Origin of the sequence: Massilia sp. MS-15, from assembly GCF_020176695.1 — a bacterium.
Taxonomy (GTDB): Bacteria; Pseudomonadota; Gammaproteobacteria; order Burkholderiales; family Burkholderiaceae_D; genus Telluria; species Telluria hydrophila.
Map to the genome: position 1 here is coordinate 113,652 of NZ_JAIWIA010000027.1, position 50,229 is coordinate 163,880.

Below are 50,229 nucleotides of genomic sequence, written 5' to 3' on the forward strand. Positions count from 1 at the left end.
TCGAATAGGAACGGCGCACGTCTTCGCCGTCGATCATGGCGCGCAGGGTCAGGTGCTGGCCCTGCTGGTAGGCGAACTGCGCCTTGAGCTCGGACGGGACGTCGAAGGTGACGGCGATGGCGTCGCGGGTTTCATGCTTCACCTTGGCCACGCTCAGTGGATAGAATTTGCTCATCGGTCTCGGGGTGCCTTCAATGGCACTTGAAATAATCGAAAGGCTCGCGGCAGTCGAGGCACTTGTACAGGGCCTTGCAGGGCGTCGAGCCGAACTCGCTGGTGGGCTGGGTATGGGTGGAACCGCAGTGCGGGCAGGCCACGACCGGCGCCGGGCGGCGCCGGATGCCGGCATGCAGGCCGCTGATGTCGATCACCTGCTGGGCGGGCGGCGCGATGCCGTAGCTGGTCAAGGCGGCCTTGCCGGCCTCGCTCATCCAGTCGGTGGTCCAGGCCGGCGACAGGCGGCTGGCGATGCGCACGTCCCGCAAGCCGTGCGACAGCAAGGCTTGCTTCACCGCGTCGGCGATCACCCCCATCGCCGGGCAGCCGGAATACGTCGGCGTGATCGTCACCACACAGGTGCCGCCTTCGAACGCGACCTCGCGCACGATGCCGAGGTCCACCACCGAGATCACCGGGATCTCCGGATCGGCGACTTCGCCCAGCCAGTCCCAGACCTGCCCGGTGGTGATGCCGGCCGCGTTCATTACCACTGCGCTCCCGGGTAGGCGCGCTGCAGGAACTGCATCTCGGCCAGGATGTAGCCGAGGCGCTCGCTGTGGCGTCCCTGCTTGCCGCCGCGCTGCATCCAGGCGTCCGGCGAAGGCATCGACAGCGTCGCTTCGGCGAAGACTTCCGCCATGTGCCCGAAGCAGGCCTGGCGCAGCGCATCGGCGGCCGGGGCCACGCCCTGCGCCACCATGGCCTCGTCGACGGCGTCGTAGAGGAACATCTCGCCGCTGTACATCCACAGCTCGTCCAGCGCCGCCTGCATCCTGGCGCGGCTGGCCTCGGTGCCGTCGCCCAGGCGCACCACCAGGTCGCCGGAACGGCGCAGGTGGTAGGTCACTTCCTTGATCGACTTCTGCGCGATCTCGGCGATGCGCGCGTCCTTGGCCCGGGCCAGGCCGTCCATCAGGAAGTAGTGCCAGGTATCGAACAGGAACTGGCGCACCATGACCTCGGCATAGCTGCCGTTGGGCTGCTCGACCAGCAGGCAGTTGCGGTACTCATGGGCATCGCGGTGGAAGGCCAGGCGGTCTTCGTCGCGGCCACGGCCTTCCAGCTCGCCGGCATAGGTGAGCCACATGCGGGTCTGGCCCAGCAGGTCGAGGGCGACGTTGGACAGGGCCATGTCTTCTTCCAGGGCCGGTCCCTTGCCGACCAGCTGGCACAGCTGCTGGGACAGGATCAGGGCGTTGTCGCCCTGGCGCAGCAGGTACTCGATCTTTGCGTCCACAGCGGTACTCACAGGTTCTTGACTTCTTCCGGCATCGGGAAGAAGGTCGGGTGGCGGTAGACCTTGCTGTTGGCCGGCTCGAACAGCGCTTCCTTGTCGTTCGGGCTGCTGGCCACGATGTCCTGGGCGCGCACGACCCAGATCGATACGCCTTCATTGCGGCGGGTGTAGACATCGCGCGCGTTGTTGACCGCCATTTCGGCGTCAGGGGCGTGCAGGCTGCCGACGTGCTTGTGGGCCAGTCCGTGCTGGCTGCGGATGAAGACTTCCCACAGGGGCCATTCTTTGCTCATTCTGTTCTCCGTGTATTTCTTATGGACGAGTGATGCTGAAGCAGGTTGAACGCGTGGGCGGGAGACCCGCCCACCCTACGATCAAGCAGCGGCCTTGCGGGCGGCCTGCTTGTCGGCGTGGGCGACCAGGGCGTCGCGGAACCATGCGCCGTCTTCGTAGGCCTTCACGCGGGTGCGCAGGCGCTCGCGGTTGCAGGGGCCGTTGCCCTTCAGGACGTTGTGGAACTCGCTCCAGTCGATCTCGCCGAAATCGTAGGAGCCGCGCGCTTCGTTCCATTTCAGGTCGGGATCGGGGATGGTCAGGCCCAGGTATTCGGCCTGCGGCACGGTCTGGTCGACCATGCGCTGGCGCAGCTCGTCGTTCGAGAACAGCTTGATGCGCCAGGCGGTGGACTGGGCGCTGTTGACCGATTCGGCATCCGACGGGCCGAACATCATCAGGGACGGCCACCACCAGCGGTTCAGCGCATCCTGGGCCATCGCCTTCTGCTCAGGCGTGCCCCTGGCCAGCGCCATCATGATGTCGTAGCCCTGGCGCGCGTGGAAGGACTCTTCCTTGCAGACGCGCACCATGGCGCGCGCGTACGGACCGTAGGAGCAGCGGCACAGCGGGATCTGGTTGATGATGGCCGAGCCGTCGACCAGCCAGCCGATGGCGCCCATGTCGGCCCAGCTCAGGGTCGGGTAATTGAAGATGCTCGAATACTTCGCCTTGCCGGCGTGCAGGGCCTGCAGCAGCTCGTCGCGCGACACGCCCAGCGTTTCGGCGGCGCTGTACAGGTAGAGGCCATGGCCGGCCTCGTCCTGGATCTTGGCCAGCAGCACCGACTTGCGCTGCAGGGTCGGGGCGCGCGTGACCCAGTTCCCTTCCGGGAGCTGGCCCACGATCTCGCTGTGCGCGTGCTGCGAGATCTGGCGGATCAGGGTCTTGCGATAGGCCTCGGGCATCCAGTCCTTGGGCTCGATCTTGATGCCGGCGTCGATGCGCGCCTGGAACGCCGCTTCCTCGGCGCTCATGTCTTCCTCGGTACGAACTTTCTTGAGTCCGGTCTCCACCATTTGTGCGTACATGTCTGGTCTCCGTTGCAAACCTACTGAATCCATAATACGATACAAAAAATCGGATGTACACCAAAATTTTGAATCATATTGAGAAGATGGCGCCATGACAATTCCTACCAGCGGTACGACGAGTGGCGAGTGGGTCGCCGGCTACCTGGCCACCGATCCGCCGCGCCATAAATCGCTGGTGATGACCCTGTGCGGGGACGCCATCGCCCCGCATGGCGGCGCCTTCTGGCTGGGCAGCATGATCGAGCTGCTGGGCCCGCTGGGGGTGTCCGACCGCCTGGTGCGCACCAGCGTGTTCCGCCTGGTGCAGGACGGCTGGCTGGTGGCCAGCCGCGAGGGCCGGCGCAGCCGCTACGCGCTGGAACCGGCGTCGCTGCCGCGCCTGGCGCGCGCCAACCGCCGCATCTATTCCCCCCCCAGGCTGGACTGGGACGGCCGCTGGACCTTCGTGCTGGCGCCCAGCGGCAGCATCGACGGCGAGCTGCGCGCGCAGCTGCGCAAGGAGCTCGAATGGGAGGGCTTCGCGATGCTGGCCACCGGCGTGATGGCGCATCCGGCGCCGGCGCCGGATACGCTGCGCGACATCGTGGCGCGCAGCGGCGCGGCCGGCAGGGTGTACGCGTGCACGGCGGCCGAGCTGCCCGGCGTCGGGGCGCGTCCGCTGCCCGATCTGGTGGGTGATGGCTGGGACCTGTCGGCCGTGGCCGCGGCCTACCGCCAGTTCATCGCCCGCTTCACGCCGTTGCTGGCGCTGCTGGAAGCGGACACCCTGCTCGCCCCCCAGGATGCCTTCGCGATCCGCAGCCTGCTGATCCATGCCTACCGCCGCGTGCAGCTGCATGATCCGATGCTGCCGGTGGCGCTGCTGCCCCAGCCCTGGCCCGGCACCGACGCCTATGCGCTGGCCAGGCGCATCTACCTGCTGACCTGGGCGCGCGCCGAGGAGCACGTGCTGGCCATGCTGCGCAGGGAAGACGACACGACGGCGCCGGCCGATGGCGATTTCTACCGGCGCTTCGGCGGACTGGCGTGAAATCCGGCGGCGCCGCGGAAAACTAGTATGATCACCATTTTCCGCATTTTCCAGACGACAGGATACCCATGTCTATCAAGATCAGCAGCCAGTTCGACGCTGGCGCCATCGAGGTCGTGAACGCTACCAGCGCGAACGCCATCGACCTGAACATCCGCAAGGACTCGCACGCCGATATCGTCCAGTGGTTCTACTTCCGCCTGCAGGGCGCGCAAGGCCAGGCCTGCAGCATCCGCTTCCTGAATGCGGGCCAGGCCGCCTATCCGGCCGGCTGGGAAGGCTACCAGGCGATGGCGAGCTACGACCGCGTGAACTGGTTCCGCGTGCCGACCTCCTACGACGGCCAGGTGATGACGATCGAGCACACCCCGGGCATGGACAGCGTCTACTACGCCTATTTCGAGCCGTATTCGTGGGAACGGCACCTGGAGCTGCTCGACCGCGCCCAGATGTCCGAGCACGTGCGCATGCTGGACCTCGGCTCCACCGTCGACGGCCGCGACCTGAACATGCTGGTGATCGGCGAACCCGCGCCTGAAAAGAAGAAGGTGTGGGTGATCGCACGCCAGCACCCGGGCGAGACCATGGCCGAGTGGTTCGTCGAAGGCATGCTCGACGCCCTGCTCGACCCGGCCCACCCGTTCGGGCGCCAGTTATTGAATGAGTCGGTGTTCTACGTGGTGCCGAACATGAACCCGGACGGCTCGGTGCGCGGCAACCTGCGCACCAACGCGGCCGGCGCCAACCTGAACCGCGAGTGGATGAACCCGTCGATGGAGCGCAGCCCGGAAGTGTTCCTGGTGCTCCAGAAGATGCATGAGACGGGCGTCGACCTGTGCCTGGACGTGCACGGTGACGAGGGCCTGCCCTACGTGTTCGTGGCCGGCAGCGAATCGCTCCCGACCTGGACCGAGGCCCAGGCGGCGCAGCAGAAGCGCTTCATCGAGGACTTCAAGATCGCCAGCCCGGACTTCCAGGACGTGCACGGCTACGGCGCCACGCCCTTCACCGACGAGACCCTGACCATGGGTTCGTCGCACGTCACGCACGCCTTCGGCTGTCTGTCGCTGACGCTGGAGCTGCCGTTCAAGGACAATGCCAACGACCCCGACCCGCAGGTGGGCTGGGACGGCGCCCGCAGCGCGCGCCTCGGCGCCGCGGTGCTGCAGCCGGTGCTGAACGCCGTGCGCGCACTGGGCGCGCAGCAGGAGTAAGCGATGAGCGTGTTCTCCGCGCCGGTGTTCGACGCCACCGTGGTGTTCGAAGGCCAGGAACTGTTCAAGGGCCGCGGAGCGGCCCAGACCTGGGCGGAAAAGGTGGCCAGGGAGCTGGAAACCCCGGTGGCGGTCGAGAAGATCGGCACCGGCTGGGCCCTGACGGCCACCCTCGACGGCGCGCCGGTGGCCTGGGGCATCTACGGCCAGCGCCTGAGCAGGATCGAGCAGGCCCGCTGAATCCCGTAGGGTGGGCGGCTCCATCCGGTACGCCGCATTGCCTGCAGTGGATGCGCCGCCCACGCGTTCGGCCAGCGTGGAAGCGGACGTCACGCCTGTTCATGCGCGAGTTGAACGCGTGGGCGGCGCCAGCATCCGTTGCCACGCACGTTCCACGGTGAAGCCGCCCACCCTACGGGTAGCGTGCCCGCGTCGCGGCGGCCGCCTCGGCCACCATCTGTTCCAGCACCCCCACATCCACGTCGTCCAGCTTGCGCACATACAGGCAGGCCTTGCCCATCTTGTGCCGCCCCAGGCGCGCGCGCAGCGCGTCGCTCGGCGGCAGCTCGCAGGACAGGTAGATGCTGATGTCGCCCTTGCGCGACGAGAAGCCGGCCAGCGGCGCATCGCCTTCGCGCCCGCTGGCGTAGGTGTAGTGGTAGCTGTCGAAGCCGACGATGCCCGCGCCCCACATCACGGGCGGGGCGCCGGTCACGCGGCACATCATGTCGACCAGTGCCTCGCAATCCGCGCGCCGCGCGGCGTCGGGAATCGCATCGAGGTAGGCGCGCACGCTCGCCTCGGTGGGGAGCGTCTTGTTCGCGGCCATGGCGGCCTCAGAGTTCGGCGCCCAGGTGCTTGCCGACCCAGGCATGGGCATCCTCGAGCGAATCGAAATGCAGGGTCGCGATGGTGGTCTTGTCGGGCGCCAGGAAGGTGGCGTAGGCCTTGCGCGCCTCGTTGCCCGAACTGAGCAGGTCCGAGGGCTGGGACAGCTCGACGGTGGCCACCAGGTCGAGGTTCAGCAGCACGCTTTTCTGGCTGTTTTCCTTGTCGATGCGAACGAACTTGCTCATGCCGTGTTCCCCTTTCAGCTGCCGGCGACGACCATCTTCTCGATCAGGATCGAGCCGGTCGACTTGTTGCCGCGGTTCAGGACGTCGTTGCCGATGCCCGCGATCTGCTGGAACATCTCGCGCATGTTGCCGGCGATGGTGATCTCTTCCACCGGATACTGGATCACGCCATTCTCGACCCAGTAGCCGGATGCGCCGCGCGAATAGTCGCCGGTGACGTAGTTGACGCCCTGCCCCATCAGTTCCGTGACCAGCAGGCCCGTGCCCATCTTGCGCAGCATGCCTTCGAAGTCGTCGGCGCGGCGGGTCTGCGAGGACACCAGCTCCAGGTTGTGCGAGCCGCCCGCGTTGCCGGTGGTCTGCATGCCCAGCTTGCGCGCCGAGTACGAAGACAGGAAGTACCCCTGCAGCACGCCGTTCTCGACCACCTTGCGGCGCACCGTGCGCACGCCCTCTTCGTCGAAAGGCGCGGAGCCGACCGCGCCCACCAGGTGCGGATCCTCGACCACGCTGATGTGCTCCGGGAACACCTGCTTGCCGAGCGTATCGAGCAGGAAGGTCGACTTGCGGTACAGCGCACCGCCCGACACGGCCTGCGCGAAGGCGCCCAGCAGGCCCGCCGCCAGCGGCGCCTCGAACAACACCGGGCAGGTGCGGGTATCGAGCTTGCGCGCGTTCAGGCGCGCCAGCGCGCGTTCGGCGGCGTAGCGGCCCACGGCTTCCGGCCTGGCCAGCTTCTTCGGATCGCGCGCCGAGGTGTACCAGTCGTCGCGCTGCATCTTGCTGCCCTTGCCGGCGATCGGGGCGACCGAGATCGTGTGGCGCGAGAACGGATAGCCGCCGATGAAGCCGCGCGAATTGGCGCCGACGAAATGCGACTGCTGCACGTAGACGCTGGCGCCTTCGCTGTTGGTGATGCGCGGGTCGACCTCGAACGCCGCGTTCTCGCAGCGCTGCGCCAGTTCGACCGCTTCCTCGGTCGAGATCTGCCACGGATAGAACAGGCGCAGGTCGCGCGGGTTCGTTTCCAGCAGCTCGGCGTCGGGCAGGCCGGCGCAATCGTCTTCGGCGGTGAAGCGGGCGATGTTCCAGGCCGCTTCCACGGTGTCCTTCAGCGACCTGGTCGAGAAGTCGGAGGTATTCGCATTGCCGCGCCGCTGGCCATAGTAGACGGTAACGCCGATGCCCTTGTCGCGGTTCTGCTCGATGGTCTCGATCTTGCCTTTACGCACAGAAACCGACAGGCCGCTGCCTTCGCTGATCTCGACCGACGCATCGGTGGCGCCCTGCTCCCTGGCAAAGGCCAGCACGTCGCGGGCGAGCTGTTTCAGCTGGTCCTGGGTATGGGTAAAAGCGGAGTCGTTCATGTCGTGTTTGTCGTGGCGGGCCCTAAAACAGTTATCATAGCAGCCGTTTACAGTTTTCACTGATCGGCCCAGCGCCAATCGGATCATCCTCATCATGCCTAATCCAAACCGCGGTTCCGTCGGCTTCCAGTCCAATGAATTCGACCAGGAATACGAACGCCCCTCCAAGTCCGAAGCCAAGCGCCAGTCGAACGAGCTGCAGAAGCTCGGCGAGCAGCTGGTCGATGCGCCGCGCGACCGCGTCAAGCGCGTCGAGATGCCGGAAGACGTCAAGGAAGCCATTCTTGCCTGCCAGACCATCACCAACCACGAAGGCCGCCGCCGCGCGCTGCAGTTCGTGGGCAAGAAGATGCGCACGCTGGACGAGGAAGAAGTCGCCGTCATCCAGCGCACCATCGACAGCTGGAAAGGCGCCTCGAAAGCCGAGACCGCCGCGCTGCACGCCCTCGAGCGCCGCCGCGAGAAGCTGCTGGCCGACGACAAGGCCCTGACCCAGCTGCTGGAAGAAAACCCGGAACTGGACGTGCAGCACCTGCGCACCCTGATCCGCAACGCGCGCAAGGAACAGGCGGAGAACAAGCCGCCCAAGGCCTACCGCGAGATCTTCCAGATCCTGAAGGACCTGGGCAAGAAGCCGAAGCAGAGCGACGACGATCAGGAAGAATCCGGCGATGACGAGTCCGACGACGAGTGACGTGGCACTGGCGCATCCAGCGCTGACGCAGCAAGAATTGATCATCGGCCTGGTGTCGGTCTCGGACCGCGCCAGCGGCGGCGTCTATGAAGACAAGGGCATTCCCGCCCTGACCGACTGGCTGGCGCAGGCGATCACCACCCCCTACCGGATCGAGACCCGCCTGATTCCCGACGAGCGCGCGGAGATCGAGCGCACCCTGGCCGAACTGGTCGACGTGGCGCGCTGCCACCTGGTCCTGACCACCGGCGGTACCGGCCCGGCGCGGCGCGACGTCACGCCCGAGGCTACGCTTGCCATCGGCACCCGCGAAATGCCGGGCTTCGGCGAACAGATGCGCCAGATCAGCCTGCGCTTCGTGCCGACCGCGATCCTGTCGCGCCAGACCGCGGTGATCCGCGAGGTACGCATCGACGGCGCCGATCACGCGGCCCTGGTCATGAACCTGCCGGGCCAGCCCAAGTCGATCAAGGAAACCCTGGAAGGCCTGAAGGACGATGCCGGCAACGTGCTTGTCGGCGGCATCTTCGCGGCCGTGCCCTACTGCATCGACCTGATCGGGGGCCCCTACATCGAAACCAATCCGGCAGTGAGCAAGACCTTCCGCCCGAAATCGGCGCTGCGTCCGCCTGCCGCCTGACGCCTGACGCACAAAGGAAGCCATGGAACTGCTGCAAAACATCGAGATCGAAACCGCGCCGAACCCGCAGGTGGCCGTGATCTGGCTGCACGGCCTGGGCGCCGACGGCAACGATTTCGTGCCGCTGGTGAACGAACTGGACCTGTCCGGCCTGCCCGGCATCCGTTTCGTGTTCCCGCATGCGAAGACGATGCCGATCACGATCAACGGCGGCTACGTGATGCGCGCCTGGTACGACATCAGCGGCGCCGAACTGACCCGGCGCGAGGACGAAGGCGGCCTGCGCGCCTCGCAGCGCGACGTGGAAGCCCTGATCGCGCGCGAAAAGGCGCGCGGCATCCCGGCCTCGCGCATCATCCTGGCCGGCTTCTCGCAGGGCTGCGCCATGACCCTGCAGACCGGCATGCGCCATCCGGAAAAACTGGCCGGCATGCTGTGCCTGTCGGGTTACCTGCCGCTGGCCGGCGCGGTCGCCAGCGAGCGCACCGAAGAAAGCCTGGCCACGCCGGTCTTCATGGCCCACGGCACCCACGACAATGTCGTGCCCTTCGCGCGTGCGCGCGAGTCGAAGGAGGCGCTGCTGGCGCTGGGCTACAAGGTGGAATGGCACGAGTACCCCATGCAGCACGCGCTGTGCCTGGAAGAGGTGCGGGATATCTCGGCCTGGATCAGGAAGGTGCTGGCCTAGGGCGGACGGCGTCGCCGTCCACCCGGCCCGGCCTTACTTCGGGAAGGCCACCACTTCCTGCTGCTGTTCGCCCAGGCCCGCGATTCCCAGCCTCAGCTTGTCGCCCTTCTTCAGGAAGCGCTGCGGCGAGCGCCCCATGCCCACGCCCGGCGGGGTGCCGGTGGTGATGATGTCGCCCGGCTCCAGGGTCATGAAGCGCGACACGTAGCTGACGATCCGGGCCACGCTGAAGATCATGCTCGACGTGTTCCCGCTCTGCATGCGCTTGCCGTTCACCTCCAGGTAGAGGTCGAGGTCCTGCACGTCGTGGATCTCGTCGCGCGTGACCAGGAAGGGGCCGACCGGACCGAAGGTATCGCAGCCCTTGCCCTTGTCCCACTGGCCGCCCATCTCGAACTGGTAGGCGCGCTCGGAGACGTCGTTGACCACGCAGTAGCCGGCCACGTGGTTCAGGGCCTCTTCTTCCGTCACGTACTGCGCGCGGGTACCGATCACCACGCCCAGCTCGACTTCCCAGTCGGTCTTCTTCGAGCCCTTCGGCAGCTGCACCGGATCGTCCGGACCGGACAGGCTGCTGGTCGCCTTCAGGAAGAAGATCGGTTCGCTGGGCGGCTCGGCCCCGGTTTCCGCCGCATGGTCGGCATAGTTCATGCCGATGCCGATGAACTTGCCGACGCCTTTCACCGGCACCCCGAAGCGCGGCGTGCCGCGCACCAGCGGCAGCGTCTTCGGATCGATCCTGGCCAGCTTGCGCAGGGCCTTGTCGCCCAGCGTGGCGGCGTCGATGTCGCCGATGATGGCGGACAGGTCGCGCACGCGGCCCTCCTCGTCGAACAGGCCCGGCTTTTCCTTGCCCGGGCGGCCATAGCGCACCAGTCTCATTGCTGTCTTCCCCTTGTGAACGTGCCCGGATGGGCCAGCCGCGGATGATACCAAGGATCGGCGCGGCCGGTGGCCTGGCAGCCTAGTGGCTGAGCAGGTAGGCCGAGATGTCGAGCGCATCGCGCTCGCTCACGCCCATGTTGGGCATCGCCGTTTGCGGGTCGACCGCCTGCGGATCGCGGATCCAGCGCACCAGGCCGGCCTGGTCGCCGCGCAGGCCGCCGGCCAGCGTCTCGCGCCGCGCCATGTCCTCCAGCGGCCGGCCGACATATACCTTCGAGCCCGGCACACCGGGAATCTGGTGGCAGGACTGGCAGGCGTACTGCGTGACGGCGATCTTGCCGCGCGCCGGATCGCCGCGCACGCCGGCCGGCGGCCGGTCCGGCGCGCAGCCGGCCAGCGCCAGCACCACGGTCAGTGCCAGCGCCCTCATGGCGCGGCTCCGGCGGGCGCCGACGCTGCACCGTCAAGAGCGCGGTCCGGAGCGACCCAGTCCCTGAACTCCGGCGCGCCCAGCGAAGGCAGCAGGGTCACGAAGGCCACCACCGCCCATAACTCCTCTTCGCGCAAATGGTATTCCCAGGCCGGCATGCCGCTCATCTTGATGCCGTTCCGGGTCACCCAGTACAGCTCGCGCGTTTTCCAGCGCTGGGTGGCGTCCACCAGCGGACCGGGAATCGGCTGCATGCTCATGCCGATCGTCGATTGCGCCACCCCGGGGCCGCCGTGGCACTGCAGGCACTTGTCGCGGTAGATCCGGGCGCCCAGGCGCAGCTGCTGCGGTTCGCCAAAGCCGGTGGCCGGCACCCGCACCGCGCGCGCATGGTGGCGCACCGACCGCGTCATGCCTTCCTCCAGCACCGTGTATACGAAGGGAACATGCTGGGCCGTGGCGCCGATGTTGTACCAGCCGCCGAACAGCAGCGCGAGGCCGGCCGCGCCGGCGCCGGCGCCCAGCACCAGCAGCGTGGCGAGCACGGTCTTCAGGATCAGCCTGTGGCGCGAAGAAGGCATTGTGCGGGGTGCGTCCGATTGGAGTCGTTAAAAAAAATGCATCATTCTTTGTGTATTATAAAAGCCACTTAACAATTGTGATTTCCAAGCGTGCGCACCAGTCTCCCTCACGACCACGTCCGCCAGGCATGCCGGCGCGACGGCATGGCACTGGCCCGTCTGGCCCCGCTGGCCTCCCTGGCCTCCCTGGCCTCCCTGGCCTGCCTTGTCCTGCTGGCCGGCTGCGCGGAAGAAGGCAGGCCGCCCCGCGTACCGGGCGGCGACGCCCGGCAGGGCCTGCGCCTGGTGACCCAGTACCAGTGCGGCGCCTGCCACGCGATCCCCGGCGTGCAGGGCGCGGCCGGCCGCGCCGGTCCGGCGCTCGACAACATCGGGCGCCTGAGCTACATCGCCGGCCGCATCCCCAACCAGCCCGCCAACATGCAGCGCTGGCTGCGCGCCCCGCACGCGCTCAAGCCCGGCACCGAGATGCCGCCCATGGGCCTCACGGAACAGGAAGCGCGCCACGTGGCGGCGTTCCTGTACACGCTGCGATGAACGGCCTGCATTCGGTGCTGGAGCCGGGCGGCTGGGATGCCGCCATCATCAGCGGCTTCGCCTGGGTGCTGTTCGGCGCCGGCACCGTGATCTTCCTGGCCGTGATGGCCCTGCTGCTGCTCAGCCTGCGGCGCCAGGGGCGCCCCGCGCGCGCGCTGCTGTGGATCGGCGGCGGCGGCATCGCCTTCCCGGTGCTGGTGCTGAGCGCGCTGCTCGGCTGGAGCACCTGGCGCAGCACCCAGCTGGCGCCGCAGTCCTCGCAGGGAGCACTGAGCATCTCGGTGACCGGCAAGATGTGGTGGTGGGAAGTGCGCTACCGCGACCCGGCCAGCGGCCGCGAGATCGTCAGCGCCAACGAGATCCGCATTCCCACCGGGCGCGCGGTCTACCTGGGCCTGACCTCGGCGGACGTGATCCACAGCCTGTGGCTGCCTTCGCTGGCCGGCAAGCGCGACATGGTGCCGGGCCGCGTCACCGGCCTGACCCTGCGCGCCGACAAGCCCGGCATCTACCGCGGGCAGTGCGCCGAGTACTGCGGCGCCCAGCACGCGAAAATGGCGCTGCACGTGGTGGCGCTGGCACCGCAGGAATTCGACGCCTGGCTGGCCGAACAGGGACAAGCCGCGCGGCCGGCCGACAGCCCGCTGCTGGAACGCGGGCGCGCCGCCTTCCTGCAGCAGCGCTGCCAGGTCTGCCACACGATCCGCGGGGTGGCCGAGGAAGCGCGCCTGGGCCCCGACCTGACCCACGTCGGCAGCCGCCTGCACATCGGCGCCGGCCTGCTGCGCACCCACCGCGACAGCCTGGCCGGCTGGATCGCCGACCCGCAGGCCGCCAAGCCGGGCGTGTTCATGCCCGGCTCGCAGGACCTCGACCAGGACACGCTGCATGCGCTGGCCACCTACCTGGAACACCTGAAATGACGCAGTCCACGCCTACGCCAACGACACTCCCGAATTCGCTGCCGCGGCCGGACGGCGAATTCGAACGCCTGAAGGAAGTCTGGCGCACGCCCACCGGCTGGCGCTTCTTCACCTCGGTGAACAACACCAGCATCGGCCTGCTCTACATCGGTACCGCGCTGCTGTTCTTCATCCTGGCCGGCATCCTGGCGCTGGTGATGCGGGTGCAGCTGGCGGTGCCCGACAACACCCTGCTCTCGCCCGGCACCTACAACCAGGTGTTCACCATGCACGGCACGGTGATGATGTTCCTGTTCGCGATTCCCATCGTCGAGGCGATCGCGGTCTACCTGCTGCCCAACATGCTGGGCGCGCGCGACCTGCCCTTCCCGCGCCTGTCGGCCTACGCCTACTGGGCCTATGCCTTCGGCGGCCTGGCCTTCTTCTGCACCATCTTCGTCGGCCTGGCGCCGGACGGGGGCTGGTTCATGTACCCGCCGTATACGGGCACCCAGTATTCGCCCGGCCTGAACGCCGACTTCTGGCTGCTGGGGATCGGCTTCATCGAGATCTCGGCGATCGCCGGCGCGGTCGAGCTGATCATCGGCATCCTGTTTACGCGTGCGCCCGGCATGACGCTGCGCCGCATGCCGGTGTACGCCTGGGCCATGCTGGTGGTGGCGGTGATGATCGTGTTCGCCTTCCCGGCCGTGATCGCCGGCACCGCCCTGCTGGAGCTGGAGCGCGCCTTCGACTGGCCCTTCTTCATCGCCGAGCGCGGCGGCGACCCGATCCTGTGGCAGCACCTGTTCTGGTTCTTCGGCCACCCCGAGGTCTACATCATCTTCCTGCCGGCGGCCGGCATGGTCTCGACCATGATCCCGACCATCGCCGGCACGCCCCTGGTCGGGCGGCGCGCCATCATCGTGGCGCTGGTGGGGGTAGGCTTCTTCAGCTTCGGCCTGTGGGCCCACCACATGTTCACGGCCGGCCTGGGCGTGCTCGAGATGAGCTTCATCTCGGCGGCCAGCATGGCGGTGGCGATCCCCACCGGCATCCAGGTGTTCGCCTGGATCGCCACCCTGTGGAACGGGCGGGTGCGCATGCACGCGCCGGCGCTGTTCCTGATGGGCTTCATGTTCATCTTCGTGCTGGGCGGGCTGACCGGGGTGATGGTGGCCGTGGTTCCCTTCGACTGGCAGGTGCACGACACCTATTTCATCGTGGCCCACCTGCACTACGTCCTGATCGGCGGCATGGTGTTCCCGGTGTTCGCCGCGCTGTACTACTGGCTGCCGCTGGTCAAGGGCCAGCGCCTGTCGGAAAAACTGGCGCGTCCCGTGTTCTGGATGATGTTCGGCGGCTTCAACCTGGCCTTCTTCCCGATGCACATCACCGGCCTGCAGGGCATGCCGCGCCGCGTCTATACCTATGACGCGCAGCTCGGCTGGAACCTGCTGAACATGCTCTCCACCGTGGGCGCCTTCGTGTTCGCCTTCGGCGTGCTGCTGTTCATCGTGGATGCGGTGCGCACCCTGCGCCGGCCCGAGAAAGAGGTGGGCAACCCGTGGAATGCGCCCACGCTGGAGTGGCTCACCTCCGAATCCTATGGCAACCGCAGCATCCCGCGCGTGCACTCGTCCGACCCGCTGTGGGAGCAGCCCACGCTCAGCGAGGAGGTGGACCGCGGCCAGCACTACCTGCCCGGCACCGCCACCGGCCTGCGCGAGACCATCGCCACCAGCCCGGTGGGCGCCGAGCCGCGCTACCTGATGGTGCTGCCGGGCGACAGCTGGCTGCCTGTCATCGCCGCCCTCGGCACGGCGGGCTTCTTCCTGCTGCTGACCGTGAAGGCGATGCTGCTGGCCTGGCTGTTCGGCCTGATGGCGGTGGCCGGCACCGTGGCCTGGCTGTGGCAATCGGACCGCAAGCCGCCGATACTGGAAGCGCGGGTGGCGGACGACCTGGTCTTGCCGGTGAACGCGAAGACCACGTCCTCGCAGTCCTGGTGGGGCACGATGGTGATGCTGGTGGTCGACGCCTGCATCTTCGCTTCCTTCGGCTACGCCTACGTGCACGTATCGATGCGCCTGATGGTCTGCCCGCCGCCCGGCGCCGCCCTGCCCGCGCTGTCCTGGCAGCTGGCCTCGGCCGGCCTGCTGGTGGTGGGCTCAGTGCTGATCGTGCTGGCCGGCCGCGCGCTTGGCAAGCGGCGCCTGCCCTGGCTGGTGCTGGCGGCGCTGGCCTCGACCTGCGCCGCCTTCCTGCTCGACCTGCGTGGCCATGCCTTTGCCGGCCTGGAACCGAGTGCCAGCGCCTGGGGCGCCGCGATCGGCGCGCTGCTCGGCTACCAGGGCCTGCACGTGGTGGTGCTGGCGATCGCCGGTCCCTACCTGTGCCTGCGCGCCTGGCGCGGCCTGCTGGGCGCGCACAGCCGGGCGACGCTCGACAACGTCAGCCTGCTGTGGCACTACACGACGCTGCAGGGACTGGCCGGTATGGCGCTGGTGCGCGGCCTGCCGCTGCTGATGGAGTAAAGCATGAACGACGGATTCTTCGGCAAGCTCCTGCGCGGCACCCTGCCGCTGCTGGTCTGGGCCGCGCACTTCGCCTTCTGCTACGGGCTGGCGGCCGCGCAGTGCACCCCGGCGATGCTGCGCGCCGGCGGCCCGGACCGGGTGCTGCCCGGGATCGCCACGGCCGTCGCGCTCGCCCTGTGCGCCTGGCTGCTGTGGCGCGAACGCGGCATCCTGCACCGCGCCCAGGACGCCGCGCTGCTCGACTGGGCGGCCGCGCTGGGCGCGCTGCTGGCCCTGGTCGGCATCGCCTGGACCGGGATGCCGCTGCTGCTGGTTTCCGGCTGCGCGTAGGGTGGGCGGGTTTCCCGCCCACGCGTTCAGCTCCGCTTGATTGGGTGGCAGCGCCGAGCATCCTACCCGCCACGCGGCGTCACGCGCCAGATCACGTTCCCGACATCGTCCGCCACCAGCAGCGCCCCCTGCCGGTCCACCGCCACCCCGACCGGCCGCCCATAGGCTTCGCCCTGCGCGCTGACGAAGCCGGACAGGATCTCGACCGGCTTCCCGGCCGGCATGCCGTCCCGGAACGGCACGAACACCACGTTGTAGCCCGACAGCGGCTTGCGGTTCCAGGAACCGTGCTGGCCGATGAAGGCCCCGTTCGCGTACTGCGCGGGCAGCAGCGTGCCGGTGTAGAAGGCCAGGCCGAGCGCGGCCACGTGGGCGCCCAGCGCGTAGTCCGGCACCAGGGCGCTCGCCACCAGGTCGGGCCGCTGCGGCTGGACGCGGGTGTCGACGTGGCGCCCATAGTAGCTGTATGGCCAGCCATAGAAGCCGCCCGCCTTCACCGAGGTCAGGTAGTCCGGCACCAGGTCGCTGCCCAGTTCATCGCGCTCGTTGACGACGGTCCACAGGGCCCCGCTGTGCGGGTTCCAGGCCAGGCCGTTCGGGTTGCGCAGGCCGGTGGCGAAGGGCCGCGTGCTGCCGCTCGCGAGGTCCACCTCGAGGATGGCGGCGCGGTCGGTTTCTTCCTGCATGCCATGTTCGGCCACGTTGCTGTTCGAACCCACGGTGGCGTACAGCCGGCGCCCGTCCGGGCTGGCGATGATGTTCTTGGTCCAGTGGTGGTTGCGCGGCCCGCCCGGCAGCGCCGCCACCGGCTGCGGCGGCGCCGTGACCTCGGTGGCGCCCGCCGTATAGGGGAAGCGCACGATGCCGTCGGTATTCGCCACGTACAAGGTATTGCCGACCAGCGCCATGCCGAAGGGCGAGTTCAGGCCGCGCAGGAAAGTGGTCCTGGTTTCCGCCACGCCGTCGCCGTCGGCGTCGCGCAGCAGGGTGATCCGGTTCGCGCTCGGCACCGCGGCGCCAGCCCTGGCCATCACCTTGCCCATCACGTAGCCGCGGATGCCCTTGCGCGCCTCGGGACGTGGCGGCGCATTGGTCTCGGCCACCAGCACGTCGCCATTGGGCAGCACGTACAGCCAGCGCGGATGGTCCAGGCCGGCCGCGAACGCGCCGACCGCCAGGCCTGCGGCTGGCCGCGGTGCGGCGCCCTGTGGCCAGCCGCGCGCGGGGGCAATGTCGACAGTGGGAACCAGGCGCCTGACCGGCGAGGCGATGGTGGGCTGGGTGCCGGTGTCGGCGCCCGGAGACAAGGTGGAGCGGTCGCCGCAGGCGGCCAGCAGCACGAGCATGGCGCCCGCCGTCAGGCGGGCCGGGAAGGCGGTGGGCATGGTCGTTCTCTCCGTGGATGGAAGACCGCGCCAGTATCGCATGCGCGCCCAGCCGGCCGCGCCGGCTGCGCGCGGCACTGCCGAACAGACGCGTCAGGCTGCCTTGCGGCGGCGCATGCCGGCCAGGCCAAGGGCGCCCAGGCCGAGCAGTGCCACCGAGGCCGGCTCCGGCACCTCGGCCGTGCCGTCCACACGCCACACGTAGTTCACGAAATTGTCACCCAGGCCGTCGGCGACGTAGGCCGAGCGTGCGGTATTGCCGCCGCCAGGTGCGTTGTAGCCGGGCGCGCCAACGTCGAGCTTGTAGTTCTCGTCGAATTCCATGCCGCTGTGCTCGCCCCAGCCGTCGTACCAGCCGGTGTGGGTGATCGTCGTGTAATCCATCGAATCCAGGATGGAAATGAAATAGTCCGACGCCGTGCCACCGAAGAGCAGGGCAGCGGCTTCGGTCGCGGAATACACGGCCGGATTGGTGCCCCAGTGCGGTCCCTGGTTGACTTTGTACGAGCCGACGAAGGTCGGTGCCGCCTGGGCAGCGAAGGAGAAGGTGGCCAGTGCCAGTGCTATAGCGAGCTTTTTCATGGAAATCCCTGTTATGTAAAAAATGTATTGACAGGGAAATAGCAAAAACAATGCCAGGATGAAAATATTGCGTTAAATCAAATAGTTAGAATTTCATGCGCGTTTACAACGTTAGTTACTGTAAAAATTTTCGACATGAAATTGTTTCAAAGAATGAAACAATCTCCTTGCCGCTTCCGGGCGCCTGGCCCTGGGTGCTGGCAAGGACCGGGTTCATGGCTGCCGGCTGCGCATCCATTCCGCAAAGCGCTGGCCAACCAGCAGATCGCCTTCATGGCTCAGGTGATTGTTATCGCGGTACATCAGGCGTCCATCGACCATGGCGTGGCACTGGTCCTTGTCGCACAGCACCTTACCCGCATCGAACCAGGCGATCTGCGGGAATTCGGCGGCCAGGCGCGCCGCGATTTCGCGGTGCTGCGCCATTTGCGCATCCCATTCGGCGCGCGGGATGGCGCACGGCACCCGGGTCGCCGACGAGGCGACGCCGGCGCGCTTGATGCAGGAACGCGGGTCGAAGCCGAGCAGCGGCACGTCGTGCATGAAGATCACCTGCTTGCCGGCCGCGAGCAGCCGGCGAAAGGTCTCGCGCGCCGCGTCCACGTAGACCTTCTGCTCGGGCACGGTGTAGAAGCGCAGGTGGGTCGAGAACACCACGGTCTTGACCGAGGGCGTGGCCAGCGCCAGCTCGAGCATCTGCTGGGTCGCCTGCTGGTAGGGATCGCCCTGCGGATCCAGGCCCCAGTACGGGTGGCGGGTGCCCAGCATCAAGAGGTTCTCGCCGATGCCGCCGTAGTACCTGGTCAGGCCGGCCACCACGTGGTAGGCATGGCTGTCGCCAACCAGGGCCACGGTCGGGTCCTTCGCCGGGTCGCCCAGCAGGCAGTATTCGTACATCGAGTCGAAGCCATAGCGCTTCTTGCAGGCCTCGGCGTTGGCGCGGTCCTCGACCAGGACCAGGGCCTTCTGGTTGGCGACGCTGTCCTCGATCGGCTTGCGGGTCGGCAGGCCGTCGTTCAGGTAGAGGTAGCCGCCGAAGGCGGCCATGCCCAGCATCAGCAGGGCAAGCACGGCCACCCGGGCACGCGCCTCGGCCCGGGTCGCGGCGGCGCGCAGCGGACGCTCGAGCACGCGCCAGGTCAGCCAGGCCAGCAGCAGCGCCGCCAGCAGCGCGCCGGCACGGATCGCGGGCGCCGGTTCGCGCGACTCGACGATCTGGGCAAACGACAGCAGCGGCCAGTGCCACAGGTACAGCGGGTAGCTGAGCAGGCCGATCCAGACCAGCAGCCGGTTCGCCAGGACATGGCGGTTGAGCCAGGCCTGGGGCCCGGCGGCGATCAGGAGCAGCGCGCCGCCGGCCGGCAGCAGCGCGCGCCAGCCCGGGAAGGGATCGTGGCGCGTGATCAGCGCCAGCCCGGCCGCGAGCAGCAGCGCCCCGCTCCAGGACAGCAGCGCCGGTGTCCATGCCGGCAGGCGCGGTCCGGCTGCGGGCCTGCCCGCACGCTTGGCCTGCAGGCAGGCCAGGCCGGCGCCCAGCAGCAGTTCCCAGGCGCGGCTGGCGGGCGAATAGAAGGTGGCGCTGGCGTCATGGCCGATGCCGCCCAGGTTGAGGGCGAACGAGGCCAGCCCCAGCCCCGCGGCCACCAGCAGCGGATCGATGCGCCGGCGCCAGGCCAGCAGCAGGAACACCGGCCACAGGATGTAGAACTGTTCCTCGATGCCCAGCGACCACAGGTGCAGCAGGGGCTTGGTCTCGGCCGCCGTGTCGAAATAGCCGACCTGGGCCCAGTAGAAAAAGTTGGCAGCGAAGCTGGCGCCGCCCACCACGTGCTTGCCGAGCTGCTGGTATTCGTCGGGGAACAGGGCCATCCAGCCGAAGGCCAGGCAGGCCGCCAGCACCAGCAACAGGGCCGGGAAGATGCGGCGGATGCGGCGCGCATAAAAGCCGGCAAAGCTGAAGCTGCCCTGCTCCAGCTCGCGCAGCAGGATGCCAGTGATCAGGAAACCGGAAATCACGAAGAACACGTCGACGCCGATGAAGCCGCCGCGCAGCCAGGCCGGGAAGGCGTGGAACAGCAGCACCGACAGCACGGCCACGGCGCGCAGGCCGTCGATGTCCGGGCGGTAGGCAGGGTGGGCGGCGGCGTGGGGGGAAGTGTGGGCCGCCGGCGCGGGCGGATCCGCGAGCGGGATCTGTTTTTCCAGTTTCATGGCTAAAGGACTCGGAGCGGCGCGACAAAGCGGACGATTTTACAGGACGAAATATGCATGGAACAATTTGACGCGTCCCAAAAGCAACAATTCACTTGCCCCGGGCAGGGCTCTTCGCACTTCCCGTTCCACGGCGTCGTGCGCTTGAGCTAGCGCAATCCTCCTCTCTAGGTCCCCGGTACATTTGCCAATGCACTTCAGCAATATTTACCCATGGAACATTCCACTTGAGGAGTCCGTATGAAAGCCTTTGCCGCCGTCCTGACCGCCGCCACCCTGAGCCTGGCGGTCCCTGCCCCCGCCGCCGCCAACAGCCTCACCGAGAAGGACGCCATCGCGATGGTCGAACGCGGGGCAGCCTTGATGAAGGCCAAGGGCAAGGATGAACTGATCAAGCGCGTGAACGCGAAGGACCCGGAGTTCGTCCAGGGCGAGCTTTACCTGAGCATGCGCGACGCCAGGACCGGCATCGCGGTGGCGCATCCGTACAATCCCTCGATCATCGGCAAGGACCTGACCGACGTGCCGGACGCCAACGGCAAGAAATACCGGCGCGAGTTCATCGACGTCGCCGCCGCCAAGGGCAAGGGCTGGGTCGACTACATGTACAAGAATCCGACCAGCGGCAAGATCGAACCGAAGACCACCTATGTGCAGCGGGTCGACGACCTGGTGCTCGAATCCGGCATCTACAAGAAATAAGCCGCCACGCCCGGAGTCAACGATGCTGAACAAACTGCGGATCGGCCCCAAACTCCTGCTGGCGCCCGGCCTCGTGCTGGCCCTGCTGACGCTGCTGTCGGCGGCCGCCTACTACGGCATGGTGCGCCAGAACGCCTCGCTGGAACACATGGTGCAGGTACGCGCCGCGCGCCTGCAGGCGGTGGCCGACGTGGCGGGCGAGGCGCGCTTCGCGCACGCCAACATCTACCAGTTGCTGGCCTGGGTCAACGGCAGCTTCGCCGCCAGCCGCCTGGCCACCCTCACCGCCGACATCAACCGCAAGCACGCCGGCATCCACACCCGGCTGGGCGAACTGGCCAGCCTGGCCGAACCTGCCGAGCGCGCCACGATCGAGGCCTCGCTGACGGCGCTGGCGGCCTACCGCAAGCTGGTCGGCGAAACCATCGAGCTGGCCCAGGTCGACCAGTCGATCGCCACCAATTCGATGCAGAAGGCCGAGAAGCAGTTCGTCGCGCTCGATAGCGAGCTGCAGCGCCTGGCCAGCCTGGAAAAGAAGCTGAGCGTGGAAGCCCATGCCGCCGCCAAGGCCGAGTTCCGCCTGCTCGGCATCAGCATGGCCGGGCTGGTGCTGCTGTCGATCGCATTGTCACTGGTGGTGACGATGCTGGTGCGGCGCGCGATGCTGGCCGACATCCGCGCCATCGCCCAGGTGGTGAACGAGCTGGCCGAAGGGCGCCTGCGCCGCGCCGGCACGCCGCCGGCCAGGCGCGACGAAATCGCCGACACCGCGCGCGCGCTCGACCACTCGATCGGCCGCCTGGATGGCGCCCTGCGCAGCATCATGGGCGCGGTGCACTCGATCGACACCGCCTCGCAGGAAATCGCCAGCGGCAACCTGGACCTGTCTACCCGCACCGAGATGCAGGCCGGCTCGCTCGAGCAGACCGCCAGCACGATGGAAGAGCTGACCACCGCCGTGAAGGGCAATGCCGACAACGCGAAGCTGGCCTCCAGCCTGGCGGCCGAGGCGGCGCAGCTGGCCGCGAACGGCGGCCAGGCGGTCGGGCGCGCGGTGGCCACCATGGATTCGATCAAGGCCAGCTCGCGCAAGATCGTCGAGATCACCGGCGTCATCGACGGCATCTCGTTCCAGACCAACCTGCTGGCCCTGAACGCCGCGGTGGAAGCGGCACGCGCCGGCGAGCAGGGTCGCGGCTTCGCGGTGGTGGCGGCCGAAGTGCGCACGCTGGCGCAGCGCTCGGCGGCGGCGGCGCGCGAGATCAAGGCCCTGATCGCCGACTCGGCCAAGATCATCGAGGACGGCAGCGCCTCGGTGAGCGAGGCCGGCGCCAGCATGGACGACATCGTCGCCTCGGTGCGCCAGGTAAACGACATCATCGGCCGCATCAGCATCGCCAGCACCGAGCAGGCCAACGGCATCGTGGAAGTGAACATGGCGATCGGGCAGATGGACGGCATGACCCAGCAGAACGCGGCGCTGGTGGAACAGGCCGCGGCGGCCGCCGAAAGCCTGCACGAGCAGACCGTCAACCTGGCCAAGGCGGTGTCGATCTTCAAGTTCGATGGCGACGCCGCAGCGTCCGCGCAGACGGACGAGGAAGAGGAAGATGAAGAAGCGGCGCAGGCGGAGGCGCACGAAGACGGCTTCCACGGCCTGCCGGAACGGCGCGCCGCGGCCAGCCCGATGCGCGCGCGTGCGGTGGCGACGCTGCCGGTCCCCGCGGGGCGCGGCAGCGGCGCCAGGCCCGCGGGCCGGCCGGCGCGAGGCTAGAACTTCACAGCTAGCGGAACGGCCGGCTGACGAAGCGCGAGCCGGCCAGCCCGAAGCGCCAGGGCACGTCGACCGCCTTCGAGATCCCGATGCGCGGCCCGGCCACCACGTCCAGCCCGGGCGCGGCCGGCAGCAGGGCGAAAGGGGGCAGCGCCAGCGCCATGCCGTTCAGGGCCCGGGTCACGCCCAGGGCCTGGCACAGCTTGCCGGGACCGGAACACAGCAGCCACGCGTCGTCGGCATCGCGGCGCTGGCGCATCAGGTCCAGCCCGGCCACCGGCTCGAGCGCGCGGATCAGGACCCCGGCGCCATGCCCTTCCTCCCGGCAGACGAAGTTCAGGCACCAGTGGATGCCGTAGGAACGGTAAACATAGGCATGGGCGGGCGGTCCGAACATCGACGCATTGCGCTCGGTGGGACCGGAAAAGGCGTGCGAGGCGGGGTCCTCGCGATCGTAGGCTTCGGTTTCGACGATGCGCCCGCCGACGCCGTCGACCAGCACCGTCACCCCGATCAGCTGGCGCGCGACCAGCTCCGCCGGCTGGGTGAAATCGATTCCCGCGATGGTCGATATTGTCGAAATGGCCATGCGCGGATTCTAGCGTGTCGCCTGAACCGGTGTCGCTTTGGTGAAATTGACACATAAGATGAATAGAGTGTCATCCCTTTTTCATTGCTTTGATGCAATATCGAGATGCCTCGGGTATAGTGGGACGCTCTTTTCGACGCCACCCAGTTCCGCGCCCATGAATACCGTCGCCGATCCCCTTCCCCAGTTCGACCAGGTCGACGCCCTGATCAAGTCGATCCGCATTCCGCCGCGTCCGAGCCTGCTGGCCGACATGCAGCGCGAACTGGCATCGGAAGACCCGTCGCCCGACGCGATCGGCAGAATCGTGGCGAGCGACGTCGGCATGTCCGGCGCGCTGCTCAAGCTGGCCAATTCGTCGATCTACGGCGGCCGGCGCAAGGCCAAGTCGATCGAGCAGGCGATCCTGTTTCTCGGCATCAACCAGGTGGCGGCCATGATGACCGGCCTGCTGGCGCGCCAGGCGATTCCCGCCAACAGCGCCTCGCTGGCCAGCTTCTGGGACACCTCGACCCGCCGCGCCCAGGCCATGGTATTCCTGGCGCGCCGCCTGCGCATCGGCGAGCCGGACGTGGTCCATACCTTCGGCCTGTTCTGCGATACCGGCGTGCCGCTCCTGATCGAGCGCTTCGCCGACTACGCGGCCACCTACGCCGCCGCCTCGCTCGAGGCCGAGCGCCCGTTCACCGCGCTGGAAGAAGAGCGCCACCAGACCAGCCACGCCGCGGTCGGCTGCCTGCTGGCGCGCAACTGGGGCCTGTCGGGCGATGTCGGCTGGGCCATCCTGCACCACCACGACGTCGGGGTGCTGGGCGACGAAGCCACGTCCGGCGCGGTGCGCTCGCTGGTCGCGCTCTCGCTGCTGGCGGAACACGCGCTGTGCCGCTACCAGGGCCATGCCGAATCGCTCGAGTGGAACAAGGGCGGCGCCGCCGCCTGCGCCTACCTCGGGCTGTCCGACGACGAGACGGCCGAACTGCTGGACGAGCTGGCGGAGGCGTTGCACGAGGAATGACGCCGCTTTGACATCGCTCCGGCACAGGCGGATACTGCCGCCTGTAAGTACGCCCCTGGAGTGAATCATGAAGCGCATCGCCGTCCTGCTGTCCCTGTCCCTGTCACTGCTTGGCGGCTGCGCCAGCGTGCAGCCCCCCGCCGCCCCGCCGCCCCTGTTCGCCGATGCGCGCTTCGCGCCGCCGTCCGAAAAGATCGGCGCCGACGACCTGTTCACCCTGAGTCCCGCCATGCGCGCCTACCTGGACAGCGCGGCGTTTACGCGCCAGCTGCGCCAGCAGGGCCAGCGCCACGGCCTGGTCAACGCGCTGTACAGCAAGACCGACCTGAAGCTCGAATACGAATCCTCGCGCACCCGCACCGCCGCCGAGACCTTCGCCGACCGTTCCGGCAACTGCCTGTCGCTGGTGATCATGACGGCGGCCTTTGCCAAGGAACTCGGGATGCCGGTGCGCTTTCGCAGCGTGGACGTGGACAGCACCTGGAGCCGCACGGCCGGCCTGTACATGGCGAGCGCGCACGTCAACATCAGCCTGGGCAGCCGGCGCGAGAGCGGCTTGCGCAGCACCGACCAGGACGACATGCTGCTGGTCGACTTCATCCCGCAGGACGAAGCCGCGCGCATCCGCGCGCGCGAGCTGGACGAGCAGGACATCGTCGCGCTCTACCTGAACAACCGCGCGGCCGAGATGCTGGTGCAGGAGCGCCTCGACGACGCCTACTGGTGGGCGCGCGCGGCCGTGGCGCAGCGCCCCGGCATGGTGCCGGCCCTGAACACCCTGGCCGTGATCTACCAGCGCCACGGCGACCTGGCCCTGGCCGAGCAGACCTTCCGCGCCGCGCTCGAGCGCGAGCCGGAAAACATGACGGTGATGCGCAACCTGCAGCCGGTGCTGGCCACGCTCGGCAAGCAGCAGGAAGCGCAGGCGCTGGCGCAGCGCATCGCCAGCATCGAGCCCTTCCCGCCCTACTACCATTTCGACAAGGGCATGGTGGCGCTGCGCGAGGGCGACTATGGCAAGGCGCGCGAGCTGCTCGAACGCGAAGTCAGGCGCGCGCCCTACAACGACGAGTTCCGCTTCTGGCTCGGGGTGGCTCACCTGCGCCTGGGCGACCTCAAGCACGCGCGCGAGCAGATCGCCAAGGCGGTCGACACCAGCACGCGCCAGGAAACGCGGCAGGTCTATTCGGCCAAGCTGGCGCATCTGCGCCGGGTAGGCGCGGCCACCGGCACCATGATCCGCTGAGCTGACGCCGGCCCAGCCCTAGAACAGGGCCGCCTGCGCCGCAGGATGTTCCTCCCGCGGCTCGGCCAGCCGACGCCACACCGCAAGCTTCTGCGCGAAGCCCAGCGCCATGTGCGCGGGCGAACTCGATGGCAGCACCAGGGTGCGGTAGCCGGCCGCCGCGAACTGCGCGGCGAACTTGCCCGCGGCCTGGCCATTGAAGCCCACCGTCGCCAGCGCCGGACACAGGCTGCGCAGGCGGTCGAAGTCGTTGGCGGCCGGCTTGCGGATGGCGGAGTCGAGGCTGCCCTCGCGCTCGCAGCCGGCCAGCACATCCCACAGGCCACAGCCGTGCGCCAGCAGGCGCGGCAGGCGTTCTTCGTAGGGCAGGCTGGCCAGGTCTTCCTTGAGCACCGCCGAGATGAGCGGCCAGAACTGGTTGCGCGGGTGCGCATAGTAGCGCCCCGCCGCGAGCGAGGCCGCGCCAGGGAAGCTGCCAAGGACGAGCACGCGCGTGTCCGGCGCGAGGACCGGGGCCAGGCCGGTCAGGATGGGGGAGGAGCTGGAAGTCGCCATGCCACGATTGTAGCGGCCACGAAAAAAGGCGGCGGGCACGGCTGCACCCGCCGCCAAGGACAGAACCGGTATCAGCGCTGGGCCAGGCCGGGGCCGGGGCCGGCATCGGGCGCCGGGTCCCAGCCCCCGCCCAGCGCCCGGACCAGGGCCACCGTCGCCAGCGCCCGCTCACCGCGCAGCTGCACCGCGCTGCGTTCGACGGCCGCCAGGTTGCGCTGCGCATCGAGCAGTTCCAGGTAGCTGGAGCGGCCCGCGTCATACAGCTTTTGCGCCAGGCTGGCCGAACGCTGCGCCGCCAGCCGCGCCGCCTCGATCTGCCCGGCCTGGCCGGACAGGATGCGCAGGCCGGCCAGGTTGTCCTCGACCTCGGCAAAGGCCGCGAGCACGCTCTGGCGGTAGGCGCCCACCGACTCTTCCAGCGCCCCTTCGCTGCGTTCCACATTGGCGCGGTTGCGCCCACCGTCGATCAGCGGCATCGTTCCCAGCAGGCCCAGCACCCAGGAACGGCTGCTCCACCTGAACACTTCCGACACGGCGCCGCCGACGCCGCCCCCGGCCGCACTGATGTTCAGCGACGGGAACATGGCGCCGCGCGCCACGCCGATGCGGGCGTTCTCCGCTTCCATCGCGCGCTGGGCGGCATGGATGTCGGGACGGCGCTCCAGCAGCGACGATGGCAGGCCGGCCGGAATCGCGGGCAGCGCCGTCGCCGCCGGGAGCGGGCTGTTGCCGGCCACGTAGCTGGACGCCGGCTTGCCCAGCAGGACCGCCAGCGCATGCTCGGCGCTGGCGCGCTGGCGCTGCAGGCCGAGCGCTTCGGCGCGGGCCGTCGCCAGTTCGGTGCGGGCACGCGACAGGTCGAATTCACCGATGTCGCCCAGGTCGAAGCGGCGCTGCGTCACCGCCACCGATTCCTCGCGCAGGCGCACGGTGCGCTCCACCGTTTCCAGTTCGGCGTCGAGGGCGCGCAGGCGGAACCAGGTCTGGGCCACGTCCGCCTGCAAGGCCAGCAGCACCGAGCGGTAGTTGGCCTCGATCGTCGCCGCATCGCTGCGGGCCGCCGACACGTTCGCCGCCACGCGGCCGAACAGGTCCACCTCGTAGCTGGCGCTGAGGCTCGCCGTGTAGCGCGTTAGCGGCTGGACCGGGGCGCCTTGCTGCATGCCGCTTTCCAGGGCCGCGGGGCGGGCCCGCTGGGCACCAATGCCGAGGCCGACCTGCGGCGCGCGCTCGCTGGCGGCGATGCCGGCGATCGCCCTCGCCTGCCTGACGCGGCTGGCCGCCACCGCCAGCTTGGCGTTGTTGGCGCCCGCTTCCTCGATCAGGGCAGTGAGCGCCGGATCCCCGAAGGCCAGCCACCACTGGCCGCGCGGCTGCTGCCCGGCCGGCTGTGCAGGCTTCCAGCGCGATGCCTCGCTGCCATCCAGTTCGGTGGGCAGCTGCGACTCGCGGAATGCCGCCGGCATCTCGATGGCCGGCTGCCGGAACTCCGGCGTGGCGCAGGCCGTCAGCAGCAGGGCGGCCAGCAGCGGGGCCACGCCCCTTGCGATCATGCTGTTCATCTCAATGCACTCCTTCCAGGTCCAGGACCGGCGCTTTCGCTACCGGCGCTTTTTTCTCGAAACGCTTGCCGAGCGTGCGCAGCAGGACGTAGAACAGCGGCGTCAGGAACAGGCCGAAGAAAGTCACGCCCAGCATGCCGGCGAACACGGCGACACCCATCGCATGGCGCATCTCGGCGCCGGCGCCGCTCGAGAACACCAGCGGCACCACACCCATGATGAAGGCGATCGAGGTCATCAGGATCGGACGCAGGCGCAGGCGCGATGCTTCCAGCGCGGCCTCGAACACGCTGCGGCCGTGGTCTTCCAGCTCGCGCGCGAATTCCACGATCAGGATCGCGTTCTTGGAGGCCAGGCCCACCAGCACGAACAGGGCGATCTGGGTGAAGATGTTGTTGTCGCCGCCGGTCAGCCTGACGCCCGCCAGCGCGCACAGGATCGACATCGGCACGATCAGGATCACCGCCAGCGGCAGGGTCCAGCTCTCGTACTGGGCGGCCAGCACCAGGAACACCAGCAGCACGCACAGCGGGAACACGTAGACCATGGTGTTACCGGCCAGGAGCTCCTGGTAGGTCAGCTCGGTCCATTCGTAGGCGATCCCCTTCGGCAGGGTTTCCCTGGCCAGCCCCTCCATGATGGCCCGGGCCTGGCCGGACGACACCCCCGGCGCCGCACCGCCGTTGATGTCGGCCGCCACGTAGTTGTTGTAGCGCTGGACGCGGTCCGGGCCATAGCTGTCCTTCAGCCGCATCAGCGAGGACAGCGGGATCATCTCGCCCCTGTCGTTGCGCACCTTCAGCTGGGCGATCTGCTCGGGCTGCGAGCGGAACTGGGCATCGGCCTGTACCCGCACCTGGTAGGTGCGGCCAAACTGGTTGAAATCGTTCACGTACAGCGAGCCCAGGTTCACCTGCAGGGTCTGGTAAATGGTGGCCAGCGGCACGCCGAGCTGCTTGGCCTTGACCCGGTCGACGTCCGCGAACAGCTGCGGCACGTTGATCTGGTAGCTCGAGAACACGCCCGCCAGCTGCGGCGTGCCCCAGGCCTTGGCCTGCAGCGCCTGCGTGGCCTTGTACAGTTCGTCGTAGCCGAGATTGCCGCGGTCTTCCAGCATCAGCTTGAAGCCGCCGGTGGTGCCCAGGCCGTTCACCGGCGGTGGCGGCAGCACCATCACGAAGGCATCCTCCACCGCGCCCATGCGCCGGTTGATCTCCGCGGCGATGGCCTCGGCCGTCTGCCCGGGTTGACCCTTGCGTTCGCTGAAGGGCTTCAGGCCGGTGAACACGATGCCGGCGTTCGGCGCATTGGTAAAGCCGTTGATCGACAGGCCCGGGAAGGCGATCGAGGATTCCACCCCCGGGATCTCCCTGGCGATGGCCGACATCTTGCGGATCACTTCATCGGTGCGGTCGAGCGAGGCGGCGTCCGGCAGCTGGGCGAAGCCGATCAGGTAGCCCTTGTCCTGGGCCGGCACGAAGCCCGGCGGCACCACCTTGAACATGAACACCGCGGCGATGCCCAGCACCAGGTAGACGCCCAGCGTCGCGCTCTTGCGGCGCAGGACGGTCCGCACGCCGCCTTCGTAGCGGTGCGAGGCGCGGCCGAAGAAGCGGTTGAAGGCGGCGAAGAAGCGGCCCAGCACCCGGTCCATGGCGCGTGTCAGGCGGTCCTTCGGAGCGTCGTGTGCTTTCAGGAGTGCGGCCGACATGGCCGGGGCAAGGGTCAGCGAAACAAAGGCCGAGATCACGGTCGAGATCGCGATGGTGAGCGCGAACTGGCGGTAGAACTGCCCGGTCAGGCCCGAGACAAAGGCGATCGGCACGAACACGGCGCACAGCACCAGGGCGATCGCGATGATCGGGCCCGAGACTTCCTTCATGGCCTGGATGGTGGCGTCATGCGGCGACAGGCCGTTGCCGATGTTGCGCTCGACGTTTTCCACCACCACGATGGCGTCGTCGACCACGATGCCGATCGCCAGCACCAGCCCGAACAGCGACAGGGTATTGATCGAGAAGCCGAACATCAGCATCACGGCGAAGGTGCCGACCACCGACACCGGCACCGCCAGCAGCGGGATGATCGAGGCGCGCCAGGTCTGCAGGAAAACGATCACGACCAGGGCCACCAGCACCACGGCTTCCAGCAAGGTCTTGATGACGGAGTCGATCGACTCGCGCACGAACTGGGTCGGATCGTACACGATGCTGTACTCGACGCCTTCCGGAAAGTCTTTCGACAAGGTTTCCATCGTGGCGCGTACATCCTGGGACAGCTGCAGCGCGTTGGCGTTCGGCGCTTCGAAAATAGGGATCGCCACCGCCGGCTTGTTGTTGAGCAGCGAGCGCAGCGCGTAGGAGCTGGAACCCATCTCGAGGCGCGCCACATCCTTCAGGCGCGTGACCGCGCCATCCTCGCCGGCCTTGACCACGATGTCGCCGAATTCCTCGACGCTGGACAGGCGGCCCTGGGTGTTGACGGTCAGCTGGAACTCGGCTTCCCTGCTCGGTCCCTGGCCGACCACGCCGGCCGCGACCTGCACGTTCTGCTCGCGGATGGCGCTGACGACGTCGCCAGCGGTCAGGCTGCGCGCCGCCACCTTCTGCGGATCGAGCCAGACCCGCATCGCGTAGTCGCCCGAGCCGAACAGCTGGACCTCGCCCATGCCATCCAGGCGCGCCAGCTGGTCCTTGATGTTGAGCACCGCGTAGTTGCGCAGGTACAGGTCGTCGTAGCGGCCGCTGGGGGAATTCAGGTGCACCACCATGGTCAGGTTCGGCGAACTCTTGACGGTGGTGACGCCGATCTGGCGCACCTCCTCCGGCAGGCGCGGCAGCGCGCGCTGCACCCGGTTCTGCACCTGGCTCTCGGCGCGGTCGATGTCGGTGCCGATCGCGAAGGTCAAGGTCAGGGCCAGGGCGCCGTCCGAGGTGTTCTGGGAGCTCATGTAGAGCATGTCCTCGATGCCGTTGATCTGCTCTTCCAGCGGCGCGGCCACGGTTTCGGCGATCACCTTGGGGTTGGCGCCCGGGTACTGGGCGCGCACCACCACCGACGGCGGCACCACCTCGGGGTACTCGGACACGGGCAGCTGGAAGATCGCGATCAGGCCGGCGACAAAGACAAGCACCGACAGCACGACCGCGAAGATCGGCTTGTCGACGAAGAAGCGGGAGAAGTTCATGTGCTTACTCCTTGGCGGCATGCAGGGCCAGCGTCGCGCCATCCCGGGCGGCAAGCGCGGCATCCATCGGTACGATCTGCGGCGTGACCGGCGCGCCGGGACGCACCCGCTGCAGGCCGCCCACGACGATCTTCTCGCCGGCTTTCAGGCCCGAGCGCACCACGCGCATGCCGTCCACCACCGGGCCAAGCTGGACCGGGCGGTACTCGGCCTTGCCGTCGCTGCCGACCACCACCACGAACTTGCGGCTCTGGTCGGTGCCCACGGCGCGGTCGTTGATCACGATGCGCGGCTCGGCCACGCCGCTGCCCACCTGCACGCGGACGAACAGGCCGGGCGCCAGCGCGCGCTCCGGATTGGCCAGTACGGCGCGCATGCGCACGCTGCCGGTGCGGGCATCGAGCTGGTTGTCGACGAATTCGAGCTTGCCTGCATGCGGGAAGCCTTCTTCGTTGACCAGGCCCACCTTCACCACCGCGTCCCGGTCGCGCCGGGCGCCGACGCGCAGGTAGGTCTGTTCGTCGCCGTCGAAGCTGGCGTAGATGCGGTCCAGCGAGACCACCGAGGTGAGCACGGCGCTGGCGTCGACCAGGTTGCCGAGGGTGATCTCGGCCTTCGAGACGCGGCCATCGATCGGCGCGGTGACGCGGGTATAGGCCAGGTTCAGGCGCGCCGCCTCGTGCTGGGCCTGGGCGGCGCGGGCGCTGGCCTCGAGTTCCTTGTGGGCGGCCGCCTTTTCGTCGAACTCGCGCTGGGCGATGGCCTTGTCTTCCAGCAGGCGTTCGGCGCGCTGCAGTTCCAGGCGCGCCAGGTCGGCGCGGGCGCGGGCCGCGCCGGCGGCGGCGCCGGCACGGTCGGCTTCGGCCTGGTAGGGGCGCGGGTCGATCGTGAACAGCAGCGCGCCCTTCTTCACGTCGGCACCAGGGCGGAAATGGACGGCGGTGATGTAGCCGCTCACGCGCGGCCGGATCTCGACCACCTCCACCGCTTCCAGGCGGCCCGAGAATTCCTGGGTCTCGGCGACCGGCTTCTCGATCACCAGCGCGGCCGATACCGGCGGCGGCGGCGGTGCGGCGGCGCCGGCCTGGCTGTTGGCGTCGGCGCAGCCGGCAAGCACCGTACCGGCCAGGCCGGCGGCGGCGAGCAGGCCGGCGAGTGTCGTGAGACTGCCCATCCTGTGTAGTTGCTTAATCATGATCAACCTTTCTTATGTGTGTACAAACTGAAGAGACAAAACGATCCCTGTCGCCGCCGGGCAGGAGCCGGAGAGAGGCAAAAGGGGACCCGTCCACGCGCGGAGGGCGTGGCTGGCGGGTGACGTGGAATTCAGGCGCCGCTCAGCGCGGTACGCGGGTAGCGGTCAACAGCGCTGGCGGCGGTCGGCAAGTGCTCGGTGCATGGCTCACCTCTTTCGTGGAACATCCCTCACGTCGCCGTAGCGACGGTTTTTGGGAAAAACGGGGCCTCCCTCCGTGCGCGTGGCACGGCGGTGTCCAGGAAGCAGGCTGGGTTACCGGGCGCTCAGCGCTCCAGTCCCGCAAGGAAGCTGGCAATCTCCGCCAGCGCGTGCACCTTGCATGCACATTCGTTGCGTCCACCCGGTTCCACCAGGGGCGCCGGCGGCATGCGCCGCACCGTGGTGGGTACCCCGGCGCCGATCAGCTTCGCACCGTATTGTTCGGCCTCGTCGCACAATGGGTCGTCTTCGGTGGACAGGATCAGGCAGGGCGGCAGGTTCTTCAGGCGTGTCGAGCGCAGCGGCGAGGCGTAGGGATGGGCGCGGTCGGCGGCATGCGGCAGGTAGCCGCGGTAGGCCTCGGCGCAGCTGCTGGTGACTTTTTCGCGGTCCGGACAATCGTTCATCTGGCGCATCGAGCAGGTCGAGAGGCCGGGGTCGAGCATCGGCATGACCAGGATTTGGCCGGCCAGCTTCGGCGCGGCGCGGTCGCGCGCCATCAGGGCGCAGACGGCGGCCAGGTTGGCGCCGGCCTCGATGCCCATCACCACCAGGCGCTTGCCGGACCAGCCCAGCTTCGCCTTGTTCTTCGTGGTCCACAGCAGCACGGCGTGCGCGTCTTCGACCGCGGCCGGGAAGGGGCTCACCGTCGCCAGCGTGTAGTTCGAGGCCAGCACGGCGCGCTCCTGGCTGCACAGGGCCAGGTGACGCAGGAATTCGTCCGCTTCCTGCAGGTCGCCGGACACAAAGCCGCCGCCATGGAAGAACACCACCAGGGTGTCGCGCCGGACCGGCGTGCCGGCCGAATACAGGCGCGCGGCCAGGGCGCCCTGGGCGCCGGCGACTTCCAGTTCGCGCACGTTCACGTCGGCGCTGCCGGCTGCCGCCGTGGCGGGCGCGCGTTCCAGCACCGCGCTCATCGCCCTGCTCCCGTGCCGGCCGCGGCCAGGCGGCGGTCCGTGTCGTCCTCGCCGGAGAGGCATGCGCGGCAATCCAGCACCGGTTGCGCCTCGATCTGCAGCGAGAGCGCCTGCAGGCCGCGCGCCTCGGCGCTGGCAGCCTGCGAGTAGGCGTCAGTGCCCAGCAGGCCCGCCAGTGCGACACCGCTCAGGGCAACAGCCACCGTGGTATAGATTCCATCCCGCATGCTCATGTCCGGCTCCGTGTGTTTTCACTTTTTGTTGCGATGCACACACTATAGTCTTCAACTACAATCAGATAAAGATGTCAATAACGAATTGATTGTTCAGAACCCTGAACAATCAGCCAAACCAGGAGATCCTTATGAACAAGCTGCAGGCCATGGAGGTGTTCATCCAGGTCGTCGACTGCGGCAGCTTCACGCGGGCAGCCGAGATGCTCGACCTGCCCAAGGCCACGGTCTCGACGCTGATCCAGTCGCTCGAGTCGGCGCTGGCGGTCAAGCTGCTGCACCGGACCACGCGCCAGGTGATGATCACCTCCGACGGCGCCGCCTACTACGAGCGCTGCGTGCAGATCCTGTCCGACGTGCGCGACGCCGAGGAATCGCTGTCGCGCCACCGCCTGAGCCCCAGCGGCCGGCTGCGGGTGGACACGCCGACCGGGCTGTCCTCGGAGATCCTGGTGCCAGCCCTGCCCGGCTTCTTCGAGCGCTATCCCGACATCACGCTGGAGCTGGGCAGCACCGACCGCCCGGTCGACCTGGTCGAGGAAGGCGTGGACTGCGCGGTGCGCGGCGGCGAGCTGGTGGATCCGAACCTGATCGCGCGCCGCATCGGCGTGATCAACTTCGTGACCTGCGCCTCGCCGGACTACATCGCGCGCTACGGGATGCCCCAGCATCCGCGCGACCTGGAGCGCCACCGCTGCGTGAACTACTTCTCGGCCCGGACCGGCAAGATCGCCAAGTGGGACTTCACCCGCGACGGCGAGCGCATCGAGGTCGCCCTGGCCGGCCAGATCGCGCTCAACGATTCGAACGCCTACGTGCACGCCGGGCTGGCCGGACTGGGCATCATCATGATGACGGACTACCTGCTGGCCGGGCACATCGCGGCCGGCCGCATCGTGCCGGTGCTGCCGGAATGGCGCATGGACCCGCTGCCGGTGCATGTGGTCTATCCGCAGAACCGCCACCTGTCGGCCAAGGTGCGCGTGTTCGTGGAGTGGATTTCCGAGCTGTTCGCCAATCATCCGCACCTGCGCCTGCAGGCGCCCCGGCCGCTGGCGCACGCCGCGCAAACGGCGGCGCAGGCGGTGTAGAATCGCTGCACTTCGCCCGATCCTGAGCCACCGGAGACCGCCATGGACCACAGCCCGGAATTCCACCAGCGCGCACGCGCCATCGACGCCCTGCTGGCGCGCTACGCCGAGAGCCACCGCAACCACACCAACGAGATCATCCACTTCGTGTGCATCCCGCTGATCGTCCTCAGCCTGCTCGGCCTGCTGTGGGCGATCCACCCGGCACTGGCGGTGGCGGTCACGCTCGCTTCGCTCTACTACTACGCTAGGCTGTCGCGCCAGTTCGCGCTCGGCATGGGCGTGATGAGCGCCCTGATGCTGGGCCTCCTGGCGCTGATGCCGCCCATGACCGTGCTGCCGGTGTCGATCGCGGTCTTCGTGGTGGCCTGGATCGGGCAGTTCATCGGGCACAAGATCGAAGGGAAGAAGCCGTCCTTCTTCGAAGACCTGCGCTTCCTGCTCATTGGGCCGCTGTTCGTGCTGTCCTTCCTGTATCGCCGGCTGAATCTCGCTTACTGACGTCGCGTGGGCGGGAACCCGTCCACGCGACGAAAACGATCAGCAGCGGGCTGCACGAATACACGCGAACACGTATACTCGCGCGATGCCCTCTTCCTTCCTGTTCACCGTCGCGTCCCTGATCTGGGGTTCGACTTTCTTCGCCATCACCCTGCAGCTGGGCGAAGTGCCGCCCGCCGTCTCGGTGGCCTACCGCTTCTTCCTGGCCGCGGCCACGCTGTTCGTCATCTGCCTGCTGCGGCGCGACCGCCTGCGCCTGCCGCTGCGCACCCACGGCTGGATGGCGCTGCAGGGCCTGCTCACCTTCTGCATCTCCTACCTGTGTACCTATCAGTCCGAACAGTACGTGGTCTCGGGCCTGGTAGCGGTGGTGTTCGCGCTAATGGTGTTCTGGACCCCACTGCTGAGCAGCCTGTTCTTCGGCACCGCCATCGGCCGCCGTACGGTGGCTTGCGGCGTGGTGGCGATCGCCGGCGTGGCGCTGCTGTTCTGGCATTCGATCGGCAGCGCCTGGCACGACTTCCAGGCCGGCGGCAGTCCCGCCTTCATCGCCGGCGTGGTGCTGGCGCTGGCGGCCACCCTCGCCAGTTCGGCCGGCAGCATCGTGGTCAGCAAGGTGAAGGAACAGTGCGAGAACCTGCCGCTGACCATGGCCTGGTCGATGCTGTGGGGCGCTTGTATGGTGACCATCTGGTCGCTGGCGCACGGCGACCGCTTCGTGCTGCCGTCCAGCCCGACCTACTGGGCCGGCCTGGTCTACCTGTCGATCTTCGGCTCGGTGATCGCCTTCTTCGCCTACTTCACCCTGATCGGGCGCATCGGCGCCCAGAAGACCGTGTATATCGGCGTCATCACGCCGGTGCTGTCGGTGCTGCTGTCGATCAAGCTCGAAGGCTACCGCCCCGGCGCCATCGAATTCGCCGGCATGGTGCTGTGCCTGGCCAGCGTGGCCTGGGCCCTGCGCGCGCCGGCGGCCAAACCCGTGCAATCCGTTACCTTGAACAATCCACTCGAAACACCATGACCACTTTCTCGATCCGCCCCGCCCAGCCGCACGATATCGCCCCCATCCACGCCATGATCGTGGAGCTGGCCGTGTTTGAAAAACTCGAACACCTGGTGGTGGCCACCGAAGCGCTGCTGCACGAAGGCCTGTTTGGCGCGCACCCCTCGTGCGAGGCCATCGTGGGCGAGGAGGACGGCGAGGTGGTCTGCTTCGCCCTGTTCTTCCATAACTTCTCGACCTTCCTCACCAGGAAGGGCCTGTACCTGGAAGACCTGTATGTGCGCCAGTCGCACCGTGGCAAGGGCTACGGCACGCGGATGCTGACCCGCCTGGCCCAGATCGCCGTCGAGCGCAACTGCGGCCGCTTCGAATGGTCGGTGCTGGACTGGAACGCGCCGGCGATCGGCTTCTACCAGCAGATGGGTGCCGAGGTCTTGCCCGACTGGCGCATCTGCCGCGTCACTGGCGACGGGCTGCGCGCGCTGGCCGAACGCCCGGCCTGAACCGGCGCAAGCGCCGCACAAAGAAAAACCCACGGGCCGCGAGGCGCCGTGGGCGAACCCATTTTGGCAATGGGGAGGGGAGAAGGTGAAGCACTCATTTGCACTATACGGGCCGATCCTTAACGATCCATTAAGGCGATCATTCCCCAGCCAGGATTTCGTGACTTGATAAACGTCAAGGAAATGACTTGATACAGGATGCCGCACGCACGATGCCACCATTGACCACCGTGCGGCAGGGATTGGAGCCCATGGCGTAGGCCAGGTCGGCCGGGCGCGCAATGTCCCACAGGGCCAGGTCGGCCCGCTTCCCGACTTCCAGCGTGCCGATCTCGCCATGCAGGCCGAGCGCGCGCGCGGCGTGGACCGTCGCGCCGGCCAGCGCTTCCTGCGGGGTCAAACGCCACAGGGTGCAGGCCATGTTCATCGCCAGCAGCAGCGAGGTCATGGGCGACGTGCCGGGATTGCAGTCGGTGGCCACCGCCATCGGCACCCCGGCGGCGCGCAGCGCGGCGACCGGCGGTTCGGTCTTCTCGCGCAGGAAGTAGTAGGCGCCCGGCAGCAGCACCGCCACCGTGCCGGCGCGCGCCATCGCGGCGATGCCGGCCTGGCCCAGGTATTCGAGGTGGTCGGCCGACAGGCCGCCATAGCGCGCCGCCAGCGCGGCGCCGCCCTGGTCCGACAGCTGTTCGGCATGCAGCTTGACCGGCAGCCCGAGCCCGCGCGCGGCCTGGAACACACGCTCGGTCTGGTCGTGGGTGAAGCCGATCCGCTCGCAGAAGGCATCCACCGCATCGACCAGGCCTTCGGCGGCCAGGCGCGGCAGCATGCGCTCGCACAGTTCGGTCACATAGTCGTCGGGGCGGCCGGCGAATTCCGGCGGCAGCGCGTGGGCGCCGAGGAAGGTGGTCAGCACCCGCACCGGCAGGTGATCGGCCACCGCGCGCGCCGCGCGCAGCATGCGCGCCTCGGCCTCGAAGGCCAGGCCGTAGCCGGACTTGATCTCGAGCGTGGTCACGCCCTCGCCCAGCAGCCGCGCCACGCGCGGCAGGCTTTGCGCCAGCAGGCTTTCCACGCTCGCCGCGCGGGTGGCGCGCACGGTGGACATGATGCCGCCGCCCGCGCGCGCGATGTCTTCGTAGCTGGCGCCGTTCAGGCGCGCTTCCCATTCATCGCTGCGGTTGCCGGCATGGACGATGTGGGTATGGCAGTCGACCAGGCCCGGGGTCATCCAGGCGCCGCCGCAATCATGCTCGGCGCGTGCCGGCGGCGCCTCGCGGCGCGCGCCGAGCCAGGCGATACGGCCGGCGCGCACGGCCAGCGCGGCGTCTTCCAGCGCACCGTAGCCATCGGCGGCACCGGGCGCCATCGTGGCCAGGCGCAGGTTGGTGAACAGCAGGTCGGCCGTCTCACTCATAGGCGGCTTGCTCGTCCTCGTCCGCGTGGTACCAGATGTCCACGATGTAGACCATGCCCTGCCCCGCTTCCAGCTGCCACACCGAGCCCGCCTCGAGTATCACCGCGTCGTAGCGCACCAGGCCGATGCGCTCCTGCTCGTTGCTCAGTTCCAGGGTGTCGCCCTGGGCCAGGAACAGCACGGTCACGTCGGCGCGCGCCACGAACGTGGCGTCGCCCTCCAGGCGGCGGCGGCCGAAGGTGTGGTAGCAGACCTCGCTGCGCGTCATGGCGTTGAAGTCGGTGCTGCCGCCGCGGCTGAGCTTTGCCAGCACGGTCGAACTGCCGTCGAAGGCCACCACCGGCTCGGCCTCGGTCACCATGGCCGGCTCGCCGTCGATCTCGAGCAGCATGCCGTGGCCCTCGACCAGGGCCAGGGTGCGGTCCACGCCGGGGAACAGCGAGAACGCACCATCCTTCTCGATGGTGGCCAGGCTGACGCGCCAGTCGAAGTCCTCGAAACCGGCATCCTGCGGGCCGATCGCAATTTCGGTCGTGCTGCCGCCGCCGTTCTTCCATGGTACCGGCGACAGTCCTGCAAACGGGATCAGTACGGTCATTGGCCTACCTCGCTAGGTTCGCGCAATTCGCGCAATTCACGCAATTCACTCATGGCCTGGCGGTAGCGCTGCGCGATCGCATCCTGCGCCACGTGGCGGCCGCCCTGCACCACCCAGCGTCCGCCGCACAGCACGTCGCGCACCAGGTTGTCGTTCCCGCAGAACAGGAAGCGGCCGAGGACATCCGCCTCCGCTACCCCGTCCAGGTTCGGATGGGCCCCGTCCAGCACCAGGAGGTCGGCGCGCATGCCTTCGGCCAGCGCCCCCAGCCTGCGTCCGGCCGCCTGCGCGCCGCCGCGCAGCGCGGCCTGCCACAGGTACTGGCCGACGTCGCGCTGGCCGCTGCCCACCGGCCCCACCGCGATGTTGCGGCGCTGGTGCAGCAGGCGCTGGCCATATTCGAGCCAGCGCAGTTCCTCGACCGGGCTGTGCGACACGTGGCTGTCGCTGCCGATGCCGAAGCGTCCGCCCGCCTCGAGATAGGGCTGCAGCGGGAACAGGCCGTCGCCCAGGTTGGCCTCGGTGCTCGGGCACAGGCCGGCCACGGCGCCGCTGCGCGCGAGCGCCTCGACTTCACGCTCGCTCAGGTGGGTCGCGTGCACCAGGCACCAGCGTGTGTCGACGGCAAGCTGTTCCATCAGGTACTCGACCGGGCGCCGGCCGCAGAACGCGAGGCTCTGCTCGACCTCGGGCTGCTGCTCGGCGATGTGGATGTGCAAGGGCCGGCCGGGCGGCATCGCGGCCGCCAGCGCGCGCACCTGGTCGATGCTGGCCGCGCGCAGCGAGTGCGGCGCGGCGCCCACCTCGAGCTGCGGCCCGCGCAGCGGCTGCAGCGCCTCGACGATGCCGAGCACGTCGTCGACGCCGGTCCGGAAGCGGCGCTGCTCCGGCCGCAGCGGCTGTTCGCCGAAGCCGGCGTGGCTGTACAGCACCGGCAGCAGGGTCAGGCCCATGCCGGTGGCCTGGCCGGCCGCCGCGATGCGCTCGGCGGTTTCGGCCGGGCGGGCGTAGCTGTTGCCGTCGGGACCGCGCTGCAGGTAGTGGAATTCGCACAGGGCCGTATAGCCGTGGCGCAGGCACTCGGCGAACAGCTGGGACGCGATGGCTTCGATCTGTTCCGGAGTGATGCGCGCGGCGAAGCGGTACATCAGGTCGCGCCAGGTCCAGAAGCTGTCCGGACCACGGGCCGGATCATCCGCGGCGCGCTCGGTCAGGCCGCCGAGGGCGCGCTGGAAGGCGTGCGAATGCAGGTTGACCATGCCCGGCAGGACGTAGTCGGCGCGCGCCACGCCCAGCGGCGGGGCGGCCTGGGGCGCGACCCGGGTCAGGTCGCCATGGACGTCCCACTCGAGCAGCACGTCCCGCTGCCAGCCCTGCGGCAGCAGTGCATGGCGTGCGAACAGGGCTCTCATGCGCGCTCCCCGCGTACCCACGCCACCGCGGCGGCGCTCATGTCCGCCAGCAGCGGCTGCACCTCGGCCGCCACCTCCGGGCGGTAGTCGAAGGGCGCCGCCTCGTTCATGTACAGGCACTGGCACATCTCGAGCTGGATCGCATGCACGCCCTGGCCCGGCTGGCCGTAGTGGCGCGTGATGTGGCCGCCCTTGAAGCGGCCGTTGACGGCGATGCTGAAACGGTCCTGGGCGCGCGCCACGCCCACCACCGCCTGTTCCAGCCCCGGCGCGCACGACTTGCCGTCGGCGGTGCCGAAGTTCAGGTCGGGCAGGCGCCCCTCGAAGAAGCGCGGCACGCGCGATGCGATGGAATGGGCATCCCACAGCACGACGCGGCCGAATTCGGCCTTCAGTCGCGCCAGCTCGGCACGCAGCTGCGCGTGGTAGGGCATCCAGTAGCGCTCCAGGCGGCGCCGCACTTCCGCTTCGTCAGGCGCCCGGCCCGGCAGGTAGAGGCGCTCGCGGCCGAAGGTGTCGACCGGGCACAGGCCGGTGGTGTCCATGCCCGGGTACAGGTTGGTGTTCTCCGGCGGGCGGTTCAGGTCGATCAGGTAGCGCGACCAGCGCGCCGAGATGGTGGACACCCCCATCTCTTCCAGAAAACCGTACAGTTCGGGCAGGTGCCAGTCGGTGTCGGCGCGCGCGCGCGCGCAGGGCGCCATCGCGCTTGCCACCTCGTCCGGGATGTCGGTGCCCGCGTGCGGCATCGACACGAGCATGGGGAGCCTGCCTGCCTTGAACCGGAAATCCATTGCCTCTCCTGATAGGTAAGTACGATGCTTAAGGGTGCAGTACGGTGAACAGTTCCTTGATTGATGCGGACAGCTCGCCGTTCACCACCATCACGCGCGCGGCCTCGATGTCGGGCGCGAAGAAGCGGTCCGCGTCATACGGCGCCACCCGCCCGCGCAGCTGGGCGTGCACGTGCTCGAGGTGCTCGGAACTGCGCAGGGGGCGGTGGAATTCGATGCCCTGCGCCGCCGCCAGCAGCTCGATGCCCAGGATGACCGAGGTATTGTGCGCCATCTGGCCGAGACGGCGCGCCGCGAAGGTGGCCATGCTGACGTGGTCTTCCTGATTGGCCGAGGTCGGCAGGCTGTCGACGCTGGCCGGATGGGCCAGCGACTTGTTTTCCGAGGCCAGCGCGGCGGCCGTGACGTGGGCGATCATGAAGCCCGAGTTCAGGCCCGGCTCCTTCACCAGGAAGGCGGGAAGGCCGGACAGGTTGGCGTCGATCAGCAGCGCGATGCGGCGCTCGGACAGCGCGCCGATCTCGGCGATGGCCAGGGCCAGGGTGTCGGCCGCAAAGGCCACCGGCTCGGCGTGGAAGTTGCCGCCCGAGAGGATGACGCCGGACGCGGCGTCATCCGGCGCCCCCGGGAACAGCAGCGGGTTGTCGGTGACGGCATTCGCCTCGATCAGGAGGGTGCGGCCGGCATTCGCGATCAGGTCCATCGCGGCGCCCATCACCTGCGGCTGGCAGCGCAGGCTGTACGGGTCCTGCACGCGCTCGTCGCCCACCAGGTGCGAGGCGCGGATCGCGCTGCCCCGCACCAGCTCGCGGTAGATGCCGGCCGCGGCGATCTGGCCCGGCTGGCCGCGCACCGCGTGGATGCGGGCGTCGAAAGGCGCGTCGCTGCCGCGCGCGGCGTCCACCGACAGCGCCCCCGCCACCATGCCCGCCTCGAGCAGGCGCTCGGCCATGAACAGGCCGTGCAGGGCCAGCGCGGTCGACACTTGCGTGCCGTTGATCAGGGCCAGGCCTTCCTTGGCGGCCAGGGTGACCGGTTCGATGCCGGCGGCGGCCAGGGCGGCACTGGCCTCGACCAGTTCGCCCTGGTAACGCACCGGTCCCACGCCCAGCATGGCCAGGGTCATGTGGGCCAGCGGCGCCAGGTCGCCCGAGGCGCCCACCGAGCCCTGGCTCGGGATGGCCGGCATGATGCCCGCGTTGTACAGGGCGATCAGGGTCTCGATGATCAGGGGCCGCACGCCCGAGTAGCCGCGCGCCAGGCTGCCGATCTTGGTCAGCACGATCAGGCGCACGATGTTGTCGGCGATGAGTTCACCGGTGCCCACCGCGTGCGACAGGATCAGGTTGCGCTGCAGCGCCGCCAGCTGGTCGTTCGGGATGTGGGCCTTGGCCAGGATGCCGAAGCCGGTGTTGATGCCATAGGCCGGGTCGCCCTTGGCCGTGATGGTCTCGACCAGCGCGCAGGAGGCCTTGACGGGCTCCCAGGCGTCCGGGACGAGGCGCAGCGGCACGTGGGCGGCCCAGACGGCGCGCAGGTCGGCCAGCTGGAGCGCGCCGGGTTGCAGGGTGAGGTGGTGGTGGTGCGAGTCGTTCATGTCGAATGCTGCCTTGGTATCACTTGATCATCGGGAGAATCAGGCCGTTGCGCTTGGCCGTTTCGATGGCGCTGTCGTAGCCGGCATCGGCATGGCGCATCACGCCCGAGCCGCTGTCGTTGACCAGCACGCGCGCCAGGCGCTTCGCCGCGGCGTCGCTGCCGTCGGCCACGATCACCACGCCGGAATGCTGGGAATAGCCCATGCCCACGCCGCCGCCATGGTGCAGCGAGACCCAGGTGGCGCCGCCGGCCGTGTTCAGCAGGGCGTTCAGCAGCGGCCAGTCGGACACCGCGTCGGTGCCGTCGCGCATGGCTTCGGTTTCGCGGTTCGGGCTGGCCACCGAGCCGGTGTCGAGGTGGTCGCGGCCGATCACGATCGGCGCTTTCAGCTCGCCCGTGCGCACCATCTCGTTGAAGGCCAGGCCGGCCAGGTGGCGTTCGCCCAGTCCCAGCCAGCAGATGCGCGCCGGCAGGCCCTGGAAAGCGATCCTGCTGCGCGCCATGTCGAGCCAGCGGTGCACCCGCGCGTGCTGCGGGAACAGCTCCTTGATTTTCTCGTCGGTTTTATGGATGTCTTCCGGGTCGCCCGACAGCGCCACCCAGCGGAACGGGCCGCGGCCTTCGCAGAACTGCGGACGAATGTAGGCCGGAACAAAACCCGGGAAGTCGAACGCGTTCGCCACGCCCTCGTCCTTGGCCACCTGGCGGATGTTGTTGCCGTAGTCGACGGCGTAGGACCCCATGGCCTTGAAGTCGAGGATGGCGCGCACATGCACGGCGCAGGAAGCCGCCGCCGCGCTCCTGAGGCGCGCATGCTGGGCCGGGTCCTGCTGGGCGGCCTTCCACTCCTCGACGGTCCAGCCGGCAGGCAGGTAACCGTTGATCAGGTCGTGGGCCGAGGTCTGGTCGGTGACCAGGTCGGGCACCAGGCCGCCGGCTTGCGCGCGGCGCACCAGTTCCGGCAGCACGTCGGCGGCATTGCCGAGCAGGCCGATGGAGACGGCTTCGCGTTTTGCGGTATGTTCCTTCACCATCGCCAGCGCTTCGTCGATGCTATTGGCCTGCTTGTCGAGGTAGCGGGTGCGCAGGCGGAAGTCGATGCTGCTCTGCTGGCACTCGACGTTGAGCGAGACCGCGCCGGCGAAGGTGGCGGCCAGCGGCTGGGCGCCGCCCATGCCACCGAGGCCGGCGGTGAGGATCCAGCGTCCGGCCATGTCGCCACCGAAGTGCTGGCGGCCGGCTTCGGCGAAGGTCTCGTAGGTGCCCTGCACGATGCCCTGGGTGCCGATGTAGATCCAGCTGCCGGCGGTCATCTGGCCGTACATGAACAGGCCCTTGCGATCCAGCTCGTTGAAGTGGTCCCAGTTGGCCCATTTCGGTACCAGGTTCGAGTTCGCCAGCAGCACGCGCGGCGCGTCGGCATGGGTGCGGAACACGCCGACCGGCTTGCCGGACTGGATGAGCAGGGTCTGGTCGTCCTCGAGTTCGCGCAGCGAAGCCAGGATCTGGTCGTAGCATGCCCAGTCGCGGGCGGCGCGGCCGATGCCGCCATAGACCACCAGTGCCTGCGGGTTTTCCGCCACCTCGGCGTCGAGATTATTCTGGAGCATGCGGTAGGCGGCTTCGGTGAGCCAGCTCTTGCAGGACAGTTCGCTGCCGCGCGGGGCGCGGATCACGCGGGAAGGATCGAAGCGGGGATCGATGGGCATCGGTGGGTTCATGGCGGCTCCTGGTTGGAATCTGCGATGAGTCTAGGTTGTCTATACAACCAAGTCAATCCATTTATTCGATGGCCTGGATGCCTTTGTGGGGTGGGCGGGTTTGCTACCCACGCATCCACTGTTCGGACGCGTGGGCAGGAAACCTGCCCACCCTACGGTGATCTCAGCTCGCTCCGCTCCTCACTTCTTGAACACCTGCCTGCCGCCGACCCAGGTTTCCAGCACGCCGGTCTTGAAGATGTCATAGGTCGGGATGCGGAACAGGTCGCGGTCGATCACGATGAAATCGGCCTGCTTGCCCGCTTCCAGCGAACCCAGGCTGTTTTCCTGGTGGCCGGCGTAGGCCGCATCCAGCGTGAAGCAGCGGAAGGCTTCCTTGAGCGACATCGCCTGGTTCGGATACCAGCCCGCCACCGGCTGGCCGGCATGGTCCATGCGGGTGACAGCGGCGTGGATGCCGAAGAACGGATTCGGCGACTCCACCGGGAAGTCGGAACCGCAGGCGATGCGCGAGCCCTGGTGCAGGAAGCTGCGCCAGGCGTAGGCGCCCTTGATGCGTTCCGGGCCGACCCGGGTCTCGGCCATGTTCTTGTCCGAGGTGGCGTGGGTCGGCTGCATCGAGGGGATGATGCCGAGGCGCTGGAAGCGCGGGATGTCCTGCGCCGCCACCACCTGGGCGTGCTCGATGCGGTGGCGCTGGGCCTCGCTCTTCGTCGCTTTGAGTTCCTTCCGGTAGATGTCGAGGATCTGCTTGTTGCCGGCGTCGCCGATCGCGTGCACGTTGACCTGGTAGCCCTTGCGCATGGCCTTGGTCATCATCGCGTCCATCTGCGCGCTCTTGAAGAACAGCAGGCCGTGCGAATGCGGCTCGTCGCTGTAGGGCTTGATCAGCGCGGCGCCGCGGCTGCCCAGCGCGCCGTCCGAATACAGCTTCACGGCGCGCAGCGCGTACATGCCGTCGCCGTAGTCGCGCAGCGGACCATTTTTTGCCAGCTGGTCAAAATCCGCGCCGGTGCCACCGATCATGGCGTAGATGCGCGCGCTGAGTTTCTTCTTGTCCGCATAATCGCGGTACAGGCGGTCTTCCTGCACGCCGACGCCGGCGTCGTGCACGGCGGTCAGGCCGACGCGCGCCATTTCCCCCAGCGCGCGGTCGAGCATGACGCGGCCTTCGGCCTCGGTCTGGGCCGGCATCACCCTGGTCACCAGTTCCTGCGCCGCGTCGACCAGCACGCCGGTGGCTTCGCCGTTCGCATCGCGCATGATCTTGCCGCCGGCCGGATCGGGAGTCGCCTTCGTGATGCCGGCCAGCGCCAGCGTGCGGCTGTTGGCCCAGCCGGCATGGCCGTCCACGCGTTCCAGCCACACGGGGCGGTCGGCGACGATGGCATCGAGTTCGGCGGCGGTCGGGAAGCGGCCCAGTTTCCAGTTCTCCTGGTTCCAGCCGCGCCCGCGAATCCAGGCGTGACCCGCATTCGCCTTGGCATACGCGGCGATCGCCCCGGTCGCCGCCGCCAGCGAGGTGGTAGCGGACAGGTCGAGCTGGGTCAGTTGCTGGCCGAGGCCGAACACGTGGCCGTGGGCGTCGATCAGGCCGGGCAGCACGGTGCGTCCGCCCATGTCGACCTGGCGCGCATTCTTCGCCTTCGCCGCCACCTCGGCCTGGGTGCCGACGGCCGTGATGCGTCCGCGCTCGTCGAAGGCCAGTGCGCTGAACTGCACCAGTTCTCCCTTGCCGTTCAGGGTGTAGCCGTTGGCATTCGTGATGATGGTATCGGCATGCGCTGGCGCGAACACACCGAGGACGCCGAGGCCGGCGAGGACGATCAGGGAAGACAGGGGGGACGGGCGCGCGCGCATGCTGTTGGATTCTCCGTTGGGTTGGGCGATCCGCGCCTCGCAGGCGCGGCACGGAGAGTGTATAGAAATTCAAGGAAGGGGCATAGCGGCGCCTGCGGCTGCGGCTTCGCGCTCGAGCAGCGTGCGCTTGCGCGCGATCCCCCAGCGGTAGCCGGACAGCGCCCCGTCGGTGCGTACCACCCGGTGGCAGGGAATCGCCACCGCCACCGGATTGGCGGCGCAGGCGCCCGCCACCGCGCGCGCCGCGGCCGGCATGCCGAGGCGCTCGGCCAGTTCGCGGTAGCTGACCGTGGCCCCGGCCGGCACTGCGCGCAGCGCTTCCCATACCCGCTGCTGGAAGGCGGTGCCGCGCACGTCGAGCGGCAGTCCGAGCCCGAGGCGGGGCGCCTCGACGAAGCCCACCACCTGGGCCACCGTCTGCTCGAACGCCGGCTCCGCGCCCACCAGCTCGGCGCGCGGAAAGCGCCGCTGCAGGTCGTGCAGCAGCGGTTCCGGCTCGTCGCCGATCAGGATCGCGCAGATCCCCTTGCCGGTGCTGGCCACCAGGATCGCGCCGAGCGAACAGCCGGCCAGCGCGAAGCGGATGGTCTCGCCCTGGCCGCCGGCGCGGTAGCGGCCCGGCGTCATGCCGAGCGCGCCGGTAGTGGCCGCATAGAAGCGCGCGCTGGAACCGAAGCCGGCCTCGTACAGCGCCTCGGTCACGCTGGGCGCTGCGGCCAGGCCCTGGCGCAGGCGCGCCGCGCGCCGCGCCTGCGCATAGGCTTTCGGCGTGATCCCGGTATGTGCCTTGAACAGGCGGTGGAAGTGGAAGCGGCTCAGTCCTGCCGCCTGCGCCAGGCTGTCCAGGCCGGGGGCGCCGTCCCCGGCGTCGACCTGCGCGTCGATCAGGCGGCAGGCGCGCGCCACGGCCGCGGCCTGGCGCTCGGCCAGCGGCGGCTGCGCCGGCTGGCAGCGCAGGCAGGCGCGAAAGCCCGCCGCCTCGGCCGCCGCCGGGCTGGCGTGGAACGCGACGTTCGCGCGCCGCGCCGGGCGCGAGGGACAGGAGGGCCGGCAATACACCCCGGTGCTGCGCACCGAGTAGCAGAACTGGCCGTCGGCGGCCCGGTCGCGGCGCTGCACCGCGGCCCAGCGCGCCTCGTCGGTATCGAACAGTGTGGTCATGGCAGTCGTGAAAAATGGGAAGTACGGCCAGCCTAGCCGCGCGCCGGGCCGGCGTCACTCCGGGTCTTGCTTTCGAATCACCGTCAGGGCGCGGTGCTAGAATCCGGTGTCGCGGCATGTCGCCGCGCCATGCCTTCCCGGAGAGTAGTTTGGAAGAACCGAACGCGCAAGACAGCACGCCCATTTTCCAGCGCATCAAGGATTACCTGGCCGGCGAAATCGCGTCCGGACGCTGGAAGGAAGGCGAGCTGGTGCCGTCCGAGCAGGCCCTGGTGCGCCAGTTCGGCGTCTCGCGCATGACCGTCAACCGCGCCGTGCGCGAGCTGACCGCGGAGCAGGTGCTGGTGCGGCGCCAGGGGGCCGGCACCTATGTGGCGCCGCAGAAGTACCAGGCGACCCTGGTCGAGATCCGCAACATCGCCGACGAGATCCGCGCGCGCGGGCGCGCCCACCGCAGCCAGCTGCGCCTGCTGCGCGAAGAAACCGCCAGCGAAGAACTGGCCAGCGCCTTCGAGCTGGCGCCGGGCGCGCCGCTGTACCACTCGGTGATCGTGCACTTCGAGAACGAGGCCCCGGTCCAGGTGGAAGACCGCTGGGTCAATCCGGCCTGCGCCCCGTACTACCTGGAGCAGGACTTCGGCGCCATCACGCCGAACGAGCACCTGATGGCGGCCGCGCCGCTGCAGGGGGCGACCTACGCCATCGAGGCCCAGCCGGCGCCGCCCGAGGTGGCCGCCATGCTGGCGATCGGCGCCGGCCAGGCCTGCCTGGTGCTGCGCCGCCGCACCACCTCGGGCGGACGGGTCGCTTCGGTGGCCACGATGTGGCATCCAGGCCACTTGGCGCGCTTTACCGGCAGTGTTTGAGCGGGCACCCGTTCAATATCTCCACCGGCAGGGAAAACTTCGCCATAATGGCTACCATCCCAATGCCCTGCCCCCGCATGAATCCACCTTTTCCACCCGTGCCGCGCCGCGTGCTGCTGCTCGACGACGACCGCTTCATGCTCGAGGTGCTGCGCGACATGTTCGATGCGCTGGACGCGGGCAGCGGGCCGTTCGAGATCCATGCCGAATCCGACGCCCGGCGCGCGCTGGCGATCCTGCCGCGGCATGCGCCCGAGCTCCTGATCTGCGACCTGTCCATGCCGGACATGGATGGCATCGAGTTCCTGCAGGCCGCGGCCAGGCAGGGTTTCCGCGGCCGGGTGGTCGTGGTGTCCGGCCTGGAAGACGGAGTGCGCCATGCCGCCACCGCGCTGGCGCGCGTGCTCGGGCTGCAGGTGGCGGGGGCCTTTCGCAAGCCGCTCGGGATCGAACAATTGCAGCTGGCAATGCGATGTTGAGATTTTGTACAAACCGGCCCACACTTTTTGAAAAAATGGGGTATTATTCGGCACATCCCCGCCTGACACCCCCTTGTCGTCCTTCCAGATTGAATTTGCACACAGTGCCTCCACCATTGTGTAGCAGCTGATTATTCAATGAGCAGGCACGGAAGCCGGCCGGGTTCACGCAGACCAGCCGTGGCCGCCAGGCGTACCTTGATCCTTACCTCTTTTGAGGAACATATGAGCGAAAACATTAAACACATCACCGATGCAAACTTCGATGCCGAAGTGCTCAAGTCCGAGCGCCCGGTCCTGGTCGACTTCTGGGCCGAGTGGTGCGGTCCGTGCAAGATGATTGCACCGATCCTGGAAGAAGTCGCCAAGCAGTACGAAGGCAAGCTGGTGGTGGCCAAGGTCGACGTCGATGCCAACCAGGCCGTGCCTGCCCAGTTCGGCATTCGCGGTATTCCGACGCTGATCCTGTTCAAGGATGGTGTGGCAGCGGCGCAAAAGGTCGGCGCCATGGCCAAGGGCCAGCTTGTTCAGTTTATCGACAGCAACATCTGATACTGATACCATAAGCGGCGGCAGCGCGCCCGCGTTGCCGTCATTGTCGGGAAACCTCGGCTCCGGTGTTTCCCAGCTTACATAAATCAACCTCGTAGTTCCCTCCCCTACCTTTACTTTCCCGTCACGGGACACCCACACAAACATGCATTTATCTGAACTGAAGGCAATGCACGTCTCCGCGCTGCTGGAGATGGCCATCGGCCTCGACATCGACAACGCAGCCCGCCTGCGCAAGCAGGAACTGATGTTCGCGATCCTGAAGAAGCGCGCCAAGCAGGGCGAACAGATCTTCGGCGACGGCGCCCTCGAAGTCCTGCCGGACGGCTTCGGCTTCCTGCGCTCGCCGGACGCCAGCTACATGGCCTCGACCGACGACATCTACATCTCGCCGTCGCAGATCCGCCGGTTCAACTTGCATACGGGTGACTCGATCGAAGGCGAAGTGCGTACGCCCAAGGACGGCGAGCGCTACTTCGCGCTGGTCAAGGTGGACAAGGTCAACGGCGAGTCGCCGGAAGCCTCGAAGCACCGCATCCTGTTCGAAAACCTGACCCCGCTGCACCCGAACGAGCCGCTGCGCCTCGAGCGCGACATGAACGGCGCCGAGAACATCACCGGCCGCATCGTCGACCTGATCTCGCCGATCGGCAAGGGCCAGCGCGGCCTGCTGGTCGCTTCGCCGAAGTCGGGCAAGTCGGTCATGCTGCAGCACATCGCCCACGCGATCACCGCGAATCACCCGGACGTGACCCTGATCGTGCTCCTGATCGACGAGCGTCCGGAAGAAGTGACCGAGATGCAGCGTTCGGTGCGTGGCGAAGTGGTCGCCTCTACTTTTGATGAACCGGCCACCCGCCACGTGCAGGTCGCCGAGATGGTGCTGGAAAAGGCCAAGCGCCTGGTCGAGATGAAGAAGGACGTCGTGATCCTGCTGGACTCGATCACCCGCCTGGCGCGCGCCTACAACACCGTGATCCCGGCCTCGGGCAAGGTGCTGACCGGTGGCGTGGATGCCAACGCCCTGCAGCGTCCGAAGCGCTTCTTCGGCGCGGCGCGTAACGTCGAGGAAGGCGGCTCGCTGACCATCGTCGCGACCGCCCTGATCGAGACCGGCTCTCGCATGGACGACGTCATCTACGAAGAATTCAAGGGCACCGGCAACATGGAAGTGCACCTCGAGCGCCGCCTGGCCGAGAAGCGCGTCTACCCGGCCATCAACCTGAACAAGTCGGGCACCCGCCGCGAGGAACTCTTGATCAAGCCGGACCAGTTGCAGAAAATCTGGATCCTGCGCAAGCTGCTGTACTCGATGGACGAGATCGAAGCGATGGAGTTCATCCTCGACAAGATGCGCGCAACCAAAAACAATGTCGAATTCTTTGACATGATGCGCCGCGGCGGCTAAACCGACGCAGCGTGTTGCGCGACAGAGGGCGGCCTGCGGGCCGCCTTTTTCTTTTGTACGCTAATGTGGATATAAAACAGTCGGAAGATGTCCGCCGACATAACCAA

51 protein-coding genes (1 of these 51 cut by a window edge) are annotated in these 50,229 nt (G+C 68.3%); 22 read left to right on the forward strand and 29 right to left on the reverse strand.

The genetic code is table 11. The features are described 5' to 3' along the window. From paaE to paaA, 5 genes are all read right to left on the reverse strand, one after another. A protein-coding gene (paaE, locus tag LCI23_RS11720; protein WP_224946644.1) for a 1,2-phenylacetyl-CoA epoxidase subunit PaaE crosses the window boundary here: on the reverse strand, window positions 1–175 show its 5' end (the start). 902 nt of this gene lie to the left of the window's left edge; only the first 175 of its 1,077 coding nucleotides appear in the window; it begins with the start codon at window positions 173–175; the stop codon falls past the left edge of the window. 16 nt (window positions 176–191) lie between these two features. Further along, window positions 192–704, reverse strand: coding sequence for a 1,2-phenylacetyl-CoA epoxidase subunit PaaD (gene paaD / locus LCI23_RS11725; protein WP_224946645.1), 513 nt, complete (start codon window positions 702–704; stop codon window positions 192–194). Next, on the reverse strand, window positions 704–1,468 hold the full coding sequence (gene paaC / locus LCI23_RS11730; protein ID WP_374041167.1) for a 1,2-phenylacetyl-CoA epoxidase subunit PaaC: 765 nt from the start codon (window positions 1,466–1,468) through the stop codon (window positions 704–706). Before paaC ends, paaD begins: the two co-directional genes overlap by 1 nt. Further along, on the reverse strand, window positions 1,465–1,749 hold the full coding sequence (paaB, locus tag LCI23_RS11735; RefSeq protein WP_224946646.1) for a 1,2-phenylacetyl-CoA epoxidase subunit PaaB: 285 nt from the start codon (window positions 1,747–1,749) through the stop codon (window positions 1,465–1,467). Before paaB ends, paaC begins: the two co-directional genes overlap by 4 nt. A gap of 81 nt (window positions 1,750–1,830) precedes the next feature. Further along, window positions 1,831–2,820, reverse strand: a complete 990-nt coding sequence (gene paaA, locus LCI23_RS11740) for a 1,2-phenylacetyl-CoA epoxidase subunit PaaA (protein WP_224946647.1) — start codon at window positions 2,818–2,820, stop codon at window positions 1,831–1,833. A gap of 94 nt (window positions 2,821–2,914) precedes the next feature. On the opposite strand from paaA, the gene paaX reads away from it, so the two are divergent. From paaX to LCI23_RS11755, 3 genes are all read left to right on the forward strand, one after another. Beyond that, the gene (gene paaX, locus LCI23_RS11745) at window positions 2,915–3,853 is read left to right on the forward strand and encodes a phenylacetic acid degradation operon negative regulatory protein PaaX (RefSeq protein WP_224946648.1); all 939 of its coding nucleotides are present in this window, start codon (window positions 2,915–2,917) and stop codon (window positions 3,851–3,853) included. 68 nt (window positions 3,854–3,921) lie between these two features. Then, the gene (locus tag LCI23_RS11750) at window positions 3,922–5,067 is read left to right on the forward strand and encodes a M14-type cytosolic carboxypeptidase (protein WP_224946649.1); all 1,146 of its coding nucleotides are present in this window, start codon (window positions 3,922–3,924) and stop codon (window positions 5,065–5,067) included. Between the two features lie 3 nt (window positions 5,068–5,070). Next, window positions 5,071–5,307, forward strand: coding sequence for a hypothetical protein (locus LCI23_RS11755; protein ID WP_224946650.1), 237 nt, complete (start codon window positions 5,071–5,073; stop codon window positions 5,305–5,307). A 172-nt stretch (window positions 5,308–5,479) separates the two neighbouring features. On the opposite strand, the gene LCI23_RS11760 is transcribed toward LCI23_RS11755, so the two are convergent. The 3 genes from LCI23_RS11760 to pmbA are packed head-to-tail and all read right to left on the reverse strand — an operon-like array spanning window position 5,480 to window position 7,510. Continuing rightward, window positions 5,480–5,896: a DUF1801 domain-containing protein gene (locus tag LCI23_RS11760; RefSeq protein ID WP_224946651.1), complete on the reverse strand. Its 417-nt coding sequence runs from the start codon at window positions 5,894–5,896 to the stop codon at window positions 5,480–5,482. A gap of 7 nt (window positions 5,897–5,903) precedes the next feature. Next, window positions 5,904–6,143 carry a hypothetical protein gene (locus LCI23_RS11765; protein WP_224946652.1) on the reverse strand — a complete coding sequence of 80 codons (240 nt, stop codon included), beginning with the start codon at window positions 6,141–6,143 and terminating at the stop codon, window positions 5,904–5,906. Window positions 6,144–6,157: 14 nt separating this feature from the next. Beyond that, window positions 6,158–7,510, reverse strand: coding sequence for a metalloprotease PmbA (gene pmbA / locus LCI23_RS11770; RefSeq protein ID WP_224946653.1), 1,353 nt, complete (start codon window positions 7,508–7,510; stop codon window positions 6,158–6,160). Between the two features lie 94 nt (window positions 7,511–7,604). On the opposite strand from pmbA, the gene yjgA reads away from it, so the two are divergent. The 3 genes from yjgA to LCI23_RS11785 are packed head-to-tail and all read left to right on the forward strand — an operon-like array spanning window position 7,605 to window position 9,532. Continuing rightward, window positions 7,605–8,204 carry a ribosome biogenesis factor YjgA gene (gene yjgA, locus LCI23_RS11775; RefSeq protein WP_224946654.1) on the forward strand — a complete coding sequence of 200 codons (600 nt, stop codon included), beginning with the start codon at window positions 7,605–7,607 and terminating at the stop codon, window positions 8,202–8,204. Beyond that, window positions 8,182–8,844, forward strand: a complete 663-nt coding sequence (gene mog, locus LCI23_RS11780; protein ID WP_224946655.1) for a molybdopterin adenylyltransferase — start codon at window positions 8,182–8,184, stop codon at window positions 8,842–8,844. Before yjgA ends, mog begins: the two co-directional genes overlap by 23 nt. 22 nt (window positions 8,845–8,866) lie before the next feature. Beyond that, entirely contained in the window at window positions 8,867–9,532 is a 666-nt protein-coding gene (locus LCI23_RS11785) for an alpha/beta hydrolase (protein ID WP_224946656.1), read from the forward strand. Window positions 9,533–9,565: 33 nt separating this feature from the next. On the opposite strand, the gene LCI23_RS11790 is transcribed toward LCI23_RS11785, so the two are convergent. From LCI23_RS11790 to LCI23_RS11800, 3 genes are all read right to left on the reverse strand, one after another. Next, window positions 9,566–10,414 (reverse strand): fumarylacetoacetate hydrolase family protein, encoded by an 849-nt coding sequence (locus LCI23_RS11790; RefSeq protein ID WP_224946657.1) that lies wholly within the window; start codon window positions 10,412–10,414, stop codon window positions 9,566–9,568. An 82-nt stretch (window positions 10,415–10,496) separates the two neighbouring features. Then, window positions 10,497–10,847 (reverse strand): cytochrome c family protein, encoded by a 351-nt coding sequence (locus LCI23_RS11795; protein WP_224946658.1) that lies wholly within the window; start codon window positions 10,845–10,847, stop codon window positions 10,497–10,499. Then, entirely contained in the window at window positions 10,844–11,428 is a 585-nt protein-coding gene (locus tag LCI23_RS11800; protein ID WP_224946659.1) for a cytochrome c, read from the reverse strand. The genes LCI23_RS11795 and LCI23_RS11800 overlap by 4 nt, the downstream gene beginning before the upstream one ends. Window positions 11,429–11,572: 144 nt before the next feature. Between LCI23_RS11800 and LCI23_RS11805 the strand changes: the two genes are divergently transcribed. The 4 genes from LCI23_RS11805 to LCI23_RS11820 are packed head-to-tail and all read left to right on the forward strand — an operon-like array spanning window position 11,573 to window position 15,737. Then, on the forward strand, window positions 11,573–11,965 hold the full coding sequence (locus LCI23_RS11805; RefSeq protein ID WP_224946660.1) for a cytochrome c family protein: 393 nt from the start codon (window positions 11,573–11,575) through the stop codon (window positions 11,963–11,965). Continuing rightward, window positions 11,962–12,888, forward strand: coding sequence for a c-type cytochrome (locus LCI23_RS11810; protein ID WP_224946661.1), 927 nt, complete (start codon window positions 11,962–11,964; stop codon window positions 12,886–12,888). Before LCI23_RS11805 ends, LCI23_RS11810 begins: the two co-directional genes overlap by 4 nt. Continuing rightward, window positions 12,885–15,404 carry a cytochrome c oxidase subunit I gene (ctaD, locus tag LCI23_RS11815; RefSeq protein ID WP_224946662.1) on the forward strand — a complete coding sequence of 840 codons (2,520 nt, stop codon included), beginning with the start codon at window positions 12,885–12,887 and terminating at the stop codon, window positions 15,402–15,404. Before LCI23_RS11810 ends, ctaD begins: the two co-directional genes overlap by 4 nt. Before the next feature lie 3 nt (window positions 15,405–15,407). Then, complete coding sequence (locus LCI23_RS11820; protein WP_224946663.1) at window positions 15,408–15,737, forward strand: hypothetical protein; 330 nt, start codon at window positions 15,408–15,410, stop codon at window positions 15,735–15,737. A gap of 62 nt (window positions 15,738–15,799) precedes the next feature. Here the strand turns inward: LCI23_RS11820 and LCI23_RS11825 are convergent, their stop codons facing one another. From LCI23_RS11825 to LCI23_RS11835, 3 genes are all read right to left on the reverse strand, one after another. Further along, window positions 15,800–17,122, reverse strand: a complete 1,323-nt coding sequence (locus LCI23_RS11825) for a sorbosone dehydrogenase family protein (RefSeq protein ID WP_224946664.1) — start codon at window positions 17,120–17,122, stop codon at window positions 15,800–15,802. Window positions 17,123–17,215: 93 nt separating this feature from the next. Continuing rightward, complete coding sequence (locus tag LCI23_RS11830; protein ID WP_224946665.1) at window positions 17,216–17,704, reverse strand: PEP-CTERM sorting domain-containing protein; 489 nt, start codon at window positions 17,702–17,704, stop codon at window positions 17,216–17,218. A gap of 213 nt (window positions 17,705–17,917) precedes the next feature. Beyond that, a complete protein-coding gene (locus LCI23_RS11835; protein ID WP_224946666.1) occupies window positions 17,918–19,915 on the reverse strand; it encodes an acyltransferase family protein in 1,998 nt (665 codons plus the stop codon). A 240-nt stretch (window positions 19,916–20,155) separates the two neighbouring features. On the opposite strand from LCI23_RS11835, the gene LCI23_RS11840 reads away from it, so the two are divergent. Together LCI23_RS11840 and LCI23_RS11845 are read left to right on the forward strand one after the other, a co-directional pair. Beyond that, entirely contained in the window at window positions 20,156–20,617 is a 462-nt protein-coding gene (locus tag LCI23_RS11840) for a cache domain-containing protein (protein WP_224946667.1), read from the forward strand. Between the two features lie 22 nt (window positions 20,618–20,639). Further along, complete coding sequence (locus LCI23_RS11845; protein ID WP_224946668.1) at window positions 20,640–22,391, forward strand: methyl-accepting chemotaxis protein; 1,752 nt, start codon at window positions 20,640–20,642, stop codon at window positions 22,389–22,391. 10 nt (window positions 22,392–22,401) lie between these two features. On the opposite strand, the gene LCI23_RS11850 is transcribed toward LCI23_RS11845, so the two are convergent. Continuing rightward, on the reverse strand, window positions 22,402–22,980 hold the full coding sequence (locus LCI23_RS11850; protein ID WP_224946669.1) for a DNA-3-methyladenine glycosylase: 579 nt from the start codon (window positions 22,978–22,980) through the stop codon (window positions 22,402–22,404). Between the two features lie 157 nt (window positions 22,981–23,137). Between LCI23_RS11850 and LCI23_RS11855 the strand changes: the two genes are divergently transcribed. Both LCI23_RS11855 and LCI23_RS11860 read left to right on the forward strand, forming a co-directional pair. Further along, entirely contained in the window at window positions 23,138–23,995 is an 858-nt protein-coding gene (locus tag LCI23_RS11855) for an HDOD domain-containing protein (RefSeq protein WP_224946670.1), read from the forward strand. A gap of 67 nt (window positions 23,996–24,062) precedes the next feature. After that, window positions 24,063–25,241: a tetratricopeptide repeat protein gene (locus tag LCI23_RS11860; RefSeq protein ID WP_224946671.1), complete on the forward strand. Its 1,179-nt coding sequence runs from the start codon at window positions 24,063–24,065 to the stop codon at window positions 25,239–25,241. Window positions 25,242–25,259: 18 nt separating this feature from the next. On the opposite strand, the gene LCI23_RS11865 is transcribed toward LCI23_RS11860, so the two are convergent. The 6 genes from LCI23_RS11865 to LCI23_RS11890 all read right to left on the reverse strand — a co-directional run bounded on the left by LCI23_RS11865 (window position 25,260) and on the right by LCI23_RS11890 (window position 33,154). Beyond that, on the reverse strand, window positions 25,260–25,796 hold the full coding sequence (locus LCI23_RS11865) for a DNA-deoxyinosine glycosylase (protein WP_224946672.1): 537 nt from the start codon (window positions 25,794–25,796) through the stop codon (window positions 25,260–25,262). A gap of 71 nt (window positions 25,797–25,867) precedes the next feature. Next, window positions 25,868–27,358, reverse strand: a complete 1,491-nt coding sequence (locus LCI23_RS11870; RefSeq protein WP_224946673.1) for an efflux transporter outer membrane subunit — start codon at window positions 27,356–27,358, stop codon at window positions 25,868–25,870. 1 nt (window position 27,359) lies between these two features. Beyond that, window positions 27,360–30,545, reverse strand: coding sequence for an efflux RND transporter permease subunit (locus LCI23_RS11875; RefSeq protein ID WP_224946674.1), 3,186 nt, complete (start codon window positions 30,543–30,545; stop codon window positions 27,360–27,362). Window positions 30,546–30,549: 4 nt separating this feature from the next. Beyond that, on the reverse strand, window positions 30,550–31,740 hold the full coding sequence (locus LCI23_RS11880) for an efflux RND transporter periplasmic adaptor subunit (RefSeq protein WP_224946675.1): 1,191 nt from the start codon (window positions 31,738–31,740) through the stop codon (window positions 30,550–30,552). 326 nt (window positions 31,741–32,066) lie between these two features. Beyond that, window positions 32,067–32,921: an alpha/beta hydrolase gene (locus tag LCI23_RS11885; RefSeq protein WP_224946676.1), complete on the reverse strand. Its 855-nt coding sequence runs from the start codon at window positions 32,919–32,921 to the stop codon at window positions 32,067–32,069. After that, window positions 32,918–33,154, reverse strand: a complete 237-nt coding sequence (locus tag LCI23_RS11890; RefSeq protein ID WP_224946677.1) for a hypothetical protein — start codon at window positions 33,152–33,154, stop codon at window positions 32,918–32,920. Before LCI23_RS11890 ends, LCI23_RS11885 begins: the two co-directional genes overlap by 4 nt. A gap of 131 nt (window positions 33,155–33,285) precedes the next feature. Between LCI23_RS11890 and LCI23_RS11895 the strand changes: the two genes are divergently transcribed. The 4 genes from LCI23_RS11895 (at window position 33,286) to LCI23_RS11910 (ending at window position 36,255) form a co-directional block, all read left to right on the forward strand. Further along, entirely contained in the window at window positions 33,286–34,245 is a 960-nt protein-coding gene (locus LCI23_RS11895; protein WP_224946678.1) for a LysR family transcriptional regulator, read from the forward strand. A gap of 42 nt (window positions 34,246–34,287) precedes the next feature. Then, window positions 34,288–34,746, forward strand: a complete 459-nt coding sequence (locus LCI23_RS11900) for a DUF962 domain-containing protein (protein ID WP_224946679.1) — start codon at window positions 34,288–34,290, stop codon at window positions 34,744–34,746. A gap of 85 nt (window positions 34,747–34,831) precedes the next feature. Then, the gene (locus tag LCI23_RS11905) at window positions 34,832–35,770 is read left to right on the forward strand and encodes a DMT family transporter (protein WP_224946680.1); all 939 of its coding nucleotides are present in this window, start codon (window positions 34,832–34,834) and stop codon (window positions 35,768–35,770) included. Further along, window positions 35,767–36,255 carry a GNAT family N-acetyltransferase gene (locus LCI23_RS11910; protein WP_224946681.1) on the forward strand — a complete coding sequence of 163 codons (489 nt, stop codon included), beginning with the start codon at window positions 35,767–35,769 and terminating at the stop codon, window positions 36,253–36,255. The genes LCI23_RS11905 and LCI23_RS11910 overlap by 4 nt, the downstream gene beginning before the upstream one ends. A 175-nt stretch (window positions 36,256–36,430) precedes the next feature. Here LCI23_RS11910 and hutI read toward each other — a convergent pair whose 3' ends face one another. The 8 genes from hutI to ada form a co-directional block, all read right to left on the reverse strand. After that, window positions 36,431–37,672: an imidazolonepropionase gene (gene hutI / locus LCI23_RS11915; RefSeq protein WP_224946682.1), complete on the reverse strand. Its 1,242-nt coding sequence runs from the start codon at window positions 37,670–37,672 to the stop codon at window positions 36,431–36,433. Further along, the gene (locus LCI23_RS11920) at window positions 37,665–38,270 is read right to left on the reverse strand and encodes a HutD family protein (protein ID WP_224946683.1); all 606 of its coding nucleotides are present in this window, start codon (window positions 38,268–38,270) and stop codon (window positions 37,665–37,667) included. Before LCI23_RS11920 ends, hutI begins: the two co-directional genes overlap by 8 nt. Then, complete coding sequence (locus LCI23_RS11925; protein WP_224946684.1) at window positions 38,267–39,682, reverse strand: formimidoylglutamate deiminase; 1,416 nt, start codon at window positions 39,680–39,682, stop codon at window positions 38,267–38,269. Before LCI23_RS11925 ends, LCI23_RS11920 begins: the two co-directional genes overlap by 4 nt. Next, window positions 39,679–40,476 carry an N-formylglutamate deformylase gene (gene hutG, locus LCI23_RS11930; protein WP_224946685.1) on the reverse strand — a complete coding sequence of 266 codons (798 nt, stop codon included), beginning with the start codon at window positions 40,474–40,476 and terminating at the stop codon, window positions 39,679–39,681. The genes LCI23_RS11925 and hutG overlap by 4 nt, the downstream gene beginning before the upstream one ends. Window positions 40,477–40,504: 28 nt before the next feature. Continuing rightward, window positions 40,505–42,073 carry a histidine ammonia-lyase gene (gene hutH / locus LCI23_RS11935; RefSeq protein WP_224946686.1) on the reverse strand — a complete coding sequence of 523 codons (1,569 nt, stop codon included), beginning with the start codon at window positions 42,071–42,073 and terminating at the stop codon, window positions 40,505–40,507. Window positions 42,074–42,092: 19 nt separating this feature from the next. Beyond that, the gene (gene hutU, locus LCI23_RS11940; RefSeq protein WP_224946687.1) at window positions 42,093–43,796 is read right to left on the reverse strand and encodes a urocanate hydratase; all 1,704 of its coding nucleotides are present in this window, start codon (window positions 43,794–43,796) and stop codon (window positions 42,093–42,095) included. A 180-nt stretch (window positions 43,797–43,976) separates the two neighbouring features. Continuing rightward, a complete protein-coding gene (locus LCI23_RS11945) occupies window positions 43,977–45,656 on the reverse strand; it encodes an amidohydrolase (RefSeq protein ID WP_224946688.1) in 1,680 nt (559 codons plus the stop codon). 69 nt (window positions 45,657–45,725) lie between these two features. Beyond that, the gene (gene ada / locus LCI23_RS11950; protein WP_224946689.1) at window positions 45,726–46,817 is read right to left on the reverse strand and encodes a bifunctional DNA-binding transcriptional regulator/O6-methylguanine-DNA methyltransferase Ada; all 1,092 of its coding nucleotides are present in this window, start codon (window positions 46,815–46,817) and stop codon (window positions 45,726–45,728) included. A gap of 116 nt (window positions 46,818–46,933) precedes the next feature. On the opposite strand from ada, the gene hutC reads away from it, so the two are divergent. From hutC to rho, 4 genes are all read left to right on the forward strand, one after another. Next, window positions 46,934–47,683: a histidine utilization repressor gene (hutC, locus tag LCI23_RS11955; protein ID WP_224946690.1), complete on the forward strand. Its 750-nt coding sequence runs from the start codon at window positions 46,934–46,936 to the stop codon at window positions 47,681–47,683. A 77-nt stretch (window positions 47,684–47,760) separates the two neighbouring features. Further along, the gene (locus LCI23_RS11960; RefSeq protein WP_224946691.1) at window positions 47,761–48,162 is read left to right on the forward strand and encodes a response regulator; all 402 of its coding nucleotides are present in this window, start codon (window positions 47,761–47,763) and stop codon (window positions 48,160–48,162) included. 225 nt (window positions 48,163–48,387) lie between these two features. Then, the gene (gene trxA / locus LCI23_RS11965) at window positions 48,388–48,714 is read left to right on the forward strand and encodes a thioredoxin TrxA (RefSeq protein WP_224946692.1); all 327 of its coding nucleotides are present in this window, start codon (window positions 48,388–48,390) and stop codon (window positions 48,712–48,714) included. Window positions 48,715–48,859: 145 nt separating this feature from the next. Next, a complete protein-coding gene (gene rho, locus LCI23_RS11970) occupies window positions 48,860–50,122 on the forward strand; it encodes a transcription termination factor Rho (RefSeq protein ID WP_005665081.1) in 1,263 nt (420 codons plus the stop codon). Window positions 50,123–50,229 lie beyond the last annotated feature (107 nt).

Coding starts and splice junctions, on each gene's coding strand:
- paaD (WP_224946645.1), bottom strand. CDS start 704: ATGAACGCGGCCGGCATCACCACCGGGCAGGTCTGGGACTGGCTGGGC.
- paaB (WP_224946646.1), bottom strand. CDS start 1,749: ATGAGCAAAGAATGGCCCCTGTGGGAAGTCTTCATCCGCAGCCAGCAC.
- paaA (WP_224946647.1), bottom strand. CDS start 2,820: ATGTACGCACAAATGGTGGAGACCGGACTCAAGAAAGTTCGTACCGAG.
- paaX (WP_224946648.1), top strand. CDS start 2,915: ATGACAATTCCTACCAGCGGTACGACGAGTGGCGAGTGGGTCGCCGGC.
- LCI23_RS11750 (WP_224946649.1), top strand. CDS start 3,922: ATGTCTATCAAGATCAGCAGCCAGTTCGACGCTGGCGCCATCGAGGTC.
- LCI23_RS11755 (WP_224946650.1), top strand. CDS start 5,071: ATGAGCGTGTTCTCCGCGCCGGTGTTCGACGCCACCGTGGTGTTCGAA.
- LCI23_RS11760 (WP_224946651.1), bottom strand. CDS start 5,896: ATGGCCGCGAACAAGACGCTCCCCACCGAGGCGAGCGTGCGCGCCTAC.
- LCI23_RS11765 (WP_224946652.1), bottom strand. CDS start 6,143: ATGAGCAAGTTCGTTCGCATCGACAAGGAAAACAGCCAGAAAAGCGTG.
- pmbA (WP_224946653.1), bottom strand. CDS start 7,510: ATGAACGACTCCGCTTTTACCCATACCCAGGACCAGCTGAAACAGCTC.
- yjgA (WP_224946654.1), top strand. CDS start 7,605: ATGCCTAATCCAAACCGCGGTTCCGTCGGCTTCCAGTCCAATGAATTC.
- mog (WP_224946655.1), top strand. CDS start 8,182: ATGACGAGTCCGACGACGAGTGACGTGGCACTGGCGCATCCAGCGCTG.
- LCI23_RS11785 (WP_224946656.1), top strand. CDS start 8,867: ATGGAACTGCTGCAAAACATCGAGATCGAAACCGCGCCGAACCCGCAG.
- LCI23_RS11790 (WP_224946657.1), bottom strand. CDS start 10,414: ATGAGACTGGTGCGCTATGGCCGCCCGGGCAAGGAAAAGCCGGGCCTG.
- LCI23_RS11795 (WP_224946658.1), bottom strand. CDS start 10,847: ATGAGGGCGCTGGCACTGACCGTGGTGCTGGCGCTGGCCGGCTGCGCG.
- LCI23_RS11800 (WP_224946659.1), bottom strand. CDS start 11,428: ATGCCTTCTTCGCGCCACAGGCTGATCCTGAAGACCGTGCTCGCCACG.
- LCI23_RS11805 (WP_224946660.1), top strand. CDS start 11,573: ATGGCACTGGCCCGTCTGGCCCCGCTGGCCTCCCTGGCCTCCCTGGCC.
- LCI23_RS11810 (WP_224946661.1), top strand. CDS start 11,962: ATGAACGGCCTGCATTCGGTGCTGGAGCCGGGCGGCTGGGATGCCGCC.
- ctaD (WP_224946662.1), top strand. CDS start 12,885: ATGACGCAGTCCACGCCTACGCCAACGACACTCCCGAATTCGCTGCCG.
- LCI23_RS11820 (WP_224946663.1), top strand. CDS start 15,408: ATGAACGACGGATTCTTCGGCAAGCTCCTGCGCGGCACCCTGCCGCTG.
- LCI23_RS11825 (WP_224946664.1), bottom strand. CDS start 17,122: ATGCCCACCGCCTTCCCGGCCCGCCTGACGGCGGGCGCCATGCTCGTG.
- LCI23_RS11830 (WP_224946665.1), bottom strand. CDS start 17,704: ATGAAAAAGCTCGCTATAGCACTGGCACTGGCCACCTTCTCCTTCGCT.
- LCI23_RS11835 (WP_224946666.1), bottom strand. CDS start 19,915: ATGAAACTGGAAAAACAGATCCCGCTCGCGGATCCGCCCGCGCCGGCG.
- LCI23_RS11840 (WP_224946667.1), top strand. CDS start 20,156: ATGAAAGCCTTTGCCGCCGTCCTGACCGCCGCCACCCTGAGCCTGGCG.
- LCI23_RS11845 (WP_224946668.1), top strand. CDS start 20,640: ATGCTGAACAAACTGCGGATCGGCCCCAAACTCCTGCTGGCGCCCGGC.
- LCI23_RS11850 (WP_224946669.1), bottom strand. CDS start 22,980: ATGGCCATTTCGACAATATCGACCATCGCGGGAATCGATTTCACCCAG.
- LCI23_RS11855 (WP_224946670.1), top strand. CDS start 23,138: ATGAATACCGTCGCCGATCCCCTTCCCCAGTTCGACCAGGTCGACGCC.
- LCI23_RS11860 (WP_224946671.1), top strand. CDS start 24,063: ATGAAGCGCATCGCCGTCCTGCTGTCCCTGTCCCTGTCACTGCTTGGC.
- LCI23_RS11865 (WP_224946672.1), bottom strand. CDS start 25,796: ATGGCGACTTCCAGCTCCTCCCCCATCCTGACCGGCCTGGCCCCGGTC.
- LCI23_RS11870 (WP_224946673.1), bottom strand. CDS start 27,358: ATGAACAGCATGATCGCAAGGGGCGTGGCCCCGCTGCTGGCCGCCCTG.
- LCI23_RS11875 (WP_224946674.1), bottom strand. CDS start 30,545: ATGAACTTCTCCCGCTTCTTCGTCGACAAGCCGATCTTCGCGGTCGTG.
- LCI23_RS11880 (WP_224946675.1), bottom strand. CDS start 31,740: ATGATTAAGCAACTACACAGGATGGGCAGTCTCACGACACTCGCCGGC.
- LCI23_RS11885 (WP_224946676.1), bottom strand. CDS start 32,921: ATGAGCGCGGTGCTGGAACGCGCGCCCGCCACGGCGGCAGCCGGCAGC.
- LCI23_RS11890 (WP_224946677.1), bottom strand. CDS start 33,154: ATGAGCATGCGGGATGGAATCTATACCACGGTGGCTGTTGCCCTGAGC.
- LCI23_RS11895 (WP_224946678.1), top strand. CDS start 33,286: ATGAACAAGCTGCAGGCCATGGAGGTGTTCATCCAGGTCGTCGACTGC.
- LCI23_RS11900 (WP_224946679.1), top strand. CDS start 34,288: ATGGACCACAGCCCGGAATTCCACCAGCGCGCACGCGCCATCGACGCC.
- LCI23_RS11905 (WP_224946680.1), top strand. CDS start 34,832: ATGCCCTCTTCCTTCCTGTTCACCGTCGCGTCCCTGATCTGGGGTTCG.
- LCI23_RS11910 (WP_224946681.1), top strand. CDS start 35,767: ATGACCACTTTCTCGATCCGCCCCGCCCAGCCGCACGATATCGCCCCC.
- hutI (WP_224946682.1), bottom strand. CDS start 37,672: ATGAGTGAGACGGCCGACCTGCTGTTCACCAACCTGCGCCTGGCCACG.
- LCI23_RS11920 (WP_224946683.1), bottom strand. CDS start 38,270: ATGACCGTACTGATCCCGTTTGCAGGACTGTCGCCGGTACCATGGAAG.
- LCI23_RS11925 (WP_224946684.1), bottom strand. CDS start 39,682: ATGAGAGCCCTGTTCGCACGCCATGCACTGCTGCCGCAGGGCTGGCAG.
- hutG (WP_224946685.1), bottom strand. CDS start 40,476: ATGGATTTCCGGTTCAAGGCAGGCAGGCTCCCCATGCTCGTGTCGATG.
- hutH (WP_224946686.1), bottom strand. CDS start 42,073: ATGAACGACTCGCACCACCACCACCTCACCCTGCAACCCGGCGCGCTC.
- hutU (WP_224946687.1), bottom strand. CDS start 43,796: ATGAACCCACCGATGCCCATCGATCCCCGCTTCGATCCTTCCCGCGTG.
- LCI23_RS11945 (WP_224946688.1), bottom strand. CDS start 45,656: ATGCGCGCGCGCCCGTCCCCCCTGTCTTCCCTGATCGTCCTCGCCGGC.
- ada (WP_224946689.1), bottom strand. CDS start 46,817: ATGACCACACTGTTCGATACCGACGAGGCGCGCTGGGCCGCGGTGCAG.
- hutC (WP_224946690.1), top strand. CDS start 46,934: ATGTCGCCGCGCCATGCCTTCCCGGAGAGTAGTTTGGAAGAACCGAAC.
- LCI23_RS11960 (WP_224946691.1), top strand. CDS start 47,761: ATGAATCCACCTTTTCCACCCGTGCCGCGCCGCGTGCTGCTGCTCGAC.
- trxA (WP_224946692.1), top strand. CDS start 48,388: ATGAGCGAAAACATTAAACACATCACCGATGCAAACTTCGATGCCGAA.
- rho (WP_005665081.1), top strand. CDS start 48,860: ATGCATTTATCTGAACTGAAGGCAATGCACGTCTCCGCGCTGCTGGAG.